This is a genomic window from Marasmitruncus massiliensis (genome assembly GCF_900186535.1).
GTDB lineage: Bacteria > Bacillota > Clostridia > Oscillospirales > Ruminococcaceae > Anaerotruncus > Anaerotruncus massiliensis_A.
The window spans coordinates 115,343-157,201 of the sequence record NZ_FYDE01000002.1 but is presented as its reverse complement, the minus strand read 5'-3'; the positions used below and the strand labels follow the sequence as shown (position 1 = coordinate 157,201).

Sequence of the window (41,859 nt, the reverse complement as noted above, 5' to 3'; positions counted from 1 at the left end):
GCGCCGCTGCGCGAGCGCCAGGCGGACGGCTCCCGCCACCCGTTTGATTCCTTCATCATCGCCAAGACTCCGGCAGCCCGCTGGGGCACTCCGGAAGATCTGATGGGGCCCGCTGTGTTCCTCGCATCCGACGCTTCCGACTTTGTCAACGGCCATGTGCTTTATGTGGACGGCGGTATCCTTGCCTATATCGGCAAACAACCTTAATGACAACATCTGAAGGGAAGGACAGACAGCGATGAAAGGAATTTATGCGGCATCCATTACCCCGTTTGACAGCGACGGTCATGTAAATTCTACAGCTCTTGTTTCTCTGATGGAATGGAACCTCAAGCAGGGTGCGGACGGCTTTTTTCTTGGCGGGTCCTCCGCGGAATGCTTTCTCCTGAGCGAAAAAGAACGAGTCGAGACCTTTGAGGCGGCCTCCGGCTTGAAGGACAGGACCACGCTGGTAGCACATATCGGCGCGGTTTCTACCGGCGAAGCCATCCGCTACGCAAAGGAAGCCAAGCGCCTTGGGTTCCATCATATTGCCGCCACCCCGCCTTTCTATTACGGCTTTTCCGCCAGGCAGGTTGCCCAATATTACTATGACATCTCCGCCGTGGTTGATATGCCGGTACTGATTTATAACTTTCCCGGAAACACCAACCGCCCGTTTGATCTTGCCAATCCGGATACACAGGCGCTGTTCCGTTCCGGCGCCGTACTGGGCATCAAACACACCAATTTGAACCTCTTCCAGATGGAGCGCATCCGCCACCTGAACCCGGCTCTGACGGTCATGAACGGATTTGATGAGACCATGGTCGCCGGACTTGCACTGGGCGCGGACGGGTCAATTGGCAGCACCTTTAATTTCATGCTGCCGCACTATAAGAAGATCTATGACACGTATCTGTCCGGGGACAGGGAAGGCGCGCTGGCTTTGCAGGTCAAGGCGAACAACATTATGGAAGCGCTGTGCTCGGTTGGCTTAATTCCGGCAATCAAGTATGTTCTGACCACAATGGGCATTGACGCCGGTATCCCACGCCGCCCGTTCCTACCGCTAGAGGACAGCCAGAAAATATTCTTGGATCAGGTTTTAAAAGAAAACCTTGAAAACGACTGATTATTTTCTAATTATATAAAAAACTCTGTTTACTTTAAAGTGAACAGAGTTTTTATTTGTGTGCAATATTTTCCAATTTTTTTAACACCAGATATATAGAAGTATCTATTAATTAAAAGAAAGAGGAGTTATAAATGGCAAAACCAAAGTTGATCGGGGGTATAAGCGCATGTTTCGTTATTTTCTTATTTGCTTTTTTTAATTTACATAGCAGGTCTACTAGCCTCGCCAATTTGCCGGCGGAATATATCCTGAAATCCGATTACAGCGCCTATCAAACGGATTCCAAACTATTGCAGACAAGACCCTGTGAATTGATTGTACTAAAACATGGTGTCGCGAAAAGCCATCAGGTAAAAAATGGACATCTCGCCATTTACCAAACGAAAAACCAGGCTTTTTATCTGAAGAAAGGGGAGCAGCTTTCCTTTCTGTTTCATATCGACCCGGTTCTTCCTAATGGGCACCACGCTTCCATTGGTTATATCCTTGATGATCAGTATCAGGTGTTCGCAAGGGGCGGTTTGAAAGAACAGGCTTATGCAGAGTTTGAAGCACCTGAGGATGGCGAATACAAATTTTTTCTTTGGTGTACGGCTACCGATACTATTCATGTTTCATCGCTGACGATTAAATAGTCGGAAATATTGGGCAGGAATATTAATTTAAGATTGGAAGTGTAAAAAACGAAAAGCAGAATTATCTCGTCAATACTCTCAGTAATATTACTGGCACTAGCAATGAACACAACTGTATTAGCGGAGAATTTTACTGATCAACAATCACAAGGGACTATAACAATACTCTCGACAAGTAAAAATGGAGAAACTAAGACATATAATTATGATTTTTGTGATCTTGTTATTAAAGATAAAAATGGGAATTTAATTACAGGAAATTTCCACCCAAACGTTATTTTAGATCCACATAGCATTCCAGCAGGCAAAACCTATTACTACTATACGCCTGATGGTGATTATTTCGATTTTGTTGCCGACGAAACGATTACTGCAATTATTACTTTTGATAAAAAGGCCAAAATTACCTTTGGTTATCAAAAGCAAAGTAAATCTAAAACAAAAGTAGTCACAAAAACAACTGACTATTTGGTGACATCTTTTGACATTCCAAGTGATGGGTTTTATAGATTTTATATAACAAATCATTCAACTTCATCAGTGTCAGTTGAAAGAGGAACAATTACAAGCCGTTAACTATTTCATTTTATTCCTGCTCGATAAAATCAAAGAAAAGAAGCCCCCTTTCGGGAGCCTCTTTTCTTTATGCTTTTCAGCAAATGGGAGAGAAAGAAAAGCTATTTTACGAGCGCTTTGACCTGTGCAAGCTGTGCGGCATCCAGCGGAAGAATATCGCTGTTTGCCATGCCGGTGGAGGAGTCCTCCACCAAAATCATCTTGGTGTCTTTCTGGGTAACGGTGTTGTGCCAAAGGGCGGAAGGGATGTTGTAAACCTTCATCGGCTGCATCTCCACAGCGCCGATCTCCAGTTTGCCGTCCGTTTCATTGGCATAGAGCAGCGTGCAGCGGCCAGCCAAAAGGACAAACAGCTCGTCGGTTTCGTTGTGGCGCTCCAGGCAGTCAATTCCGGTAATATCGTTTGCAGGTTTCCAGTTCTTGATGCCTACCATCCATTTTTCGTTTTCGAATACACGGGTGAGGCCTTCCCCTTCAAAGGCAAATTCCTGAATTTTCATGATGACAAGCTCCTTTTATTTAATGAGTTTTTTGCAGTTGGCTGCAATATTTTCAGCGGTCAGGCCGTAGGCTTTAAACAGGTCGGCCGGCTTGCCCGATTTTCCGAACTTGTCATTGACGCCGACGCGGGCAAATTTCGCATTGGAATTTCCGGCGAGGACTTCCGCAACTGCGGAGCCGACCCCGCCGATAATGGAATGTTCCTCAGCGGTCACGACAGCGCCGCACTGTTCAGCCATTTTGAGCACGCAGTCAGCGTCCAACGGCTTGATGGTGTGGAAGTTGACAACCGCCGCCTTGATGCCCTCATCTGCAAGCAGGTCGGCGGCTTTCAGCGCTTCCGGGATCATCAGGCCGGTAGCCAGAATCGCAACGTCAGAACCGTCACGCATGATGTTCGCCTTGCCGGGGATAAATGGGGTGTCCTCCTCCGTGACGCAGTCGCAAACCGGACGCGCGACACGGATATAAACCGGTCCGTTGATTTCCACAGCGGCGCGCACCGCTTTTTGGGTTTCAATCGGGTCGCAGGGGACGAAGATGGTCATGCCGGGGAGCACACGCATCAGTGCGATATCCTCGATCGACTGATGGCTTCCGCCGTCCTCACCGACGCAAAGGCCGGAATGGGAAAGCGCAAGCTTCACATTTGCGTTGACATAAGAGATCGAATTCCTGATCTGCTCATACGCGCGGCCGGCGCCAAACAGCGCAAAGGTGCTGCAGAAAGGGATCAGCCCGGAATGTGCGAAGCCTGCGGCCGCGCACATCATATTTGCTTCCGCGATACCGAAGTTAAAGAAACGTTCCGGATACTGTCCGGCAAATCCGTTGGTCATTGTGGCATGCGCAAGGTCGGCGTCCAGCACCACAATTTTATCATTTTCAGCGCCCAGCTCCACGAGTGTTTCCCCGTAGGCGACTCTCAGCGATTTACTCTCAGCCATTGACTGCTACCCCCAGTTCTTTGATTGCTCTCTCATAATCGTCTTTAGACGGCGCTTTCCCATGCCAGCCGTACTGGTCGGACATAAAGGACACGCCGTGGCCCTTATGGGTTTGGCAGCAGATGAATTTCGGCTTGCCGTTATGCGGCGCCTCGATGGCTCCCACAATCGCCTGAATATCATGCCCGTCAACGGTGATACATTCAAATCCAAACGACTCATATTTCTTTACAATATCCCCTATGCTCATAACCTCGTCATTGGATCCGTCAATCTGCAGGCCATTATGGTCGAGCATAACGGTCAGGTTATCCAGTTTATAGTGCGCGGCAGACATGGCAGCTTCCCAGACAAGACCTTCCTGAGCCTCGCCGTCGCCGATAATGGCATAAATCTGATATGCTTTTTTCTTGAGCTTTGCAGCCATTGCCAGCCCGCCGGCAATGGAAACACCTTGGCCGAGGGAACCGGTGTTCACGTCAACGCCGGGGGTTTTGGTGCAGTCCGGGTGCCCCTGCAGGTGGCTGTTGATCTGGCGAAGATCCCAAAGGTCTTCCCGCGGGAAGAAGCCCATATCCGCGAGAACCGCGTAAAGCGCGGGGCAGGCATGGCCTTTGCTCAAAACAACACGGTCGCGGTCTTCCCACCTGGGGTTCTTTGGGTCCACTTTGATCGTATTATAATACAGCGCCATCAGCATTTCTACGCAGGAGAGGGAGCCGCCCGGATGGCCCGACTGGCAGGTGTAGAGCATCTTGAGGATATCCGCACGCAGCTGTTTGGCTTTTTCTTGTTGTTGTGCAATATTCATTCCTATATAACTCCTTTTTATCGGCACGGCATCGGCGATGCCGGCATGATCAGCCTTTTACCGCACCTGCGGTCAAACCTTCCACAAGTCGTTTCTGTGCAAAGAAGAACATGATACAGACCGGGATAATCGTAATGATACCGCCCGCAGTCAGCAGGTCCCACTGAACGCCGAGCTGACCGATCAGATTTTTCAGCGCTACCGGGATCGTGCGGTTATTTTCGTTTGTAAACATCACCGCAAAGGTATATTCGTTCCAGGACTGCATAAAAATATACACGCCTGTTGCAATCAGGCAGGGGGTCAAAATTGGCAGGATAATTTTGATAAAGGCCTGGGCGCGGTTAGCGCCGTCCACCATAGCGGCTTCCTCCAGTGAAAGAGGAAGGTCGTTGATATAACCGTTGAGCAGCCACACGGAGAACGGGATGGTAAACGTTGTATAAGCCAGCACCAGCGCAGTCGGGGTATATAGGATGCCTAGCTTGCGCATAATGGCATACAACGGGATCAGCAGAAGAACAGAGGGGAACATGTTATTGGTCAGAAACATCACCATGAAGCCTTTTCTGCCTTTGAAGTCATAACGGGAAAACGCATAAGCGGCAAGCATCGAAACGATCAGCGTGACAACCGTGGTAATCACGGCAACAAGCAGGCTGTTGCCCATAGGCCTCAGGAAGTTAAAGTCAACGAACAGTTTTCTGTAGGATTCAAAGGTCAGGTTTTGGGGCCAGTAGGTTACAGCGGCTCCATAGAGTTCCTGCTCCGGTTTCACGGAGGTTACAAAAGTCCAGTAGAATGGGAACAGCAGAAACAGTAAAATTGCTATAATCGGGATATAAAGGCTGAAAATACGAGGCGCCAGCTTTTTTTTGCGCGGAGTATACCGCATGGGGCCCTCACCGGCCGGCGATGTAGTTTGATTTGCAGGCATTGCTGCTCCTCCTTTCTAATCTTTCTTAAACATATTCCTTAAATAAGGTACCGCAACCAGCGACAGCAAGAGCGTCAGCAGAACGGACATCGTGGACGCGTAGCCAAGGTTCAGGGAATTTCCCTTATTAAAGATGTACACGCTCAAAGTCTGCGAAGAATAAGCAGGCCCGCCTTCGGTCATGTTGAAGATAACGTCCACCGAGTTGGCAACCCAGATGATGCGCAGAAGAGTGGTCACAAAAATGGTATTTTTCAAAGAGGGAATTGTAACCTGGAACAGCTTCTGGAAATAGGTAGCGCCGTCAATGTCCGCGGCCTCATACAGTTCGCCGGGGATTCCCTGCAAACCGGCCAGCAGCATCAGCGCGAAGAACGGGATTCCCTGCCAGATAATTGTTACAATGACCGAGGGAAACGCGGTGGTCTGCTGAGCAAGAAAAGGGATATTATCCGATATAATTCCGACCTTCTGCAACAGGTCATTGAGAACACCGTAGTTACCGTCGTAAATCCAGCGCCACATCAGACCGATCAGAACGCCTGGGGTGACCCACGGGATCAGGCTGACCGCACGGGCGATTCCGCGCCCTTTAAAGTTCTTGTTCAGGAGCAGTGCAAGCGCAAAGCCAAAGACAAACTGGAATCCAACGCCGAACACCACCCACAGAATTGTTTTCCAGAGAGATCTCCAGAAAATCGGGTCCTGAAAAACCGCTACATAATTGTCAAAGCCTACAAAACCAATTTGATTGGGGCGGCGCAAATCGTAGTTTTGAAAGCTCATCAGAATCGCATTGACTGCAGGAACAAATACCACGGCCAAAACGATAATTAATGCGGGTGCGATCAACAGGTAAGGCCAAATAGTCATCTTTTTCTTCTGCAAGCGGATCACCTCACTTTAATTTTCGATATGGCAAGGGCAGGCTACAAAGGCTTTTTTGCAGCCTGCCCTTATTATGACAACGATTTAGTGTGTTATGCGTAGAGTGCTTTCTGGAGCTCCTGCATCGCCTGTTCAGCGGTCATCTGGCCGGTGAGGGCAGCGGCGACTGTGTTGGGCCATACGTTGGAAATCCATTCGGTCGTGGTGTCCAGAATCGGGAAGATACCGGCATACGGAGCGCCCTCAATGGAAGCTTTCATAAAGCGGTCTTCCTGGAACTGCGGCAGCTGCTGTACTTCTTTACTGACAGGAACATTGCCGGTAGCGACGCACCAGGTTTCCTGGCCCTTACCGGTAGCAAGATAAGACATCCACTCGAAAGCGGCATCTTTATTCTCGCAGGACTCGAACATCACGTTTTCGGTATCACCCATGGAAGTCCACTGGCCTTTACCCGCAGGGAAGGGGAATGCGGCAACATCATCACCAAAGGTATCTACCATTTCGGCAGAGGAGCCCGTGTGGTGGACGGTCATAGCAGTTTTGCCGCTCTTGAAGTTTGCAATGATCTCATTGAAGCCGTCGGCTGTTGCCGTCGGGGGAACATAGCCCTTGGTGTACAGATCAATGAAGTCCTGCATACCCTGAATGGCTTCCGGCGTGGTGAAATCTTCAAAGTTTCCGCCGCGCGCCTGGACGAAGCTGCCCCAAGGTTCCTGGCCGCCCTTCGAACCGCGCATTCCGAATCCGTATACGTCGGTTTTGCCGTCGCCGTTGGTATCACGGGTCAGTTTTTCGCAGGCGGTAAGGAAATCGTCGTAGGTTTTGGGAACCTCTACGCCGGCTTCTTTGAACATGGAAGGTCTGTAATAAACATAGAGCACCTGGGTATTCCAAGGCATCACATAAATACTGTCTGTGCCGCTGGCCTGCTTCATAACATCATACAGGCTGGGCTCAATGAGGTCTTTGTCTGCCCAGTTTGCAACATAGTCATCAAGATTGGCAAGCAGGTTATTGGCAGTGAAAAGCGGGGTAGCGGTCAGCTTCCAGGATGCGGTGTCAGGACCGCCGCCACCCATAACCGCGGTGAAGAGGTTCTCACTGTATTTTCCGCCGTCCCAGGGATATTCCTCGGCGACAACAGTAATATTTTTGCCGTTGGTTGCGTTGAAGTCTTTCACCATTTCCTGCATAACAGCGGAATATTCGCTGTTATCGGCCCAATACCAGTGCGTGATGGTAACAGGCTCGTTGGCTGTTGCCTCGGATGAAGCTGCAGAGGAAGCAGGAGTTGCGGAAGAGGCAGGAGCGGATGAACCGCCAGCATCCTTGCCGCCGCAAGCGGCCAGCGTTCCGGCACACAACACCAGAGCCAAAGCTGTGCTAATTAGTTTTTTCATTAGTTTCTCCTCCTAAATTTAGTTTCGCGTCTCTTGCGGTCAGGGATATATGCTTCTCGGTTTCCCGTTTGGCAACATCGGGTAGCCGATTTTTGATGGCGCTGAGTATTTTGATATGACTTTCCATTGCGCGTTCCTGGCTGCCTTGGATGGTTACTGTCTCATAATAGCCTTCCCGAATCGATTCGCAGATAATCGGAAGAAATCGATGAAGTACCTCATTTTGTGTGCATTGTGCAACAATTGAATGGAATTTAATGTCCAGCGAAGCATGCACCGCTTTGGGGTCAGGAGCGTCCCGCATCTGCTGCACCACCTGTTCCAGCATGGTGATATCCCGTTCGGTTGCCCGCTGCGCCGCCAGATAGGCGACCTGAGGCTCAATAATCATACGAGTTTCCAGCAGGTTTTGAAGCAGCTTGTGCTGGTCGGCAAAATGAAGCCCAAGGGGATCTTTGCCGACACCGGGCCTTCTGGTGATGAAAGTTCCTTTGCCGCGCCGAATCTCCACCACATTTTCTGCCACCAGCAGTTTTACCGCTTCGCGGATTGTAGAACGGCTAACGCCGAACATGCTGATCAATTCACTTTCGCTTGGGAATCGATCCCCGGGCTGCATGTTGCTGTTGATAATAATTTCACGCAGACGGTCGGCCGCCCGGGCCGGCAGCTCTTTTTGAGCAGCGATATGTTCGGTCAAAATGCCACCTCCTTGATCTAATCAGACGTCAGACCAGTTGCCTTATTGAGAAAGCAAGAGAAATGACATTCTCTTGCTAATCAGACGTCAGACCAGTTAAAACACACTTAAACATTGCTTTAAACTTAGTATAAAGATTTTTTTGCGTTTTGCAAGAGGATTTCACATAAAACGTGATAATGAATTAACTTTTCTCATGGTATTTATGCATTTTGACGAATTCTTCGATTACGTAAAACGGGGTCCGGACAGTACTGTCCGGACCCCGTTTTAAAACATGATTACTTCGGTTGTTTGCCGATATAGGCAAGGATACCGCCGTCCACATAAAGCACATGGCCGTTGACAAAATCGGAAGCGTCGGATGCGAGGAACACAGCGGGCCCCATCAGATCTTCCGGAGTGCCCCAGCGGGCTGCCGGAGTCTTGGCGATGATGAAGGAATCAAACGGGTGGCGGGAGCCGTCCGCCTGGCGCTCGCGCAGCGGCGCAGTCTGCGGGGTCGCAATGTAGCCCGGTCCGATGCCGTTGCACTGAATGTTGAATTCGCCGTATTCCGAAGCGATGTTGCGGGTCAGCATCTTGAGCCCGCCCTTTGCGGCTGCATAGGCAGATACCGTCTCGCGGCCCAATTCGCTCATCATTGAGCAGATATTGATGATTTTGCCGTGGCCTTTCTTAATCATCGAAGGGATTACCGCCTTGGACACAATAAACGGCGCGTTCAGATCTACATCAATGACCTGACGAAAATCTTTCGCGCTCATCTCCAACATTGGGATACGCTTGATAATGCCCGCGTTATTAACCAGGATGTCGATGATACCGACTTCCTGTTCGATTTTGGCTACCATCTCGTTGACTTGCTCTTCGTTAGTCACGTCGCACACATAACCGTGGGCTTCTATTCCGGCCTCTTTATATGCGGCCAGTCCTTTATCCACAAGTTCCTGCTTAATATCGTTGAACACGATTTTCGCTCCCGCCGCAGCATACCCGCTCGCGATTGCAAATCCGATCCCATACGACGCGCCTGTTACCAGCGCTACCTTTCCATCCAGTCTGAAACTGTTCATATTCATGATATAATCTCCTTTTCTGTCAAAATTACGCAGCAGAATGAATCATTAAATTAGGCAGCCATGTGACAACGCCCGGAATATAAGTGCAAAGCAATAACACAATTACAAGCGGTATGATAAACGGCAGCACTGCCTTGGACAGCCGTTCCAGATTAATATTTCCGACGTCCGATATTACAAACAGGCAGACGCCAAACGGCGGAGTGACCTGCCCAATCATCAGGTTGAGTACCATTACGACACCAAAATGTACAAGGTCGAGATTCAGCCCGTTGACAATCGGCAGCAGGACCGGCAGCATCAGCGTCAGAATCGCGCCGGGCTCCATGACCATGCCGAGGATGAGCAGAACGATATTGATAATCAAAAGAATAACCGCCGGGTTGCTGCTGATTCCCAGAATGAAATCAGCAATCTGTCTGGAAATCCCTTCTTTGACCAAAACATAGCTCACCAGTGTGGAGGTTCCTATAATAAACAGGGTATTCGCGGAAGATGTCGCAGAGTCAAGCAGACACTTTTTGAAATCGCCCCAGTTCATGGTCTTATAAGCGAAGATAGCAATGATCAGGGAATAGACAACCGCAACGCTGGAGGCCTCGGTAGGGGTAAACCAGCCGGTTGTAAATCCCGCGAGAATGATCAGAGGGGTAATCAGCGCTAAAATAGAGTGGGCAAGCTGCTTGCCAAGAGCACGCAGACTGAACGGATGCCGCTCATACTTGCGGATTACCGCATAGATGTAAACCAGAACCATCAGAGCAACGCCCATCAGCAAGCCGGGAATAACGCCGCCCATGAACAGTTTTCCGACACTGACACTGGCAACAGAGCCATAGATAATCAGCGGAATGCTTGGCGGGAAAATCGGGCCGATCACCGAGGAAGCGGCTGTGATAGCGCCCGAAAACTCTTTATCATAGCCGTTGGTCGTCATCGCTTCCATCTCAATGGTGCCAAGACCACCAGCATCCGCAACAGCAGAACCGGACATTCCGGCAAAGATAATGCTGGCCACAACATTTGCATGCGCAAGGCCACCGGGGACCCAGCCAACCAGTTCTTTCGCTGTACCAAAAATTTTGTCTGTAATTTTACCCGCGTTCATCAGATTACCTGCAAGAATGAACAGCGGAACCGCAATCAGCAGGAAGGAGTCAACTCCTGTGACCATCTTCTGGCCGATGACCATCAGTGGATAACCAAGCGACAGGCAAGCCAAAACGGCGCTTGCACCGATAGAGATACTGATCGGTACTCCGATGATCAAAAGCACCGCAAACGAAATAACGAAAAGAATCATACTTTCTTACCTGCCTTTCCCTTCACGTTTTGCTGGAACGGTTGATTTCTCAATCAACTGATAAATCGTCTTCAACACCATAAATCCACCAGCCAGAGCCATGGGAAGGAACTGGAATGAGTAGGGGAGAAACTGAATCGTCGAAAAATACCGCGTACTGATAAACGGATAAAGGTTGATATAAGAAAGCACCATGACAGCCCCGAGCATCAGGCTGACAATTTTATTGATATACCAAAGAATGGTTGTCACAGGTTCTTTCACACGGACAAGCAGGATTTCAAACCGCATTAAGCGGCTTTTATCATATAGATAAATGATACCGAGAAAAGCCATCCACATAAACATGATACCGCATACTTCGATAGAAGCGCGGAAGGATTTATCCAGCAGATTTCGTATGAGCAGTTCAAAAATGATCAGCCCCGCAAGGCCCGCAACTAAAAGCATCAGGATGATTCCTGTTACCTTTACAATTGCATCTGTAATTTTCTTATAAATTTTCAAGAGAAACACTCCCTTAACAATGTGGTGCATAGCCTCAGGTTATAAAAACTGCGTCCCGGCCCGATGACAGGGACGCAGCAATCCATCGCACCGGGCGATTGCCAAATTACTTGTTATAAGCCAGGATTTCGTCGATCAGAGACTGGTCGTACCATTTTTCTTCCGCATAGCGCTTGTAGAATTCGGTTCCGCCCAGCGCGTCTTTAAAGCTCTGGATATCCGGATCGGTGTCAAACTCAACGCCGGCATCCTGCAGGGTTTTTGTCGCAGTTACATTGTCTTCCGCAATCGTATCAAAGGAATACTTTGCAGCCACAGTAGCCTGTTCTTTCAGAACCTTGCGGGTTGCCTCAGGCAGCTTATCCCAAGTAAGAGCATTGACAGCCATGGTGCAGCCCATCCACATATAGTTGATGTTGGAGAAATACTTGATGCTGTCATAGGTAGCGTTGGCAACCAGATGATAAGTCGCATTGTCCTGTCCTTCAGCGGTACCGTTAGAGAGCGCGATCGGCAGCTCGTTCAGCGCAAGCGCAATCGGGGTGGCGCCCAGAGTTTCCCAGCAGTCCAGATACATCTGGCTGGTCGGGACACGCAGTTTCAGGCCTTTCACATCGGCAGCGGTGTGAACCGGTTTGTTGGTGGTGGAAATCTGGCGCATACCGTTATCGCCTTCGGAAAGGAAGATCAGGCCAACCTGCGGGAAATCAGCAAAAATCTTTTCGCCGACGTCGCTGTTGACCACGTCGTAAGCTTCCTCTGCGCTGTCAAAGAGGAACGGCAGATCAAGGACCTTGGCTTTTTCATAGAAAGAAGTAAAGCCGGAAGTACCCGCAAAAATGATATCAATGGTACCCATACGGGTGGATTCAATCGCTTCCGCATCGTTTCCGAGCTCGTTTGAATGGTGCACATCAAGGGTAATCGCGCCATTGGAAGCTTCTTTAACCAGCTCCGCATACTTGATAATGGTTTTTGTCGGTACGGAATTTTCGTTCCCGGGCGAATAAATCGTGAGTGTAACAGGCTCAATTTCTGAGCCTGAGTCTGCGGCCGCAGCCTCGGAAGAAGCAGCAGGAGCAGAGGCATCGCCTGCGGGGGCAGACGATGAAGATGCGGCGCCTGAGCCGCATGCGGCAAGCGCGGTGGTCATTGCAAGAGCCAGAGCCATTGCGACTAATTTTTTCATTTTAAAAATTCCTCCTAATTCTTTGTACCCAAGGGTAAGTAAGCATTGCAATAGATGGATTGTATGATGTCTTGCCTAAAATTATATGATGTCCTACAATTTTTGTCTAGTGCTTAAAATTACAAATAATTACATATTAATTTGTGCAAAATGCAATTAAAATACTCCTTTTCAATTAGGAATCTTTCTGAACCGTCATTTCTTCCAAATCGATCAGCACCTGATCCAGATGGCTGCGCATATAGCGTTCGGCCTGGTCGATATCACGCCTGCTGATAGATTCCATAATATTGCTGTGCGGCTCGATCGCATTTTTTACATTCTGTTCCACCAAAAACGTCTTGCTGCGGAATGCCTGCGCACATTCGCTCACTTTGCGGTTCATGCTGATCAACAGTTTATTTTGACTTTTTTCCACGATCTGATTATGGAATTTTTCATCATATTTCGCGATGGCGGCAACATCATGATTTTCGATCGCTGACATAAACTTCTCATGGGTACGGGCAAGCTGAGCAATATCCGCATCGGAACAGCGTTGGATGGTCAGTCGGATGGCAAGCGGCTCCAGCGCTGTGCGGATTTCAATGACATCCTTCAGCTCCACTTCGTTCTGCATAAACCATTCTACAATATTTTCCAGCTCCTGCTCTTCCGTACGGGCCACAAACGCGCCCCGCCCGGGCTTGATTTCCACAAAGCCGCTGGTCTGGAGGATTCGGAACGCTTCCCGCACAGTACCGCGGCCTACGCTCATCTGATCGCAAAGCTCTTTTTCGGAGGGCAGTTTCTGTCCAACCTCGACCGCCCCGGACAAGATATATTCTTTAATGTTTTCCGCCACCTGCTGCACCACAGGAACCCGCTGTATTGATTTCATTTCTCTCACCTGTTCAAAAGTAGTTCCGGCCTGCCCACACAGCCGTCGGTTCAAAATTGCATGATGTCGGGCAAAAGTATATTTGGTTTCATTAAAACACTTCTTTTTTGATTCGTCAATAACATTTTTGACAAGCAGTATGAAAAACACAATATCTTGCAGATTTAGTAGTTGACTTTGTACGAGAAATAGGATATTGTATTGTTGGATTGTATGATATGTTACGATTGAATCTACAAAATCAAACTACATAGGCGGAGGTATTCTATGGACATTGTTGAACTTCGGTCAAAATGTACGCAACTGCGCGAAGACATCATCAACATGCTTGCGGACGCTGCAAGCGGCCATCCGGGCGGCTCACTGTCCGCAGTGGAACTGATGGCGGGTATTTATTACACTCAGATGCGTATTGACCCTAAAAACCCCGACGACCCCAACCGCGACCGGTTCGTATTGAGCAAAGGGCACGCGGCTCCCTGCTACTATGCGATCCTCGGCGATTTGGGATTCTTTGATAAAGCGGAATTCCGTAACTTCCGCCAGCTGCACAGCATTCTGCAGGGACATCCGGACGCCAAAAAGGTTCCCGGCATTGACGCTTCCACCGGTTCACTGGGGCAGGGCGTTTCGATAGCAACCGGCATGGCGCTGGGCGCAAAAGCCCAAAAGAGCGATATCCGCGTTTATGCGCTGCTCGGCGACGGCGAGCTGCAGGAAGGCCAGGTCTGGGAGGCCTGCATGGCGGCCGCCAATTATAAACTCGACAATCTGACCATTCTGATTGACAACAACGGCCTGCAGATCGACGGAACCAACGAAGAGGTGATGGGGCTGGGTGATCTGAAAGCGAAATTCACCGCGTTCGGGTTCAACGTCATCGAATTGCCGGACGGAAATGATCTTGAGCAGGTCATTGACGCACTGAACATTAAAACCGTTCCCGGAAAGCCCAAATGCATCCTTGCCCACACGGTCAAGGGCAAAGGGGTCTCCTTTATGGAAAATCAGGTGGGCTGGCACGGCAAGGCGCCGAGCGAATCCGAACGCCAGCTTGCAATCAAGGAACTGGAGGGCTGAACAATGGGAGAGAAAAAAGCAATACGTGTGGCATACGGCGAGGCTCTGGCCGCGCTGGGTGCTAAGAATGATAAAATCGTGGTGCTGGATGCGGATCTTGCACACGCTACCATGACCGCAACCTTTGCCAATCAATTTCCCGACCGGTTTTTCAACGCCGGAATCGCGGAGGCGAACATGGTTTCCATGAGCGCCGGCCTTTCCACCATGGGGTATATCCCGTTTTGCAGCACCTTCGCCGTTTTCGGCGCCGGACGTGCCTATGAGCAGGTTCGCAACAGTGTTGCTTATCCGAACTTCAACGTGAAGTTGTGCATGACCCACGCCGGAATCACGCTGGGCGAGGATGGCGGCAGCCATCAGGCAATCGAGGATCTCGCTCTTATGCGCGTAATCCCGGGGATGACTGTGATTGTTCCGTGCGACGCTAATGAGACCCATCGGGCTGTAAACGCGCTTGCGGAAATGAAAGGTCCCGCTTACCTTCGCCTTGCGCGTCTGCCCAGTGAAGTGTTTGAAGAGGAGCAGCCGTTTGAAATCGGCAAAGCGAACGTCCTGCGCGAAGGCACCGACGTTGCGGTGTTCGCCTGCGGAATCATGGTCAAGACCGCACTGGACTGTGCGGATGAACTGGCAAAGCAGGGTGTATCCGCTGCTGTTATCAACGTGCATACCCTCAAGCCGATTGACAGGGACTGTGTGCTGAAGTATGCTAAGAAGTGCGGAAAAGTGGTAACCGTTGAGGAGCACAGTGTCATCGGCGGTTTGGGAGACGCGGTGGCCGATGTGCTGATCGGCAACGGAGACTACAAATTTAAGAAGATCGGCGTTCAGGACCGGTTCGGCCAGTCCGGTAAGCCGGATGACCTTCTCGAAGAGTACGGACTCAGCCAGCCTCAGGTACTTAAGGGCATTCAAAGCGTTTTATAAATTCAGACATCATGGAAAGAGAGGAAACGATTATGAAAATTGCACTGATCAACGAAAACAGTCAGGCCGGTAAAAATGAGCTGATCTTCAACTCACTGAAAAAAGTGGCCGAACCTCTGGGCCATACCGTCGTCAACTATGGCATGTATTCCGGCGACGACAAGGCACAGCTCACTTATGTTCAGAACGGAATCCTTGCGGCGGTCCTGCTCAACAGCAAAGCTGTCGACTATGTCGTAACCGGCTGCGGAACGGGCGAGGGCGCAATGCTTGGGCTCAACAGCTTCCCCGGCGTCATCTGCGGCTATGTGGCCGATCCCAGCGACGCTTATCTCTTTGCCCAAATCAATGACGGCAACGCGATTTCCCTGCCGTTTGCGAAAGGGTTTGGCTGGGGCGCCGAACTGAACCTTGAATATATCTTTGAAAAACTGTTCAGCTGTGAAAGCGGCCAGGGCTATCCCAAAGAACGCGTTGTTCCGGAACAGCGCAATAAAAAGATTCTGGATGCTGTCCGCGCCAATAATCTCAAAGATCTTGTCACCTGCCTGAAGGGCATTGATCCCGAACTGGTGAAAGGCGCTGTCAGCGGTGAAAAGTTCAAAGAACTGTTTTTTGCCGACTGCAAGGATCAGGAAATCGGCGCTTATATCAAGAGCATTGTCGGCTGAGGAGGAACTGTTTGTATGCTGAAAAACAAGCCTACCGGGCTTGCCCATGTGGCAGTCCCCACTGATGACCCCGCCGGAACGGTTGCTTTCTATGAAAACCTCGGATTTACACGTCTGGTGGATCACGATATCAGGGGAATGCTGCAGTGTGGCAGCTGTGTGGTTGAATACTATCCCCGCCGCGGCGATCAAAAACCAGTCGGGAATATCGACCACATCGCCCTGGCAAGCGACGATCTGGACGCCGCCTTCGAAGAAGTTTCCGCGATGGGCGTACAGTTCGTAACGAACGGCATTGAGTCCAATCAGATGTTTGAACCGCGTTCTAATCGTTACTTTACATTTATCGGTCCAAACGGCGAAAAGATTGAGTTCTGTCAAATTAAATAATCCTATTTGATACTCGTTTTCAGGATGTGCGGGCAGCTTTTGCTGCCCGCACATCCTGTTTTTGATTTTCGGCAGGGATTGCTTTTCAAAAACCGCAATGTTACACTAATGAAAACGATGTGGTCGGATAAAAGTTCCGGCCGCGGCAACCCTAAAACAGGAAAATCATACGGCAGGCGGTGACAGCAGATGTTCAAAATTCCGGAAGGGCCACAGCAAATCATTCACATGCTGGAGGGCCGAGGCCACGAAGCGTATGTAGTGGGCGGCTGCGTGCGAGACAGCCTGCTGGGGATAACTCCCCATGACTGGGATATCTGTACCAGCGCGCTGCCGCAGGAAACCATCGCCTGCTTTTCAGAATTCCGGGTGATTGAAACCGGTATCCAACACGGAACCGTGACCGTCCTTCTCGAAGGTGAGCCATACGAAATTACCACCTACCGCACGGATGGCTTCTACTCCGATCACAGGCGGCCTGACCATGTAGAATTTGTGCGCAGCCTTCGACAGGATTTGGAACGCAGGGACTTTACCGTCAACGCGATGGCTTACCATCCGCAAAAAGGGTTGGTAGATTATTTCGAAGGCCAGACAGACCTTATCAACAAGCAAATTCGCTGTGTCGGCGATCCCGACCGGCGGTTTCAGGAGGATGCCCTCCGGATTCTGCGGGCGCTAAGGTTTGCTTCTGTTTATGGGTTCCGGCTGGACGATGCGACGGCGCGGTCGGCTTTCTCCAACCGGGAATTGCTGCGCTCCATCGCGGGGGAACGGATTCAGGAAGAGCTTTGCAGGCTGCTCTGCGGCTGCAAAGCCGGTGTCATGCTTACTCGCTTTACAGATATTTTTTCAATGTTTCTTCCCGAGATCGGGGAACTGGCGGCATTTTCAAAAAACGGTGCGGGATGGCCGGACGTCTGGGCAGAAACGGTTCGCGGCGTGTCAAGCGCGCCGGCTGACAGGCTTCTTCGGCTGGTCATGCTGCTCCGCGATATTGGAAAGCCTTTTTGCTTTACAGAAATCCGGCGAGGCAGCATGCGCTTTTACGGGCACGCAGGGATCAGCGCCGAGCTTGCCGGTAAAGCCCTGCGCAGCCTGAAATTTGACCGCGCCACGATCTCCACGGTCGAGGAATTGGTTGGCCTGCATAAAATCAAACTGATTCCAAGCGACAGATGTATCCTCCGGCAGCTCAGCCGGATAGGGGAGGCGCAGTTCCGCCGGCTCTTGGCGGTCAAGCGCGTCGATCTGGCGGCGCAGGAAAATGCGGAAAGAGATAAGGCCATGTGGAGACTGGACGCTGTGGAGAAGTGCCTGGAACGGGTGCTGGCGCAAAAGCGATGTTTCCGTCTGAAAGACCTTGCAATCAGCGGGCGTGACCTGATCATGGCCGGTATGCCTCAGGGCGTACAGATAGGAAACACCCTGCAAATACTGCTGCGGTTGGTAATCGACGGAAAGCTTGAAAACACACGGGACAGTTTGTTAGCTCATTGTTTAAAGGAGGGCTGGTTTGGGCATGAATATAAGCAAACAGAATGCCATGCAGATTGTAACGGAAATCAGCGGCATTATCCATCAGAATATTAATCTGATGGACGAAAGAGGGATCATTATTGCCAGCACCGACCCAAACCGGATCGGGGATTTTCATGCGGGAGCTTCCCAGGTGATCTCCCAGAATCTCGAGCAGCTGATCATCCGCAACGACACCGAATACACGGGGACTTTGAAAGGAATCAACCTGCCTATCCGTTTTGAGAATGAAATTGTCGGTGTCATCGGGATGACCGGGGAATACAACGAGGTTATGAAATACGGGCAGATTCTTAAAAAGATGACAGAGATTCTGCTTCTGGAGAATTATTCGAAGGAACAGAAGAAGATTGACGACCGCATCAAGACCCGGTTCCTTGATGAATGGCTTTTTGAGGATGTTCCGCTTTACAGCCAGCAGTTTGTCGAGCGCGGCGCAAGGCTCGGATTTGATATCACGATCCCGCGCAGGATTTTTGTGGCTGAAATTACCGATCTGAAAAAATACAGTGACAGCGCAGAAGGCCAGCGTAAGATTGATGAGGTGAATAAAATTGTACGCCGGCTGATGGAAGCCGATGCAAACAATGTATTTACGAAAACCGCTTCCCAGATGATCTGTCTGGTTCCGGCCTGCAGCGACTCAAAGATGCTCGCTGTTGCGGAAACAATCCAAAATCAAATTAAGAACACCTCCGGGCTGTTGGTCATGATCGGAATCGATGCGCGCAGCCGGGTACTGCATCAGGCCTATCTGAAAGCAAAAAAAGCTCTGCGCGCCTGCTCTCACTCACAGGATGGCAGCATCCGGTTTTATGGCGATATCAGTCTCGAAATTTTCACTGATGAAATTTCTCAGAGCTCAAAGAAAGAATTCCTCCAGAGAATCTTCCGGGGGATTCATGAGGATGACATCGCCTCCTGGGTGCACCTGCTTCGGACTTATTTGAGTGCAAACGGTTCCATAAATGAAACAGCCGCCCAGCTTTATATTCATAAAAATACGCTGCAATATAAGCTCCGGCGCCTGTACGAGCAGACAGGCTGTAATCCCCGCTGCCTGCCGGACGCCGCTTTATTCTATCTCGCCATCCAGTTTTATGATCAAATAAGCGATGAACACAATGATCTCTGACCGATATACCCAATAAATCTCCATAGACCTATCTCCTATTGTTACATATCACAATAATTATGCATAGAATATGTCTCACATAACATAGACGAAATGATGAATTTATTTTAAAATAGTAGTAAGTTTGCAAGAACCGCGGGATAAAAATATAGAATTCCCGCAATAAAATGGAGGTAGAGCATATGTCTGGAATCGGATTGATTTTCGCGTTTGTTGTTGCAATCATTGTCATGATCCTCGCTATTTCCAAACTCAAAATTCACCCGTTCTTATCGATTATGGGAATTTCCGTCATTCTTGGACTGCTTGCCGGAATTCCGCTTGTAAACCAAACCGCTGCGGACGGCACCGTAACGCTTGGGCTTGCAAATGTGATCGGCGCCGGCTTTTCGGGGACCTTTACCAGTATTGGTATCGTAATCATTTTAGGAGCGCTGATTGGCACGATTTTGGAGGCCACCGGTGCGGCGCTGAAGCTGGCTGACCTGGTCATCAAACTTGTGGGGCCAAACCACCCGGAGCTTGCTGTGGAACTGATGGGCTGGGTGGTATCCATTCCTGTCTTCTGCGACAGCGGATTTGTAATTCTGAACCCTATCCGTAAGGCGATGGTCCGCCGGACGGGCACAAGCAGCGTTGCAATGACAGTTGCTCTGTCTGCCGGTCTGTACGCTTCCCATGTGTTTATTCCCCCGACTCCCGGGCCTATCGCCGCGGCCAATACCCTGGGCATCGGGAATAACCTTCTGCTGGTTATGGGGCTCGGTGCACTGGTCTCTATTCCGGCTTTAATCGGTGCGTATTTTTATGCAAAATATATTGGGAAGACCGTCAAATCCGCGGATGAACTGAACCAGGACGAAACCGTAAAGACTTATGAGCAGATCGTGGCGGAATACGGCAAACTGCCCGGTTCATGGAGTTCCCTCGCGCCGATCATTGTCCCGATCCTTTTAATGGCGCTGGGGTCTGTCGCTTCCATGGCCAAATGGGAAGGAATGCTCTTTGATCTTTCTTCTTTCCTGGGTACACCGATCATTGCACTTGCCGTCGGCACACTGTTCGGTGTTTGGCTGCTGCATACTTCGCATAAAATGAATAAATTCTATGACCTAACCAATGACACGCTCAAAACGGTCGGCCCGATTCTGTTTGTCACCGCCGCCGGCGGCGTGCTCGGCAAAGTGATCTCCGTTTCCGGCATGGTCACCTTCATTACCGAAAATTCTTCCATGCTCGAAGCGATTGGCATCTTCTTCCCGTTCATCCTTTCGGCGATTCTCAAATCTGCGCAGGGCTCTTCCACCGTCGCCCTTACCACGACAGCCGGGATTCTCGCGCCTTTGATGGGTGCGCTGGGGCTCTCGTCCCCGGTAATGTCCGCCCTGACCGTTATGGCAATCGGTGCCGGCGCGATGACTGTTTCCCACGCGAACGACTCCTATTTCTGGGTTGTAACCAATTTCGGAGAAATGACACCGCAGCAGGGTTATAAAACCCAGACATTAGTCACGCTGGTGGAAGGCGTTTGTTCCATGCTGGGCATTTTCGTCCTTTCGCTCTTCCTGCGATAAATCGTTTGGATTCCGTTTGCGGATCTCACAGTGTGGGGCGGCAGCGCGGGCTGCCGCCCCACACGTTGTATACACACAGTTTTCAAGGAGGATTTCTATATGATGAAAAAAGTATTGCTGATCCCGGATTCTTTTAAGGGCACAATGAGCTCTTCGGAAATCTGCTCCATTATGGAGGAGCGCATCCACGCCTATTGTCCGTCGGCCGAAGTCATTTCCATCCCGGTTGCGGACGGGGGAGAGGGAAGTGTCGATTCGTTTTTATCCGCCATGCAGGGTGAAAAGGTATGGGTTACTGTCAAAGGCCCGTATATGGAGGATTTGCAGGCCTTTTACGGTCTGGTGGACGGCGGAGCCACCGCAGTGATTGAAATGGCGGCCTGCGCGGGACTTCCGCTGGTAGGCGACCGGCTCTGCGCAGAGAAGACGACAACCTACGGAGTCGGCCAGCTGATGGAACATGCGATCAGAAGCGGCTGCAAAAAGCTGGTTGTTGGCCTTGGCGGGAGCGCCACCAATGACCTGGGCACAGGTGCCGCCGCCGCTTTAGGCGTCCGTTTTCTCGATGCCGACGGAAATTCGTTCGTTCCGGTGGGGGAGACACTCTCCAAAATTCACAGGATTGACAAAAGTTCCCTGCTGCCGGAGCTCAAGCAGGTCAAAATCATCACGATGTGTGATATAGACAATCCGCTTTATGGCCCGAATGGGGCTGCTTATGTATTTGCTCCGCAAAAAGGCGCGGACCCCGCCATGGTGGAATTTTTGGACAGGCAGCTTCACGCTGCCGCAGACACCATCCGCGAGCAGTTCGATGTGGATGTGGCGCAGCTTCCCGGCGCGGGTGCGGCAGGCGGCATGGGCGGCGGCATGGTGGCCTTCTTCGGTTCCAGGCTGCAGATGGGAATCGAGACGGTTCTGGATACTGTCGGGTTCGACCGGTTACTGGAGGGTGCTGACCTGGTATTCAGCGGAGAAGGAAAGATTGACTTTCAGAGCCTGCGCGGCAAAGTGGTCATCGGCGTAGCGAGGCGCACGAAAAAGCAGGGAGTGCCTCTGATAGCCGTTGTGGGCGATATCGGGGATGATATCGAAGGTGCTTATGAGGAGGGCGTTTCTGCAATCTTTAGCATCAACCGTGTGGCGGTTCCGTTTTCGGAAGCAAAAAAGCGCAGCAAAAATGATATGAGCCTGACAATGGACAACCTCATGCGGTTTATTACGCAGATTTTCAAAGATTCATCAAATTCATGATTGTTTTAAAATAATTTCCTGCAGATTTCGTGAATAACCTGATTTTTTAAAGCAGATTATTTTTCTATTTGCAGTTTGAAGTTGACAGAGATTCATTTTTTTGTTATCCTATAAAAAGAGCAACGAGGCTTTTCAGCCCCGTTGCTCTTTCTTTTTAAAAACCGGTTTTGTGGTTGTGTTGCGCAGAGCCGGATATTACAGGGAGGTCTTATCATGGTTATGACGGTTGCATCGGTCGCTTTGCCGGTGCACGAGAAACTTTTTATTCAAAAAAACCGGATTTTGCCGCCGGTTCTTTCGGAATCCGCAAAACGCGTCTGCATCGTAACGGGAACGCACGGTGACGAACTGGAGGGGCAGTATGTCTGCTTTGAATTGGGCCGCAGACTTCAGAATGAGCATGAACACCTGAACGGCATTGTAGATATCTACCCGGCGCTGAACCCTTTGGGAATCGATTCCATTTCCCGTGGGATTCCGATGTTCGATCTGGACATGAACCGGATTTTCCCCGGTTCGGAGGACGGTACCAGCGCGGAATTCCTTGCGCACAGCATCATGCAGGATCTGGTTGGGGCAGACATGTGTATTGACATTCACGCCAGCAATATTTTTCTGCGGGAAATTCCTCAGGTTCGCGTTAATGAAACCTCTGCTGAAAAGCTTCTGCCGTACGCCAAACTGCTGAATACGGACTTTGTGTGGGTGCATGAGGCGGAAACCGTGCTGGAATCTACGCTGGCGTACAGTTTGAACGCGGCCGGAACGCCCGCACTGGTAGTGGAAATGGGAACCGGAATGCGCATTACGAAGGCTTACGGCGACCAACTGCTCGACGGTATTTTCGCTTTGCTTGCCAAACTCGATGTCTGGAAAGGGAACGTTTGCCCGCCCAAAGAGCCCGTCATTTCCACCGACGGGGAAGTGATGCAGGTTTCCTCCGATTGCTGCGGGATTTTTACCCCCTGCGCCCGCCATACCGCGCACGTACAGAAAGGCGAGCAGATCGGTACCATTTTTGACCCGCTCGCGGGTGAGATCGTAGCCGAACTGTCCTCTCCCTGTGACGGTTTGCTCTTTACGCTGCGCGACTATCCGGTGGTATATGACGGTTCCCTGATTGCCAGAATATTGGGAGGTGCGGTATGAAAGTCGAAACGCTTTTCTCCACCAAATCCTGCTACCGTGAACCACTGCGGATCGAAGGCTACCGATTTGGTTCCGGCACCAAATCGGCCTGTATCGTCGGCGGCCTGCGCGGCAACGAAATCCAGCAGGTTTATGTCTGCTCCCAGCTCATCCGGGAGCTCAAAGAACTGGAACGGCGCGGCGCAATCGTAAAAAACCACGAAATACTGGTGGTTCCCTGTGTCAACCGGTTTTCGATGAATGTGGGAAAACGGTTCTGGGCGGTAGACAACACCGATATCAACCGCATGTTTCCCGGCGACGCAAGCGGGGAAACCACACAGCGCATTGCCGACAGCCTGTTTCGACAGGTGCAGGGCTATAGCTACGGTATCCACTTCGCCAGCTTTTATATGCCCGGCGATTTTGTCCCGCATGTGCGGATGATGGATACCGGCTATCAGACAACCAGTCTCGGCAGCCTGTTCGGCCTGCCGTTTGTCGTGGTGCGCAAGCCGCGGCCCATCGATACTAAAACCCTCAATTACAACTGGCAGCTTTGGAATTCCAATGCCTTCTCCGTTTATACCAACGAGACCGACTGCATTGATGAGACTTCAGCGCGGCAGGCGGTTACCGCCGTGCTGCGGTTTCTGACGCGCACCGGGATTCTGCATTACAACTGCCACAGCGGCTACATGGCAAGTGTAATTCAGGAAGACAACCTGAGCACTATCCTTACGGATGCGGGCGGCATCTATCGCAGGCATAGGCACCCCGGCGACGCGGTGCTCCGCGGCGATCTGATGGCGGAAATTCTCGACCCGTGCAGCGGTGAAGTCCTTTCGGAAATCCGTTCTCCAACCGACGGCGTTTTATTCTTTGCGCATAAGGCGCCCCTTGTGCTGCAAAACACCGTCGCTTACCGGCTGATCCGCCGAATGCGCGGTTCCTTTTAAATACGATCAATTTTGCATAGCAAACGGCGATTCCTGCATTTAAAAATTATTTTCATGAAATATAAATAATATTCAAATACCTGAACGACGGTTTGATATTGACTTTGCCTCTTATTTATGTCATAATAGTTAATAATAAATATGCAGGAAATGAGCAATGACGCTTCAACTCTTAGGGGTTGGAGCGTCATTTTGTGTTTGTGTGTAACGGCTTGGCCGTGTCTGCCGAAAGGAGTTATCCGAATGATTAAGATGGCTGGGGTTCATAAATATTTTGGGAATCTGCATGTCCTCAAAGATATCAATCTGGAAGTCAAACAGGGGGAAAAGCTGGTGGTGATCGGGCCATCCGGTTCCGGAAAAAGCACCATGATCCGCTGTATGAATTTTTTGGAGGAACCAACATCCGGGCATGTATTTCTTGAGGGTACCGAACTGACCCAGAAAAACAAAACCGACCTGATCCGCAGAACAACCGCGATGGTTTTTCAGCAATTTAACCTGTACCCGCATATGACCGTACTACAAAATATTGCGCTGGCGCCGGTCAAGCTCCACGGCGTGCCGAAAAAAGAAGCGGAGGAGCAGGCGTTTCAATATCTTGACATTGTAGGGCTTCGGGACAAGGCACATGTCCATCCATCAACTTTGAGCGGCGGGCAGCAGCAGCGTGTAGCGATTGCACGGGCGCTCGCCACCCAACAGAAAATCATTCTGTTTGATGAGCCGACCAGCGCTCTCGATCCGGAAACAGTGCAGGAAGTGCTCGACGTCATGATACGCCTTTCTAAAGAAAACATCACTATGGTCGTGGTCACGCATGAGATGGGATTTGCCCGGCAGGTTGCCGACAGGGTGATCTTTATGGATGATGGCTCTATTCTGGAAGAGGGAAAACCGGAACATTTTTTCGAAAATCCGACGAATGACCGCACCAAGGCATTTCTCAGCAAAATTCTGAGATAGTTTTGAAAAGCGCAAGGCTTTTTATACAGAAGGAGAAAGGATGATTGTAATGAACTCAATCAAAAAATGGACTGCCCTGGCCTTAACCGGGATGTTGTTGCTTTCCACAGCCGCCTGCGGTACGCAGCAGGCACCCGCCGCTTCTTCCGCTCCGGCAGCCAGTACGGCGGCCTCCTCAGAAGCTGCTTCCGGCGGCCCGACCCTGGATAAAATCAAAGCGGCAGGCGTGCTGAAGGTCGGCGTAAAAGTGGATGTCCCGAATTTCGGGCTGAAAAACACCGCCAGCGGCGAAGTGGAAGGGTTTGAAATTGATCTGGCAAAACGGATTGCAAAAGATCTGCTGGGAGACGAAACCAAGCTGGAAACGCAGGCTGTCACCGCGAAAACGCGCGGCCCTCTGCTTGATACCGGGGAGCTGGATCTCGTAATCGCAACGTTTACGATCACGGAAGAGCGCAAGCTGACTTATAACTTCTCGCAGCCCTATTATACCGACGCGGTCAAACTGATGGTCAAAAAAGATGCCGGCATTACGGGGTTGAAAGACCTTGACGGCAAAACCATAGGCGTTGCGCAGAGCGCAACCTCCATGCAGGCAATTCAGGCCGCGGCCGATGAATTGGGCGTTAAGATCAAATTTGACGAATATCCCACTTATCCGGAAATCAAGGCGGCGTTGGATTCCGGCCGTGTCGACTGCTTTTCTGTGGACGGCTCGATTCTGAGCGGCTATGTAGACGATTCCACAGTAATTTTGGATGAAAAATATTCGCCGCAGGAATACGGTATTGCGAGCAAGCTGGACAACAAGGATCTGGCTGAATTCGTGGATGCCGAAGTGGCAGCATTAAAATCCAGCGGCGAACTGGATCAGATGATCGAAACCTGGGGACTCAATTGATTCAAGGCTGGCCGCACAGCCGCTTAGACCATCCGGAAAATCGGATGGTCTAAGCGGGTTTCTCTTAAAAATCAGGGCAAGACCGGAAGGGCGATGGTATTGTTATGAAAAGTTCACCTTTTTCAATAGACAAGTGGAGGATTCTGGCCGGCGAGTGGACAGCGCTTGGGAACGGGTTTCTGCAGACGCTTGCGGTTGCGGTCCTCGCGCTGCTTCTGGCGCTTGCCCTTGGCATCCTGTTTGGCATCCTGTCAACCTCCGGCAATAAGACATGCAAAGCCATCGGGCGGGTCTATGTGGAGTTTATCCAGAACACCCCGCTCGTCATACAGGTGTTTTTCCTGTACAATGGGCTGCCTTACCTTGGCATTATGCTGGGAAAGTTCTCAATCGGCGTTTTGGGCATCGGGGTTTATACCGGCGCCTATATCAGCGAAGTAGTGCGCACCGGCATCCAGTCGATCCCGGTCGGGCAGACGGAAGCCGCAAGGAGTCAGGGGTTTACGTATGTGCAGACCATGCGCTATATCATCCTTCCGCAGACGGTAAAAATTATTCTCCCGCCGCTGACTAATCAGGCGGTGAACCTGATTAAAAATACTTCTGTCCTTGCAATGATCGCGGGGGGCGACCTGATGTACCGTGCGGACAATCTGGCAACCGGGCGCCTGATCTACGGCCCAGCCTATATCACTGCCGGCATTCTGTACTTCCTGCTCTGTTTCCCGCTTTCGTCCTACGCGCGCAAACTGGAGCAAAAACTTAAGAAAAAGGAAGTACGCACGATCTCCCAGGCGGAGGCGGCAATCGCGCGGGATACCCCGATAGAAATCGTTCAGACAGGGAGGGTATAAAATGGAACTGCTTCAATCGATTTTTACCTATGATAATACGATGTTCTTGCTGGAGGGACTGCGTACCACCCTGTTTTTTGCCGGTTCCAGCATTTTGGTGAGTATCTTCTTCGGCATGATTCTGGGCCTGCTGCGAAACTACGACAGAGGCATTCTGGGGAAACTCGCGGCCGTCTACATCGAGGCGGTACGCAATACGCCGCTGATTCTGTGGATTCTGGCGATTCGCTTTCTCGTGCCGATCCCCGCAAACTATTCCGGCATCTGCTCGCTGACCATCTTTGAGACAGCGGTAATAGCTGAAATTATTCGTGGTGGCCTCAACTCAATCCCGCTCGGACAGTTCGAGGCGGCGCATGCACAGGGCTTCACCTTTTTTCAGACGCTGCGTTATATTGTCATGCCGCAATGTTTCCACAATATCGTCCCATCGCTGCTCTCACAGGTTATTACCACCGTCAAGGACTCTTCTTTCCTGTGGGCGGTCGCGATTGAGGAATTTACCGGCAAAGGCATGATTCTGATGGGCCGATTCGCATCCTCCTCGCAGGTTTTCCTGTTGTTCGCCTCTATGGCGCTGATTTATTTTCTCATCAATTTTTCGCTCAGCCTCATTGTGCGAAGCCAAAGCGGGAAAAAGCCAAAGCTTGCACCCGCTGTATAAAACAAAAACCCTCCCTCCGTCACCGCGGAGGGAGGGTTTTATCGGACTTACAGCCTGATTATTTTTGTCGCAATCTTTTCAGTGAACGCGGCGTCGTGTTCCACAAACAAAAGCGTAGGAGAATAGGACAACAGCAATTCTTCCACCTGCATCCGAGAAAATACATCAATAAAGTTCAGCGGTTCATCCCAGAGATAGATATGCGCTTTCTCGCACAGGCTTTTTGCAAGCAGCACTTTTTTCTTCTGACCGCCGCTGAAATCCTGCATGTCTTTTTCAAACTGTTCCCGCGCAAAGTCGAGCTTGCGCAGGATGGCTTTGAACAGGCTCTCTTCAATTCCTTGTTTTTCTGCAAAATCGGACAGGCTGCCCCGCAGAAATGAGGTGTCTTGAGATACATAGGAGACCACGAGACCGCTTCCGGCTGAAAAATCCCCTGTGAATGTGATATTCTCACCGCGAATCAGTTTCAGTAGGCTGGTTTTTCCGCTGCCATTTCTGCCGCACAGTGCAATTCTGTCTCCCTGCTCAATTGTAAAGCTCACCGGCCCGCATACCTTTTTATCCCCATAGAAGACAGATACCTTATCGAGTGAAATCAATTTATTTGTATGGTAGGGGAGAGGACTGAGTTTCAGGCTGTCCGCGCTTTCGATATTTTTGAGCAGGCGGGACTTTTCTTCTGCGGATGCGGTTCGACGCTCCTCAATTGCCTTGGAGCGTTTCATCATCTTGGCGGCTTTATGCCCCACATAGCCTTTATCAGGCTTCAGGCCGCTGGCCTGTTTGCCGAATTTGGTCTTTTCCACCCGGTCAGACCAGTCGGCTGTCCGTTTTGCCGCGGCGGAAAGCCGTTTGATATCCTGCTTGAGTCTGTCATTTTCCGCCAGCTCAAAGCTATCCTGCATCTGTTTATTGGCCCACCAGGAAGAGAAGTTTCCCTTTTGAATTTCGATGTTTGTTTTGTTAATGGACAGGATATGATCGACACAGCGGTCCAGAAACGCCCTGTCATGGGAAACAAGAATGAATCCTTTTTTGGATTTCAGATAATTCCCGACAAGCCGGCGCGCATCCGCGTCCAGATGGTTTGTCGGCTCATCAATCAGCAAAAAGCTGTTTTCCTTTAAAAACAGCGCCGCGAGCAGTACCTTGGTCTGCTCCCCATTGCTCAGCGTCCCAAAAGGCCGGTTGAGGACCTCTTCGTCTACTTGCAGCAGGGACAGCTCCCGCAAAAGCTCCCACTGTTCGCAGTCAGGATGGATTTGGCCGATCAGTTCTCTTGTCGCCCTCGTTTTATCGGATACTTCAAACGGAAAATATCCAAATTCTACACTCGCAGAGATTTGCCCCTGGTAATCAAATTTACCAAGCAACAGATTTAAAAAAGTGGTTTTTCCTCTTCCATTCCTGCTAGTAAAACCCAGTTTCCAGTCTGTATCAATCTGAAAAGAGACCTGTTCAAAAACATTGTCATAGCTGCCTTCATAGGCAAAAGTTAAATTGGAAACGTTAATCTGTGACATTAGGCGTGCCTCCTGTAAAAGAAATGAGCTGCGGGAAAGCATCTTCCCGCAGCTCATAACATACAGCGCAACACAGCCTGTTCAGGCAGAGAAACCCCTGTATCGTCTGAGAGAAAAGATACCGTAACCTTCCCGCAAAAGCACACCGAAACAAGCGGCAATTACCGCTGATTTCATTTCGACATGCTGTTTGTTATCTGCAGGAAAAATTACGCATCTTCCCAACTCCAATCGTTTATTTTGTTTTATTATATCAGAAATATAGGATACCGTCAATTATCCGGTTGATACATAACATGCACTTTGATATACCAAATATTATTGTACTTAACGATTTTTTCAGCCAAGTTACTTGATATTTTTCTTGACTCTGTGCATTTAAACTGGTATATTAATGGAAAAAGGGGGGCTGAAAATGAGTATTGGCAGCCGCATTAAAGAGGTCCGTTTGAGTCTGCAGCTTACACAGGAAGAACTGGCAGGCAAAGTCGGCGTTACGAAAAGCGCTATAGCCAACTATGAAAACCAGGTGAGCGTGCCGAAACTGGAAATTCTGCTCAGGCTGATGTCCGTTCTGAACTGCGACGCAAACTTCCTCTATCAGGATGAACTGCCCCTGATTCCCCCCGAGGTTACCCCGGAAGAGCTCAAGCAGATCAAAAGATATCGTACTCTGGATGAGCACGGCAAAGAGATCATCGACTTTCTGCTTAAGAAAGAGTGCGAGCGCTGCCAGTGCCATACAGCTGTGCCGTTTCCCCAGCCGGAAGGCCAGGATTCCGAAAACTGGAAGCAGTTTGTCGGCATGCAGATTGCCGCAAGAGGCGGCCTGAAAGTCACAGATGAAACAGAAGCGCGCTGGCTGGCAAAGGTTTATGAAAATCTGGCAAAACCGGAACTGAACGTTACAAAAAAGGATGACAGGGAGGACTAGGCTTGCGTGCCGGTGAAATTACGAAAGCAGCCTGGAAACTGCTGGCCGATGAACAAATTACATGCTTGCCTGTGCGCCCGTCTCAAATAGCGCGTACCCATCAGATTGCAATCCATCTCTATGAAACATTTGCCCACAGCGCGCAATGCAGTATGGATGAGGTGGTGCAACGTTATGGACCGGATGGATTTACCGTTCGGTATCCCGGCGCGCAATACCTGATTTTCTATAACCACGGCAATCCCCAGCGCGCCCGCTGGACGATCATGCACGAACTGGCGCATGTTTTTTTGGGGCACATCCATCAGGGCGAGCCCGTTCTCTGCCCGAACGTGCGCCACCGTGATTTTTACGATGTGCAGGCGGACAATTTCACCGCGCGGGTGCTCTGCCCCAATGTGGTGGCGCATTTCTGCGGGGTCCGGTCCGCGCAGGAACTGCGAAAGCTGACCGACCTATCTACGCAGGCGAGCGAAAACTGCTGGAAAGACCTCTGCGCACGGCGGCTGGAAAATGATTTTCTGACCGACCCCGGCGAGGAGGCAGTTTATCAGAACTTTCGCCCGTTCATCAGCGCTTACTGCGCGGGCAAGACGATAGAAGATGCTTCTGTGGAACTCCCGCCCGGCGTTCGAAGCAGCTATCGTTTATAGCATAAGATCAGTCCCCGCATAAACTTGGTTGTTTATGCGGGGACTTTTCCTTTTCTGAAAGCGTATTTATGCGGCGGCAGTTTGTTCTGTCAACGGGGTCAGCTTTGCAAGCGTCTCCGCAACCTCCCGGCAGCTCATGACCTTGTCCGGCTCAAACCGTCCGTCAATCAGGGGGAAAACGCCGTTGTCCACAAGGGTCTGAATAATTCTGGGCTTCTCGCACCGGTCAAGGTCGCCGATTGCGATGTGCTGATCCTTTGCCTCAAATTCATAGAGGATAAACACCGCTTTCGCAAGCATCTCTCTTGTTACCGGGGCGTCGGGCCGGAAATACTGCTTTTCGCCGTCGGCCTCCCAGCCGACCGCTCCGGAAACCGCGGCGGTTTCGATGAAATCAAAGTCCTGATCCTGCCAGGTGACATCCTCAAACAAGCCATAGATATGCCCGGCATGCTCCTGCGTGTAATATTTGGAGGAGGAGGGCACATAAACCGGCAGGTGTGCCGCGCGCACCAAAAGGTTCGCCAGGCCGCGTTTCGTTGCCGGGGTATCGGTCTGATACTGTACCAGACTGTCCATCTGTTCGGGATAAAGGTAACGCGCCAGCTCCCGCACGCCTTTGTCGAAACGGAAAGTAGGGGAGGATATCAGCTTCTCATTGATGACATAGACGCGGCTGTCCTTCACCGCCTTAATGGTATCGAATCCGGGACGGATCGTGATGGAATGCAGGTCTCCTCCCGCATTCATCGCGCCGCGCTGGGAGACGTAAACGTCGATATCGTCGGCAAGCGCAAGGATTCTTTCCGCGCCGAACGCCGCAATGGTTCCACCTTCGCTGATGGGCTGGACATCCGGTGCCGCGTTTTCCCCGCCCGCCATTTTAATCGCCAGCCCCGGCATGGAATCCGGCGTTACAGTGCGCAGGTTGACTTCTGTGGATTCAAAAAACACCGTCTGTTTTTCCGCAATCCCGGCTGTCATATCTGAAATTGCGTTCAGGTTCGCATGGAATTGCGCCAGTTTTTCTTTAGCGGTGTCTTCCGCTCCCGTAAGCATGGCAAGTTTCTCGATATAGCCGTCAAAGCCCTCAAACGTTTCCGGATAGAGGGAGACCACCGTCAGCCCGGCGTTTTCCAGCGCCTTAACAAAATCAGGCACCTTGCGCGTGATAAACGGGCGGATCAGCACACAGTCAGGGTCCGCCGCAATTATTTTTTCAGGATCAGCGTCATAGTCATAGTGATCCAAAAAAGCGGCTTCTGGAGGATAGGTTGAGGTGTCCTGCGCACCGATAATCTTGTCTCCGGCGCCCAGAGAATAGAGGTTTTCCGTATGCGCCGAGTAAAGGGATATGATCCGTTCACAGGGCTTTTCCAGCGCAATTTGCCGTCCGTCATCGTCCGTAAAGGAAATCTTCGCATTCTGAACAGGCGAAGACGGCGATTCAGAGGGCCTCGGCTGGTTTGACTGCCCGCACCCGGAAAATATTCCCGCCACCAGCAGGGCAGATAAGAGGTAAGCGGCAAGCTTTTTCATCGTTTACTTTGTTTCCTCGCTTTTAATGGCTTCCGCGACATGGGCGACGTAGATATCGCGGATGCTCTGATATTCTCCCAGCCCTTTCAGCACCGGTTCCACTTCGTAACCTTCCGATTTGAAGACCGTTTTCCAGGAGCCCTCCTCGTCCCCCGCCATGTCGTTATTGGCATGGTCGCCCGCGACAACCATCAGCGGGGTCAGAATAACTTTCTTGACTCCCAGTTCCTTCACGTCTTTGACCGTTGTTTCAAGGTCCGGGAATCCCTCCACCGTACCTACCAAAATGTTCGGATTATTATGGCTGAAATAATAGGCAAGCGCCGCATAGGTGTTGTTCGCAAAGTGCTCGGTACCGTGCCCCATCAGCACCAGCGCGGTGTCGTCTGGAACAGTGAACTCCTGATTGATCGCGGCTACGACATCCCGGTAGTCCTGTGTGGAGGAAAGAAGCGGCTCACCGAATTTCAGTGTTTCAAAATGATCTGCGTAAGCATTGACTTCTTTGACCATATCGTCATATTCAAGGCCATGCATCACATGGGTAGGCTGGCAGATCAGCGTGCCGACACCCTCGTCAATCAATCGTTCCATAGCCTGCTTGACATTGTCGATCTCCAGATTGTCGCGGCTTTTCAACTTATCGATGATAATCTGGCTCGTGAATGCGCGCCGTACCTGATACTCTGGAAACGCGCTTGCAATCTCTTTTTCAATCGCTCCGATGGTTGCCTCACGGGAATCGTTGTAGCTGGTGCCGAAGGAAACCACCAAAATTGCTTTCTTGTCCGGATCGCCTTTTTTCACCTCAGTCTGCTCTGCCGGAGTGCCTTCCGGCTGCGATTCTGCCGGCAAGGAAGAGGATGCAATCTCCGAAGAGGCGGACTCCGCGGATTCAGACCCCGCTGAAGAGGAAGATTCAGGTGCTGCGCCGCCGCAAGCGGACAGGATTGATACACACAAGGTCGAAGCCATCAAAATATTCAATAATCGTTTCATTTTTGTTCTCCTTTATATTCCAGATGTTCATTTATCTGATCGCGGATGAAAAAGCCCTTGTCACCAAGCACTTCAGCCTCCACACCAAATACATTTGCAAAAAATGTAGGGGTCATCACTTCCTGAGGGGCTCCGCACGCCGCGACCCGCCCTTCTTTGAGCGCGATCATATAATCGCTGTACCGATAGGCCGATGCCAGGTCATGGTTAATCGCCACCACGGTTAAATTTGTGCGGGCAATCCGTTCACGCAGATATCCGGTCAGCTGAATTTTAACCCGGATATCGAAATCAGACATTGCTTCGTCCAAAAACAAAATACGCGGGTTTTGCACCAAGGCGCGCGCCAGAATCACCCGCTGAAACTCTCCGCCGCTGACTTGGGTCACCGGCTGGTCACAAAGCGTCCAGGTATTCGTCTGTTCCATTACGTCACGGACAGTTTCCATTTGTTCCGCTGTCGGCGGGCTGAATCTGGAGCGCTGGGGATGAAGCCCGAATACCACCATTTCCAGGCAGGAAAACGGAAACTGGTTCTCCTCCTGCTGGCGCACGATTGCGAACTGTCTCGCACGCAGGGGAAGCGCCATACGCACCACATCTTTTCCCTGATAAAGCACTTTCCCGCTTTCGCAGGAGCGCGCGCCGCTGAGCAGATGAAGCAGCGTGGATTTCCCGCTGCCGTTCGGCCCCACCAGTGAGACATAAGCACCCTGCGGAATGCGCGCGCTGATCTGATGCAGCACCTGCCGCCCGCCGTAGGAGAAATTCACATCGCAGGCCTCCAGGATCCAGTTTTCCATGTCAGCCCCTCCCATTGGAATGCCTCAAATAGACAAAGATAAAAAACGGGCCGCCCAGCAGGGTTGTGAGCACGCCCACCGGGATTTCACCGGTGGAAAACACCCGCGTAGCGCTGTCGGCCAGGAGCAGCAGAAGCCCCCCCGTCAGGGCCGAAAGCGGCAAAAGCACGCGGTTGTCGCTGGTGATCCAAAACCGCAGGATATGCGGGACCACCAGCCCCACAAAGCCGATCACCCCGCTGACTGCCACACAGGCCGCGGTCATACAGGAACCGAGGATCAGATAAAAAAGCCTCGTCCTTTTGACGGGGACACCCAGTGAAAGTGCCGTCTCGTCTCCCATGGTCAGAACATTCAGATCGTCTGCAAACCAGAAGGCAAGGATACATCCCGCCAGAACCATCGGCACAACCGTCCAGACATCGGTCCATGTGTTTGCGGAAAAACTTCCCATCAGCCAGAATACGATTGCGGAGACATTCTCACCCGACAGCATTTTTAAAAAACTGATTCCGGACGAAAAAATGGAGGACACAATGATTCCCGAAATAATCAGGCTCGAGGAAAGCATTCCGCCGCCTTTCTGGGCGATCAGGATCACGATGGCAAGTGTGAGAAACGCAAATAAAAATGCCGACGGCACGGCCGGAATCTGAACGCCGTAGGCGAGCCCAAGATAAATGACAAGCGATACGCCAAATGCCGCGCCCGTTGACACCCCCAACGTATAAGGGTCGGCAAGGGGATTGCGCAGGAGCGACTGAAAGATCGTCCCGCCGGCCGCCAGCCCCATCCCTACAAACAGGGCACACAGGATGCGCGGGAGCCGGATATTCCAAACGACAGCGATTTCATTCGGGCGGTAGGTTTCAAGCAGAGCCCTGTTTCCTGTCAGTTTGCCCCAAAGAATTCCCATGGTTTTCGCCATTCCAAGTTCCATGGCGCCCATTCCCAACAGGAGAAGCACCGACACAGCAATCGCGGCAGCAACAGCCATACCCGCCAACAGATGCTTTCTTCTTTTTCCGGCAAGTATGTCCGCGATTTGTCCATCCATTTTTCCCACAGCCTTTCAGGCAATAAAAAATCCCGCTTTCAAAAAAGCAGGATACCAATAAAAACACAATAATATCAACAGGCAAATCCGCTGAACGATTGTGGTTATTTATGGCAAGCAGCTTTTTCACCGAAAGTCTCTCACACAGGGGCAAAAGCCGGTCTTCTGACTCAGACGCTCCGGACTGCGGCCTTCCCGGGAACCCTCCCAGTGGCAGTAAAACAGCCCTTCCTCACGTCTTTACAGCAGCGGCGACTGTGCGGGAATTTCACCCGGCTTCCCAATTCGCTGATGCCCCTTTATTCAGTTGTTTTTCATATGGTACCATGTTTTGCAGATGATTGCAAGCCGTTTGGCGGATATTTCGGAAACATTATAAGTCGGTAGGCACCGCCGTGGTACGTTTTTCGATCCCGACCACTACGCAGGTCTGCACATCGCTGACCGCCGGGTGGTTCATCAGCGAATCCACAATAAAGCTGTAATAGCTTTTCACATCCTTCGCCACAATTTTGAGCAGGTAGTCATGCGGGCCGGTGATGGTATAACACTCCTGAATCTGCGGATACTGAGAAATGACGTCGAGAAAACTCTGCATTGTTTCGCGGTTGAGCGGAGTCAAATCTACCAGTGCAAAAACCAACGTTTCCATTCCCAGCTTCTGCTCATCCACAATGGTGGTAAACTGCCGGATGATCCCCTGCTCCCGCAGATTTTTTGTCCGCGAGAGGCAGGCAGACGGGGAAAGCCCGATTTTTTTGGACAATTCGAGATTGGAAATCGAAGCGTCCTCCTGCAGGGTGTTCAAAATTGCTTTGTCAAACTGATCCAGCACAATATTCATGGAATGCACGTCCTTTTCCATATTACCGCATTAAATGGCTAACAAATACTATTATAAAGAATTTAATTTGGTATGTCAAGGGAAAACACGTATTTTTGATTGACACGTGTCGGAAAGTGTCTTATAATATTGGTTATCGTCAATTTGAGGAAATTTTATTTAGGGGTTGTGTTTATGGGGAAAACAGATTCCCGCGGCACCTTTTCCGGCAGAATCGGATATGTCCTGGCAGTGGCCGGTTCCGCTGTCGGGCTGGGCAACATCTGGAGGTTTCCGTATCTTGCGGCAAAATACGGGGGCGGCATTTTCTTACTGGTCTATATCGTTTTAGCGGTTACTTTCGGATTCGCGCTGATTCTTTCGGAAACGGCACTTGGCCGAATGACCCGTAAAAGCCCGATCGGTGCATTTCAGACATTCGGAAAAACCCGGCTGCAGTTCGGCGGCTGGATCAATGCCATTGTACCGATGATTATTGTACCTTATTACTGTGTCATCGGCGGCTGGGTAGCAAAATACCTGTTTGAATATTTGCGCGGACAAGCTGTCCCGCTTGCGTCGGACAACTATTTTACAGGGTTCATCAGCAGCGCGGGGGAGCCGGTGTTCTGGTTTTTCCTATTTGTTCTGGCTACCTTTATTGTCGTCCTGAGCGGTGTGGAAAAAGGCATCGAAAAAGTCAGTAAAATCATGATGCCCATTCTTGTGGTGCTCGCCGTTTTTATTGCCGGCTATTCCGTCACCCGTCCGGGCGCGATGGAAGGCGTCGCCTATTATCTGATTCCTGATTTCTCCAAATTTTCCTTTATGACTGTGATAGCCGCAATGGGGCAGCTGTTTTACTCGCTGTCCATTGCAATGGGGATTCTGTTTACCTACGGCTCTTATATGAAAAAGGACGTCGATATCGAGCAGGCGACCGGCCAGATTGAGCTGTTCGACACCGCAATCGCGTTTCTTGCCGGCCTGATGATTATCCCCGCCGTCTTTGCATTTTCCGGGGGAGACCAGTCCAAGCTGCAGGCCGGGCCGTCACTGATGTTCATTACCATCCCGAAGGTTTTTGAAAGCATGGGTATGGGAAATCTCGTCGGGGTCATCTTCTTCCTGCTGGTGCTGTTTGCGGCATTGACCTCGTCTATCTCCCTGATGGAAACCTGCGTATCCACCATACAGGATCAAACCGGATGGAGCCGCAGAAAAAGCGGTATCATCGTCGGGCTGGAGATGTTGGCAGTCGGGATTCCGTGTTCGCTTGGCTTTGGACTCTGGGATTTTATTCAGCCTCTGGGGATGTCCATTCTCGATTTCTGCGATTTCCTCAGCAATTCCGTATTAATGCCGGTTGCGGGGCTCTGCACCTGCCTGTTCATTGTCAAGGTAGTCGGATTTCCAAGACTGTCGGAAGAAATCCGGCTCTCTTCTAAATTTAAACGCGAGAAGGCATACAAGCTCTGCATACAATATTTAGCGCCTATCTGTCTGGTGATTATTTTCATCAGCTCAGTGCTGAGCGCATTCGGTTTTATAAAATTTTAACTGCTTATAAAAGTACTACGATCAAAAGCCCTCCAAAATCTGACAGGTTTTGGAGGGCTTTTGTTAGGAACAATGGATAGAAGGGGGGATTTGTGTGCTGACTTTGCATCGCAAGAAAAGGCTGATCAATTTCGGTATGGTAACGCTTGGCTGTGTGCTGTTCGCACTTTCCTTTGACCTGTTCCTCGACCCATCCCGCATCGCGCCGGGGGGCGTTTCCGGTCTCGCAATGGTGGTAAAATATCTGACGGGGCTGCCGATCGGCGTAGGGATTCTCTTAATGAACATTCCTCTGCAACTTACCGCTTTTTTAAAGCTAGGAAAGCGGTTTATTCTTTATACGGCCTATGCAACGGCACTTTCTTCCATCCTGATCGACCTGTGGGCATTTCTGCCGGCCTTCACAAACGATCTGCTACTGGCCTCGATCTACGGCGGGCTCCTGATGGGGGCCGGAATGGGAATGGTCTTTGCGGGCGGCGCGACTACCGGCGGAAGCGATGTCATCAGCCGGCTGGTCCGCCTGCGCTACCCGCATGTCCGGCTGGGGAAAATCATCCTGCTGGTAGACTGCGGGATTGTCGCGATTTCCGCAACGGTTTTCCAGGATATCAACCGGGCGCTTTATGCCGCGATCTCCCTCTACGTCAGTTCACTGGTGATTGACATGATCATGAACGGGTTTGATTATGCCACCATGATCTACATTATATCCGATTTTTCATCGGAAATTGCCGCAAAAATTCAGGATAAGCTGGAACGCGGCGTTACCTATCTGAACGGGCAGGGGGCTTATGAAGGCGCACCTAAGAAGGTCATTCTCTGCACCGTCAAGCGCAACGAATCAGCCACTCTTTATAACATTGTACATGAAATTGACCCCAATGCATTTTTAATTGCGTCAGAAGCACACCAGGTTTTCGGCTATGGCTTTTCACCCTATCAAAAAAGCGACTGACCGAATCTTTCAAATCAGCTTAAAATGGGCAAGCGCTTTGGCTACGCCGTCGTTTGCAACGCTGTCGGTGATATAGCCCGCCGCCTTACCCATCCGGGGAGAATGCTGCGCCATGGCGATTCCGGTTCCTGCCGCGCGCATCATTTCAAGATCGTTGTCGCTGTCCCCGATGGCATAGGCGTTTTCCGGTGAAATTTCAAGCCGCGCAAGAAACTGCAGCAGGCCGGTTCCTTTGTTCACACCTCTGCGGGAAACATCACAGCTGGTAAAAAGCGAATGCCGGTCAAACACAAATTCTCCGCCAAACGCCTGCTCCAGCTGGATCTGCTGGCTTTCGTCGTCATAAGCTGTCATGATCTTATTTGCTTTCCAGTTTTGCATCTGTTCAATCGGATGGAATTTTTCCGTACAAATATCAAACCGATTCAAAAATCCTTCAAAAACATCACTGAACGCCCGGAAATAGCAGGCATCCTGCCCTTCGAGTGCATAGGAGATTTTCAGCCGTTCGCAGGTTTCCATCAGGGAACAGGCAATTTCCTGATCAATGATTTCATTGAACAGAACGGTGTCTCCCATTTTTGCGTACGCTCCATTGGTCGTAATCCATCCGTCAAACGGAAGTTCTTGGGCATTATCGGGAAGATAGGAAAGCGGGCGTCCGGTGCAAAGAACCGCCAGATACCCGTTCTTTCTTAATTTGCTGATTGCAGCTTTCGTTGCGCTTGTTGGTGCGGGAACCCCCTGCGCCTTATCCACCAGGGTTCCATCATAGTCAAAAAACACTGCTCCGCGCCGCATGCATGTATCCCCTTTGTTTCAAGATTCTGTTATAGTATATCAAGTATAGCACAGATCTTTCCAATCGGCAAAAATTGTCGCAAGAAGGGGACCATTTTGATCGCCGTCATTTGACAAAATACGCGCCGGAAGATAAGATGAAATCCATAAGCTGCTATTTCATGGAAACCGGGGGAGGGAAGAAGATGAAAATCCTTGTGACAGGCGGCGCTGGGTTTATCGGGGGGAATTTTGTTCATTATCTACTGCGGGAGCATCCGAAGGAACAGGTCGTTTGTCTGGACAAGCTCACCTATGCCGGAAACCTGAAAACACTGGAAGATGCGCGGGCAAATCCCTATTTCACATTTATAAAAGGGGATATCACCGACACGGAAACCATCGACCGTGTATTCAAACAGGAACGTCCCGACGTTGTCGTCAATTTCGCGGCGGAAAGCCATGTCGACCGCTCCATCCGAGATCCTCAGTTGTTTTTGCGGACAAATGTCATCGGAACAGGGGTCCTGCTGGATGCCTGCCGAAAATACGGTATCGCGCGGTTCCATCATATTTCAACCGATGAGGTCTACGGGGATTTGCCGCTTGACCGGCCGGAGCTTTCCTTCAGTGAAACGTCTCCGCTCCACCCATCCAGCCCCTATTCCGCTTCCAAAGCGTCCGCCGACCTGCTTGTGCTGGCCTATCACCGTACGTTTGGCGTTCCGGTATCCATTTCCCGCTGTTCCAACAATTACGGCCCCTACCAGCATCCCGAAAAACTGATTCCGCTGACCATCCGGCATGCGCTGGAAGACCGCCCGATTCCCGTTTACGGAACGGGGAAGAATATACGCGACTGGATTTTTGTGGAAGATCACTGCGCGGCTGTCGATTTGATCCTTCGACGCAGGAAAGTTGGGGAACTCTATAATATCGGCGGGCACCAGGAACGATCCAATCTGTCTGTGATCAAAACAATATTGGAGATTCTCGGAAAACCCGAAAGCCTGATACAATTTGTTGCCGACCGTCCCGGGCATGACCGGCGGTATGCCATTCACCCGGGGAAACTTAAAGATGATTTTGGCTGGCGTCCGGCTGTGCGGTTTGAGGAGGGAATCAGCCGAACAATTGCGTGGTATGTAAACCACCGGTCGTGGTGGAAAGCGGAAAATCCCTGATTTGCGGCAAGCCCACACGTTCCCCACACATGATAATGGTACTTTATTGGATAATCGGCATGGGAGGGAACAGATTATGACTTGCAAAAAGATAACCGCATTCGTAGCGGCGGTTTTCCTGCTTATCGGAAATGCCATATCGGCACATGCGCTTGAAGGAGAATTCACGCTGAAAAGAGCCTGGTACCGGGATTCTGTCTCCTCCGGCAAAGCGGACGGCTTTAAAGACAATACGATTACCGTAAAGCCGGGGAGCACCCTATATTTTGATGTCAATGAATTTCTGGAGGGACTGCGCACAGAAAACGAGGGGACACCCTATTACCTTGCGGAGCTGCCCTATGTATTTGACGAAGATGAGGAAGAAGCGCCGTATACTGATTACCTGCCTCTTCCCGCGGGGAGCTATCTGACAGACCGCTCCTTTTTTCAGGTCTCCACACAGCGCATAGCGAATACACAGGCAGTCTCCAAGGTTTCACTCCAGAAAAACAGTACAGCCGCCGACGGCATCCACCGCAATCTGGTCGCGGTATCGCTTGCCGATTCCGCCAAAGGCAGCACCAAACTGCGGCTTGGATTCCGTGCTGTAAAAACCATTTATACCGACCGTGATGGGGAAGATATCCTTTGCGATGCGGGGGACACGTTTTATACCACCATTGTGATTCGTATTCAAAAGGAAGGGAATCCCCGCGCCCGATGAGTAAAACGGGTGAGAAATTTACAAGTCCCCGCCCGTCATTTAGAACAAGGAATTTTCCAAACATTTGGAAAGTAGGCCATTTGTCAGACGTGGGGATATATGGTATAATAGGGGAATGGGGTGATAAGCAATGAATGAACAGGAATTATTGCAAGCAATCGGAAAAATGCTCGATCAACGTTTACAATCAATTCAGCAAGATATATCGACTATGAAGCAAGATATGTCCAGTATGAAGCAGGATATAAGAGATAACCGAATATTGATAGAAAATAATGTTATGCGCGATATTCACTTAATTGCGGAACAGCATGCAGACATTATTGAAAGACTGAATGCAATCGCGGATTATGGTGAAACAAAAGGGCGTGTGTCAACGCTTGAACATGTAGTACAGTCCCATTCAGAAGATATAAAAGAATTGCAGAAAAGAATAGGCTAATAAAGGAATCGCGCCGAAAGGCGCGAATTTTTTTGCCGGTCACAGGTTAAGCTGGTAGTAATCGGCGGCGGAAGCAGCTATATACCGGAACTGATGGAGGGCTTCATTAAGCGCTGCGAGGAATTACCGGTGTCGGAAATTTGGCTGGCAGATATTGAGGAAGGCAAAGAGCGGGTGGAGATCATTCGAGCGCTTTCCCAGCGAATGTGGGACGCTGTTTCATATCCTGTTAAAATTTGTTCTACAATTAATCGGGGAGAAGCGCTGAAGGGAACTGATTTCGTAGTAACGCAGTTTCGCGTGGGACAACTTTGGGACAGTTTAAAAGCAGCATATTATAAAATGGGAGACTATAATTATAGTCTTGACAACTG

Annotated in this window: 44 protein-coding genes, 1 pseudogene and 1 riboswitch; of the genes and pseudogenes, 26 read left to right on the top strand and 19 right to left on the bottom strand. The window is 50.6% G+C overall.

Features of this window, described 5'->3' with window-relative positions; genetic code table 11:
* The 4 genes from C1A10_RS01095 to C1A10_RS18175 all read left to right on the top strand — a co-directional run.
* On the top strand, positions 1-207 hold a 207-nt coding region (locus C1A10_RS01095), incomplete at its 5' end, for an SDR family oxidoreductase (protein ID WP_145997678.1).
* Between the two features lie 31 nt (positions 208-238).
* Positions 239-1,114, top strand: a complete 876-nt coding sequence (locus tag C1A10_RS01090; RefSeq protein WP_101908353.1) for a dihydrodipicolinate synthase family protein — start codon at positions 239-241, stop codon at positions 1,112-1,114.
* Between the two features lie 134 nt (positions 1,115-1,248).
* Positions 1,249-1,752 carry a hypothetical protein gene (locus C1A10_RS01085; protein ID WP_101908352.1) on the top strand — a complete coding sequence of 168 codons (504 nt, stop codon included), beginning with the start codon at positions 1,249-1,251 and terminating at the stop codon, positions 1,750-1,752.
* A 102-nt stretch (positions 1,753-1,854) separates the two neighbouring features.
* A complete protein-coding gene (locus tag C1A10_RS18175) occupies positions 1,855-2,328 on the top strand; it encodes a hypothetical protein (protein ID WP_145997674.1) in 474 nt (157 codons plus the stop codon).
* Between the two features lie 101 nt (positions 2,329-2,429).
* Here the strand turns inward: C1A10_RS18175 and C1A10_RS01080 are convergent, their stop codons facing one another.
* The 12 genes from C1A10_RS01080 to C1A10_RS01025 form a co-directional block, all read right to left on the bottom strand.
* A complete protein-coding gene (locus C1A10_RS01080) occupies positions 2,430-2,828 on the bottom strand; it encodes a cupin domain-containing protein (protein ID WP_101908351.1) in 399 nt (132 codons plus the stop codon).
* A 15-nt stretch (positions 2,829-2,843) separates the two neighbouring features.
* On the bottom strand, positions 2,844-3,776 hold the full coding sequence (locus C1A10_RS01075) for a transketolase family protein (RefSeq protein ID WP_101908458.1): 933 nt from the start codon (positions 3,774-3,776) through the stop codon (positions 2,844-2,846).
* Complete coding sequence (locus C1A10_RS01070) at positions 3,769-4,587, bottom strand: transketolase (protein ID WP_101908349.1); 819 nt, start codon at positions 4,585-4,587, stop codon at positions 3,769-3,771. Before C1A10_RS01070 ends, C1A10_RS01075 begins: the two co-directional genes overlap by 8 nt.
* Before the next feature lie 49 nt (positions 4,588-4,636).
* On the bottom strand, positions 4,637-5,524 hold the full coding sequence (locus C1A10_RS01065) for a carbohydrate ABC transporter permease (RefSeq protein WP_341456873.1): 888 nt from the start codon (positions 5,522-5,524) through the stop codon (positions 4,637-4,639).
* A gap of 15 nt (positions 5,525-5,539) precedes the next feature.
* Entirely contained in the window at positions 5,540-6,412 is an 873-nt protein-coding gene (locus tag C1A10_RS01060) for a carbohydrate ABC transporter permease (protein ID WP_341456872.1), read from the bottom strand.
* A gap of 92 nt (positions 6,413-6,504) precedes the next feature.
* Positions 6,505-7,815 carry an ABC transporter substrate-binding protein gene (locus tag C1A10_RS01055; protein WP_101908348.1) on the bottom strand — a complete coding sequence of 437 codons (1,311 nt, stop codon included), beginning with the start codon at positions 7,813-7,815 and terminating at the stop codon, positions 6,505-6,507.
* Positions 7,799-8,515, bottom strand: a complete 717-nt coding sequence (locus tag C1A10_RS01050; protein WP_101908457.1) for a FadR/GntR family transcriptional regulator — start codon at positions 8,513-8,515, stop codon at positions 7,799-7,801. Before C1A10_RS01050 ends, C1A10_RS01055 begins: the two co-directional genes overlap by 17 nt.
* A 281-nt stretch (positions 8,516-8,796) precedes the next feature.
* Positions 8,797-9,597 (bottom strand): gluconate 5-dehydrogenase, encoded by an 801-nt coding sequence (locus tag C1A10_RS01045; protein ID WP_278309106.1) that lies wholly within the window; start codon positions 9,595-9,597, stop codon positions 8,797-8,799.
* Between the two features lie 25 nt (positions 9,598-9,622).
* Positions 9,623-10,900 (bottom strand): TRAP transporter large permease, encoded by a 1,278-nt coding sequence (locus C1A10_RS01040; protein ID WP_101908456.1) that lies wholly within the window; start codon positions 10,898-10,900, stop codon positions 9,623-9,625.
* A 6-nt stretch (positions 10,901-10,906) separates the two neighbouring features.
* Entirely contained in the window at positions 10,907-11,407 is a 501-nt protein-coding gene (locus tag C1A10_RS01035) for a TRAP transporter small permease (RefSeq protein ID WP_101908455.1), read from the bottom strand.
* A 106-nt stretch (positions 11,408-11,513) separates the two neighbouring features.
* Complete coding sequence (locus C1A10_RS01030) at positions 11,514-12,596, bottom strand: TRAP transporter substrate-binding protein (RefSeq protein ID WP_101908454.1); 1,083 nt, start codon at positions 12,594-12,596, stop codon at positions 11,514-11,516.
* 175 nt (positions 12,597-12,771) lie between these two features.
* A complete protein-coding gene (locus C1A10_RS01025; RefSeq protein WP_145997677.1) occupies positions 12,772-13,476 on the bottom strand; it encodes a FadR/GntR family transcriptional regulator in 705 nt (234 codons plus the stop codon).
* A gap of 267 nt (positions 13,477-13,743) precedes the next feature.
* Between C1A10_RS01025 and C1A10_RS01020 the strand changes: the two genes are divergently transcribed.
* The 14 genes from C1A10_RS01020 to C1A10_RS00955 all read left to right on the top strand — a co-directional run bounded on the left by C1A10_RS01020 (position 13,744) and on the right by C1A10_RS00955 (position 27,521).
* Complete coding sequence (locus C1A10_RS01020; RefSeq protein WP_101908452.1) at positions 13,744-14,556, top strand: transketolase; 813 nt, start codon at positions 13,744-13,746, stop codon at positions 14,554-14,556.
* Positions 14,557-14,559: 3 nt separating this feature from the next.
* Complete coding sequence (locus C1A10_RS01015) at positions 14,560-15,486, top strand: transketolase family protein (RefSeq protein ID WP_101908451.1); 927 nt, start codon at positions 14,560-14,562, stop codon at positions 15,484-15,486.
* A 32-nt stretch (positions 15,487-15,518) separates the two neighbouring features.
* The gene (locus tag C1A10_RS01010; RefSeq protein ID WP_101908450.1) at positions 15,519-16,157 is read left to right on the top strand and encodes an RpiB/LacA/LacB family sugar-phosphate isomerase; all 639 of its coding nucleotides are present in this window, start codon (positions 15,519-15,521) and stop codon (positions 16,155-16,157) included.
* Between the two features lie 15 nt (positions 16,158-16,172).
* Positions 16,173-16,547, top strand: a complete 375-nt coding sequence (locus C1A10_RS01005; RefSeq protein WP_101908449.1) for a VOC family protein — start codon at positions 16,173-16,175, stop codon at positions 16,545-16,547.
* 189 nt (positions 16,548-16,736) lie between these two features.
* Positions 16,737-18,140 (top strand): CCA tRNA nucleotidyltransferase, encoded by a 1,404-nt coding sequence (locus C1A10_RS01000; RefSeq protein ID WP_101908448.1) that lies wholly within the window; start codon positions 16,737-16,739, stop codon positions 18,138-18,140.
* The gene (locus C1A10_RS00995) at positions 18,070-19,221 is read left to right on the top strand and encodes a CdaR family transcriptional regulator (RefSeq protein WP_101908447.1); all 1,152 of its coding nucleotides are present in this window, start codon (positions 18,070-18,072) and stop codon (positions 19,219-19,221) included. The genes C1A10_RS01000 and C1A10_RS00995 overlap by 71 nt, the downstream gene beginning before the upstream one ends.
* A 182-nt stretch (positions 19,222-19,403) precedes the next feature.
* A complete protein-coding gene (locus C1A10_RS00990) occupies positions 19,404-20,795 on the top strand; it encodes a GntP family permease (protein WP_101908446.1) in 1,392 nt (463 codons plus the stop codon).
* Positions 20,796-20,897: 102 nt separating this feature from the next.
* Positions 20,898-22,049 carry a glycerate kinase family protein gene (locus C1A10_RS00985; protein WP_101908469.1) on the top strand — a complete coding sequence of 384 codons (1,152 nt, stop codon included), beginning with the start codon at positions 20,898-20,900 and terminating at the stop codon, positions 22,047-22,049.
* Positions 22,050-22,262: 213 nt separating this feature from the next.
* A complete protein-coding gene (locus C1A10_RS00980; RefSeq protein ID WP_101908445.1) occupies positions 22,263-23,198 on the top strand; it encodes a M14 family metallopeptidase in 936 nt (311 codons plus the stop codon).
* Positions 23,195-24,136 carry a M14 family metallopeptidase gene (locus C1A10_RS00975; RefSeq protein ID WP_101908444.1) on the top strand — a complete coding sequence of 314 codons (942 nt, stop codon included), beginning with the start codon at positions 23,195-23,197 and terminating at the stop codon, positions 24,134-24,136. Before C1A10_RS00980 ends, C1A10_RS00975 begins: the two co-directional genes overlap by 4 nt.
* Before the next feature lie 243 nt (positions 24,137-24,379).
* Entirely contained in the window at positions 24,380-25,102 is a 723-nt protein-coding gene (locus C1A10_RS00970; protein WP_101908443.1) for an amino acid ABC transporter ATP-binding protein, read from the top strand.
* 49 nt (positions 25,103-25,151) lie between these two features.
* Complete coding sequence (locus tag C1A10_RS00965) at positions 25,152-26,003, top strand: transporter substrate-binding domain-containing protein (protein ID WP_101908468.1); 852 nt, start codon at positions 25,152-25,154, stop codon at positions 26,001-26,003.
* Between the two features lie 104 nt (positions 26,004-26,107).
* A complete protein-coding gene (locus tag C1A10_RS00960; protein WP_101908442.1) occupies positions 26,108-26,857 on the top strand; it encodes an amino acid ABC transporter permease in 750 nt (249 codons plus the stop codon).
* Position 26,858: 1 nt separating this feature from the next.
* Entirely contained in the window at positions 26,859-27,521 is a 663-nt protein-coding gene (locus C1A10_RS00955; RefSeq protein WP_101908441.1) for an amino acid ABC transporter permease, read from the top strand.
* A gap of 47 nt (positions 27,522-27,568) precedes the next feature.
* Here the strand turns inward: C1A10_RS00955 and C1A10_RS00950 are convergent, their stop codons facing one another.
* Positions 27,569-29,047 (bottom strand): Lsa family ABC-F type ribosomal protection protein, encoded by a 1,479-nt coding sequence (locus tag C1A10_RS00950; protein ID WP_101908440.1) that lies wholly within the window; start codon positions 29,045-29,047, stop codon positions 27,569-27,571.
* A 415-nt stretch (positions 29,048-29,462) separates the two neighbouring features.
* Here C1A10_RS00950 and C1A10_RS00945 point away from each other — a divergent pair, with 415 nt between their 5' ends.
* A complete protein-coding gene (locus C1A10_RS00945; RefSeq protein WP_180950929.1) occupies positions 29,463-29,981 on the top strand; it encodes a helix-turn-helix domain-containing protein in 519 nt (172 codons plus the stop codon).
* Between the two features lie 2 nt (positions 29,982-29,983).
* Complete coding sequence (locus C1A10_RS00940) at positions 29,984-30,634, top strand: ImmA/IrrE family metallo-endopeptidase (protein WP_101908438.1); 651 nt, start codon at positions 29,984-29,986, stop codon at positions 30,632-30,634.
* 66 nt (positions 30,635-30,700) lie between these two features.
* Here C1A10_RS00940 and C1A10_RS00935 read toward each other — a convergent pair whose 3' ends face one another.
* From C1A10_RS00935 to C1A10_RS00915, 5 genes are all read right to left on the bottom strand, one after another.
* The gene (locus C1A10_RS00935) at positions 30,701-32,173 is read right to left on the bottom strand and encodes an ABC transporter substrate-binding protein (RefSeq protein WP_101908437.1); all 1,473 of its coding nucleotides are present in this window, start codon (positions 32,171-32,173) and stop codon (positions 30,701-30,703) included.
* Between the two features lie 3 nt (positions 32,174-32,176).
* Positions 32,177-33,172 carry a sirohydrochlorin cobaltochelatase gene (locus C1A10_RS00930; RefSeq protein WP_242968797.1) on the bottom strand — a complete coding sequence of 332 codons (996 nt, stop codon included), beginning with the start codon at positions 33,170-33,172 and terminating at the stop codon, positions 32,177-32,179.
* Positions 33,169-33,975, bottom strand: coding sequence for an ABC transporter ATP-binding protein (locus tag C1A10_RS00925; protein WP_180950928.1), 807 nt, complete (start codon positions 33,973-33,975; stop codon positions 33,169-33,171). Before C1A10_RS00925 ends, C1A10_RS00930 begins: the two co-directional genes overlap by 4 nt.
* Position 33,976: 1 nt before the next feature.
* A complete protein-coding gene (locus C1A10_RS00920) occupies positions 33,977-35,032 on the bottom strand; it encodes a FecCD family ABC transporter permease (RefSeq protein WP_207654705.1) in 1,056 nt (351 codons plus the stop codon).
* A gap of 138 nt (positions 35,033-35,170) precedes the next feature.
* Positions 35,171-35,340, bottom strand: a riboswitch (cobalamin riboswitch).
* Positions 35,341-35,405: 65 nt separating this feature from the next.
* Positions 35,406-35,876 (bottom strand): Lrp/AsnC family transcriptional regulator, encoded by a 471-nt coding sequence (locus C1A10_RS00915; RefSeq protein ID WP_101908465.1) that lies wholly within the window; start codon positions 35,874-35,876, stop codon positions 35,406-35,408.
* A gap of 174 nt (positions 35,877-36,050) precedes the next feature.
* On the opposite strand from C1A10_RS00915, the gene C1A10_RS00910 reads away from it, so the two are divergent.
* Positions 36,051-37,415 carry a sodium-dependent transporter gene (locus tag C1A10_RS00910; protein WP_101908435.1) on the top strand — a complete coding sequence of 455 codons (1,365 nt, stop codon included), beginning with the start codon at positions 36,051-36,053 and terminating at the stop codon, positions 37,413-37,415.
* A 94-nt stretch (positions 37,416-37,509) separates the two neighbouring features.
* Complete coding sequence (locus C1A10_RS00905; RefSeq protein ID WP_101908434.1) at positions 37,510-38,373, top strand: YitT family protein; 864 nt, start codon at positions 37,510-37,512, stop codon at positions 38,371-38,373.
* Positions 38,374-38,382: 9 nt separating this feature from the next.
* On the opposite strand, the gene C1A10_RS00900 is transcribed toward C1A10_RS00905, so the two are convergent.
* On the bottom strand, positions 38,383-39,174 hold the full coding sequence (locus C1A10_RS00900) for an HAD family hydrolase (RefSeq protein WP_101908433.1): 792 nt from the start codon (positions 39,172-39,174) through the stop codon (positions 38,383-38,385).
* Positions 39,175-39,359: 185 nt separating this feature from the next.
* Here C1A10_RS00900 and rfbB point away from each other — a divergent pair, with 185 nt between their 5' ends.
* From rfbB to C1A10_RS00880, 4 genes and pseudogenes are all read left to right on the top strand, one after another.
* Positions 39,360-40,337, top strand: coding sequence for a dTDP-glucose 4,6-dehydratase (gene rfbB, locus C1A10_RS00895; RefSeq protein ID WP_101908464.1), 978 nt, complete (start codon positions 39,360-39,362; stop codon positions 40,335-40,337).
* Positions 40,338-40,413: 76 nt separating this feature from the next.
* Entirely contained in the window at positions 40,414-41,043 is a 630-nt protein-coding gene (locus C1A10_RS00890; RefSeq protein ID WP_101908432.1) for a hypothetical protein, read from the top strand.
* Between the two features lie 130 nt (positions 41,044-41,173).
* Positions 41,174-41,485, top strand: coding sequence for a hypothetical protein (locus C1A10_RS00885; protein WP_101908431.1), 312 nt, complete (start codon positions 41,174-41,176; stop codon positions 41,483-41,485).
* Positions 41,486-41,536: 51 nt separating this feature from the next.
* A pseudogene (locus C1A10_RS00880) lies at positions 41,537-41,797 on the top strand (family 4 glycosyl hydrolase); the annotation flags it as partial.
* Between the last annotated feature and the right edge of the window lie 62 nt (positions 41,798-41,859).

Coding starts and splice junctions, on each gene's coding strand:
- C1A10_RS00930 (WP_242968797.1), bottom strand. CDS start 33,172: ATGAAACGATTATTGAATATTTTGATGGCTTCGACCTTGTGTGTATCA.
- C1A10_RS00885 (WP_101908431.1), top strand. CDS start 41,174: ATGAATGAACAGGAATTATTGCAAGCAATCGGAAAAATGCTCGATCAA.
- C1A10_RS01015 (WP_101908451.1), top strand. CDS start 14,560: ATGGGAGAGAAAAAAGCAATACGTGTGGCATACGGCGAGGCTCTGGCC.
- rfbB (WP_101908464.1), top strand. CDS start 39,360: ATGAAAATCCTTGTGACAGGCGGCGCTGGGTTTATCGGGGGGAATTTT.
- C1A10_RS01020 (WP_101908452.1), top strand. CDS start 13,744: ATGGACATTGTTGAACTTCGGTCAAAATGTACGCAACTGCGCGAAGAC.
- C1A10_RS01070 (WP_101908349.1), bottom strand. CDS start 4,587: ATGAATATTGCACAACAACAAGAAAAAGCCAAACAGCTGCGTGCGGAT.
- C1A10_RS01090 (WP_101908353.1), top strand. CDS start 239: ATGAAAGGAATTTATGCGGCATCCATTACCCCGTTTGACAGCGACGGT.
- C1A10_RS00985 (WP_101908469.1), top strand. CDS start 20,898: ATGAAAAAAGTATTGCTGATCCCGGATTCTTTTAAGGGCACAATGAGC.
- C1A10_RS00915 (WP_101908465.1), bottom strand. CDS start 35,876: ATGAATATTGTGCTGGATCAGTTTGACAAAGCAATTTTGAACACCCTG.
- C1A10_RS00955 (WP_101908441.1), top strand. CDS start 26,859: ATGGAACTGCTTCAATCGATTTTTACCTATGATAATACGATGTTCTTG.
- C1A10_RS01040 (WP_101908456.1), bottom strand. CDS start 10,900: ATGATTCTTTTCGTTATTTCGTTTGCGGTGCTTTTGATCATCGGAGTA.
- C1A10_RS01055 (WP_101908348.1), bottom strand. CDS start 7,815: ATGAAAAAACTAATTAGCACAGCTTTGGCTCTGGTGTTGTGTGCCGGA.
- C1A10_RS01000 (WP_101908448.1), top strand. CDS start 16,737: ATGTTCAAAATTCCGGAAGGGCCACAGCAAATCATTCACATGCTGGAG.
- C1A10_RS01010 (WP_101908450.1), top strand. CDS start 15,519: ATGAAAATTGCACTGATCAACGAAAACAGTCAGGCCGGTAAAAATGAG.
- C1A10_RS01005 (WP_101908449.1), top strand. CDS start 16,173: ATGCTGAAAAACAAGCCTACCGGGCTTGCCCATGTGGCAGTCCCCACT.
- C1A10_RS01025 (WP_145997677.1), bottom strand. CDS start 13,476: ATGAAATCAATACAGCGGGTTCCTGTGGTGCAGCAGGTGGCGGAAAAC.
- C1A10_RS18175 (WP_145997674.1), top strand. CDS start 1,855: ATGAACACAACTGTATTAGCGGAGAATTTTACTGATCAACAATCACAA.
- C1A10_RS00960 (WP_101908442.1), top strand. CDS start 26,108: ATGAAAAGTTCACCTTTTTCAATAGACAAGTGGAGGATTCTGGCCGGC.
- C1A10_RS00900 (WP_101908433.1), bottom strand. CDS start 39,174: ATGCGGCGCGGAGCAGTGTTTTTTGACTATGATGGAACCCTGGTGGAT.
- C1A10_RS00945 (WP_180950929.1), top strand. CDS start 29,463: ATGAGTATTGGCAGCCGCATTAAAGAGGTCCGTTTGAGTCTGCAGCTT.
- C1A10_RS00935 (WP_101908437.1), bottom strand. CDS start 32,173: ATGAAAAAGCTTGCCGCTTACCTCTTATCTGCCCTGCTGGTGGCGGGA.
- C1A10_RS01080 (WP_101908351.1), bottom strand. CDS start 2,828: ATGAAAATTCAGGAATTTGCCTTTGAAGGGGAAGGCCTCACCCGTGTA.
- C1A10_RS01075 (WP_101908458.1), bottom strand. CDS start 3,776: ATGGCTGAGAGTAAATCGCTGAGAGTCGCCTACGGGGAAACACTCGTG.
- C1A10_RS00925 (WP_180950928.1), bottom strand. CDS start 33,975: ATGGAAAACTGGATCCTGGAGGCCTGCGATGTGAATTTCTCCTACGGC.
- C1A10_RS00980 (WP_101908445.1), top strand. CDS start 22,263: ATGGTTATGACGGTTGCATCGGTCGCTTTGCCGGTGCACGAGAAACTT.
- C1A10_RS00975 (WP_101908444.1), top strand. CDS start 23,195: ATGAAAGTCGAAACGCTTTTCTCCACCAAATCCTGCTACCGTGAACCA.
- C1A10_RS01065 (WP_341456873.1), bottom strand. CDS start 5,524: ATGCCTGCAAATCAAACTACATCGCCGGCCGGTGAGGGCCCCATGCGG.
- C1A10_RS01030 (WP_101908454.1), bottom strand. CDS start 12,596: ATGAAAAAATTAGTCGCAATGGCTCTGGCTCTTGCAATGACCACCGCG.
- C1A10_RS00950 (WP_101908440.1), bottom strand. CDS start 29,047: ATGTCACAGATTAACGTTTCCAATTTAACTTTTGCCTATGAAGGCAGC.
- C1A10_RS00970 (WP_101908443.1), top strand. CDS start 24,380: ATGATTAAGATGGCTGGGGTTCATAAATATTTTGGGAATCTGCATGTC.
- C1A10_RS01045 (WP_278309106.1), bottom strand. CDS start 9,597: ATGAATATGAACAGTTTCAGACTGGATGGAAAGGTAGCGCTGGTAACA.
- C1A10_RS01085 (WP_101908352.1), top strand. CDS start 1,249: ATGGCAAAACCAAAGTTGATCGGGGGTATAAGCGCATGTTTCGTTATT.
- C1A10_RS00995 (WP_101908447.1), top strand. CDS start 18,070: ATGAATATAAGCAAACAGAATGCCATGCAGATTGTAACGGAAATCAGC.
- C1A10_RS00910 (WP_101908435.1), top strand. CDS start 36,051: ATGGGGAAAACAGATTCCCGCGGCACCTTTTCCGGCAGAATCGGATAT.
- C1A10_RS00920 (WP_207654705.1), bottom strand. CDS start 35,032: ATGGATGGACAAATCGCGGACATACTTGCCGGAAAAAGAAGAAAGCAT.
- C1A10_RS00990 (WP_101908446.1), top strand. CDS start 19,404: ATGTCTGGAATCGGATTGATTTTCGCGTTTGTTGTTGCAATCATTGTC.
- C1A10_RS00965 (WP_101908468.1), top strand. CDS start 25,152: ATGAACTCAATCAAAAAATGGACTGCCCTGGCCTTAACCGGGATGTTG.
- C1A10_RS00890 (WP_101908432.1), top strand. CDS start 40,414: ATGACTTGCAAAAAGATAACCGCATTCGTAGCGGCGGTTTTCCTGCTT.